Below are 54,930 nucleotides of genomic sequence, written 5' to 3'. Positions count from 1 at the left end.
ACCGGGTCGACGACCAGGCGGCACAGCTACGGACCGCAATCGAGGCAGGGGAGTTCGACAACGAGTCGTTCTCCGTCGGCCTCGAAATCGAGTTGTACGCTATCAACAGTGTCCCGGAGCCACCGGAACCCGACGAGGACGAGGAGACACTGGACGAGAGCGACCTAGACGCCGACCTCTCGGGCGGCGGCGGAAACGCGTGGGACGGGTCGCTCGACGCCCCGGCGGAACCCGCCGACGGGGGCGGGGCCTCGCTCGACCCGACGGACGACGATCCGCTGGCACCCGACGATTCGTCGGACACAGACGACGATACCGGCGACGGCGACGACCGGTTCGGCCCCGGCGAGGGGCCGTCGCTCGATATCGACCCCGACAGCCCGCTCGCCGACGACGGCCCGGAGACGCCCGAAGACGAGGGGGAACCGGCGGTCGAGGCGGTGGCCGACGAGGACGGCCCCTACATGGACCCCGACGAGTGGGAGGGGCGACTCACGCGCCTGCCCGACGTCGTCTTCGAGGGCGAGGCGAACAAGGAACTCGGCCTGCACAACGCCGAGGTCAACACCGAACCGAACAGTTTCGATCAGACGGGCATGGAGGTCCAGACCACGGCCGTCGAGATGCAGACCAAGCAGGCCCGCGCGCAGGCGAGCAACCAGCACTGCGAACTCGTACTGGACGCGATGTGGACGATCCCCCCAGAGGAGGGCAGCGAGTCCTACCTCTCGGCCCACGAGGACCGCGACGGCGTGGTACTCGCCGAGAACATGCGACAGGCCCCGCGATACGTCGCGCTGGACAACGAGGCGCTCCGGCACGCTGGCGGCGAGATTCCGTTCGACGTGCCCGGCTACGACGGCGCGTTCCCGACAATCCTCTTCGAGTCGCTGGCCACCTCCATCCAGCCACACCTCCAGATTCCCGACAGCGACGCGTTCCCGGCCTACTACAACGCCGCCATCCGGACGCTCGGGCCGTTGCTCGCCATCTCGGTGAACTCGCCGTTCCTCCCGGCGGACATGTACGACGGCGTCGACGGCGAGTGGCTCTGTGAGCAAACTCACCACGAACTCCGCATCGCCGCCTTCGAGCAGTCGGTCAACACCAGCGAGAACCCGAAGGTCCGGGTGCCCGAGGACATCGACGCCGTGACCGACGTAGTGGACCGCGTCGTCGCAGACGACCTGTTCGCCCCGTTCCTCCGGGAGTGGCTGGAAGACGACGACCGGAACGGCTTCGAGGACGAGTTCTGGGAGTTCGACCACAAACGAGGGACCTACTGGCGGTGGCTCCGCTGTGTTATCGGCGGCACGGCCGTCGACGGGGCCGCCAGCGAGCAGTCGCTCCGCATCGAGTACCGGCCGTTGCCGACGCAACCCCACGTCACGGACATGATCGGCTTACAGGCGCTGACGGTCGGTCTCATCCGTGGCCTCGTCGTCGCCGACCACCCGCTGGCCGAACTGCCGTGGCAGGAGGCCCGCCGGAGTTTCTATGCCGCCGCCGAGGACGGACTCGACGCCGACCTCGCGTGGGTCACCAGCCACGGCGAGCGCACCACCGACCGCGACGTCATCTTCGACGAGGTGTTCCACTACGCACGCCTCGGCCTCGCCGAACAGGACGTCCCGGCGGCCCGTATCGACGAGTACCTCGACCCAATCGAACGCCGCTACGAGGTCGGCGAGACGCCGAGTTCGTGGAAGATAGACCGCGTTCGGTCGTACCTGAACGACGGGTACGACCTCACCGCCGCTATCGCGGAGATGCAACGGGACTACTTCGAGTGCAGTCGCGAGCACCACGAGTTCGCCGAGTGGGTGTAACCGCGTCAGGGTGTCGCCCGGAATGTGGGCAGTGGTTCCCGGCTTACCACCATTTATTCGGGTCAAGTGCCAACGAACAGCCGATGGTATCCACAGGCGATTCCGCGCCGAACATCTCGGCGACAGTCGCGAACGGAGAGGTAGAGACGTTCGAACTCGACGAGCAGGTCGGCGACGGTCCCGTCGTACTCGCGTTCTTCCCCGGGGCGTTCACGCCGCCGTGTTCGAACGAGATGGTCGCACTGCAGGAACACCTCGAGGACTTCGAGGGCGCCGGCGCGACGGTCCTCGGTCTGAGCGCGGACTCGGCGTTCTCGCTCAATGCCTTCCGCGACGAACACGACCTGTCGTTCGACCTCGTCAGCGACATGAGTCGCGAGGCGATTCAGGACTACGACCTCGAGATCGACATCGGTGACCTCGGCCTGCACGGCGTCGCCAACCGCGCCGTGTTCGTCGTCGACGACGACGGCGACGTCTCCTACAGTTGGGTCGCCGACGACCCGACCAACGAACCCGACTACGAGGAACTGCTCGACGCCGCCGAGAGCGCCTGAATCGGCCACGAAGCAGATACCGTTCCGTCACGCCGCGTCGAGCCACGCTTCGAACTCGTAGAAACAGCCCGAGCAGAAGGCTCCTTCCAGCGTGGCGACGTCCTCGGAGACGTGTTCGACCATGTAGCGCTGGTGGCGCGCTTGTGATGGCTCCAGTTCGGTCCCGCAGTTGTCACAGTACTCGGACATGTGGACGGCTTGACGCTCCCGCGGAGTAACGCTCCGGCTTTCGTATGCAGGGTCGGTGTCAGTCCCCGCCGTCGAATCCGGGGTTCGGCCGGACGCCGGTCCCCGATTCGACGGCCTGCAGTTCGAAGACGTCGTCGTCGATAGGGACGCCGTCGTAGGGGTCGTCATCGAGGAGGAGTGCGCCGTCGAGGTCGGCGTAATCGACCAGCGGTGCGAGGTGTGCCGCGGCGGCGATAGAGGCGTTCGACTCCACCATGCACCCGAGCATCGTCGCGAGGCGATGGGCGTCGGCGGCGTGGACGAGGCGCGTCGCGGCCCGCAGGCCCCCGCACTTGACGAGTTTCACGTTGACGACGTCGCAGGCGTCGGCGACCCGCGGCACGTCCGTCGGGACCACGCAGGACTCGTCGGCACACACCGGCATCGCCGTCGACCGCGTGACCCGCCGGAGGCCCTCGATGTCGTCGGCGGCGACCGGTTGTTCGAGCATCGTCACGTCCGCGGCTTCGAGCCACCCGGCTGCCGTGACCGCTTCCTCGGGGTCCCACGCCGCGTTCGCGTCGACCCGGATATCGGCGTCGGGGACCGCCTCTCGGACCGCCTCGAACCGGACCCGGTCGGCGTCGGTGCCGAGTTTCACCTTCAGCGTCGAGAACCCGGCTTCGACGGCGGCGACGGCCTTCTCGGCCATCTTCTCCGGGGGGTCGATGCCGACGGTGTAGGAGGTCGGTGGTACCCGCTCGGGGTCGAGTCCCCACTGGCGGTACAGGGGGACGTCGAGGGTACGGGCCGCGAGGTCGGCCAGCGCGATGGAGACGGCCGTGCGGGCTGCCGGCTGGTGGGGGGCCTGCTCGTGCAAGCGGCGCTCGATGCGCTGGCCCGCGTGCGGGTCGCCCACGGTTTCGACCGTCGTCAGCAGGTCCGGGAGCGCCTCGGCGACGCTACTGGGCGTCTCGCCGTAGTACTCCGTCGGCGTCGCCGCGCCGACGCCGGTGGTGCCATCGTGGGTGAGTTCGACGACGACAGTGCTGGTCGTCTCGCTGGTCCGCCGGGCGATACCGAACGGCGTCGAGAGCGGCAGGTCGTACCGTTCGACGTGCCACTTCATAGGATTGCGTCGAGCACCTCGTCGGGGACGCTATCACGAACCGGGTCCGTCGCCGGGACGCCCAGCGCCTCGCGATACGTGGCAACCGCGTCCACCGCGTCCGCCGCGTCGAGGGCGCTGGTGTTCAGCATCCCGGCGTCGACGGTCGCATCCGAGATTGGGGCCGCGAGTCGCTCGTAGATGTCGACGTACTCGTCCAGCGGCGGGATGGCGAACGACTCGTAGCCGTGAATCGCTTCCTGCCCGGCGTTGTGACACAGCACCAGCGCGTCCGGGGCCGAACCGTGGAGGATGCTCGTCGTGACCCCGGAGTACGCCGGGTGGGCGAGCGCGCCCTGTCCCTCGACGATGAGTACGTCTTTGTCTTCGGGCGTCTCGACGAGACGTTCGACTGCGCCGGCGGCGTAGTCGGCGATGACTCGGTCGACGACGATACCCCACCCGGTGATGGCGACGCCGGTCTGGCCCGTCGGCACCACGGCGGCGTCCAGCCCCCGTTCGCGGGCCGCGTCGCGTATCTCGAAGGAGGCGGTCATCTTCCCCGTCGAGCAGTCGGTGCCGACGGTGGTGACGACGGTGGCGTCAACCTCGCCGGCGGTGCCCTCGGCGACGGTGAGGTCGTCGGGTGGTTTCCGGAGGTCGTGGAGTTCGCCGCCGTGTTCCTCGGCGAGGCGGACGAACTCGTCGTCGTCTTCGAGGAAGTCGTGCAGTCCTGCGAGGACGTCACAGCCGCGTTCCAGCGCCGTCCGCACGTCGTCTCGCCAGGACTCGTCGAACGCACCGCCGATGGGAGCGATACCGATGAGTAGTGCGTCCACCTCCGGCACGTCGTCCATCGACGCGACGATGGGGGCGTCCTGCACCCCGGGAAGAACGTCGGTGACGTGCTTGCCGGCGTGTTCTCTGTCGACCAGCGCGCGGACTTCGTGGTCACCGTAGCGGAGCAACCCGACGGCCGTCTTGGCGCGGTCGGGGAACGATTCGTGGGCGAGGACGGCGACCTGCATACGAGAACTGTCGCGGTCCCCGGGCCTAAAGGTATGGTCGGGCCGGCGTCGATGCCGCCAGTCGACGCCCGTCGGCCGGTCGCCGTCTGTCGGTCGTGACGACGACGCGTCTACGGTGGCGAGCGGTCGCGGCATCTATCGTGACAATTCGCAATCTATGACTAATTATCGTCGTGGAGAAAGAATATCTTCGCGGCCAACCAACCTCCGAACAGAGACGCCCGTCCACCACACATGATACTCCCCCCGTCGAGTGAACCGCTCGCAGACATCGCCGTCACGCTCGGATTGCTCGGGCTGACGTTCGGGATGTTGCTCGGCGTTCCGCTTTTCGCCACCGTTCGGACGCGAGTGCCCGGCTACGACGAGACGGCGCCGCGTGACACGAGCGAGTCGCGACGGCGCCGCCGATAACGCTCTCGACGGCCGTTCAGCGACACGTTTCGCCGTGGATAGGCGCCCGTGTCACTGGTCCAGCATCGAGAGGATTCGCAGGACCCACTGGAGGACGTGGACGAACACGCCCATGACGGCGACGTAGATACCGATGGCGTTGCGCAAGTCGCTGGCGTATCGGTTCTCGCGCACGGCCCATATCTCGTAGGTCAGGTCGACGACGAACCCGAGGAAAAAGAGGAGGCCGGCGACGACTACCAGCAGCGGATTCAGGAACACGCCGGCGGCGCCGACGACCAGTCCGCCGATGAAACACCCGAACGCGTAGCGTTGCCACCCCGAGAAGTCGTAGTTACTCTTGAAGACGACGGTGGCGATGACGGCGGTGATAGCGCCGGTGATGACGGTGGTGATACCCAGCGCCGGTATCCGGATCCCTCCGCCGCCGTAGATGTACAGTATCGCCGCGCCGAACAGGCCGTAGCCGCCCTGAATCAGGAGGACGCCGGCGCCGGCCAGCCCCATGTTCCCGCGCTCGACGCCCTTCGTCGCTATCCAGAACCCGCCCCCGACGGAGACGGCGAAGACGGCGATACCGACGAAGAAACTGGAGAACAGCGCCGCGCCGAGCGGTGCTATCGGCGTGTAGGAGAACCCCAGCATCACGAGGATGTTGACCGCGACCAGCGCGGTAGCCATCCCGATTATCTTGCTAATGTTTCGGTCGACCGTCGCCCCGACGGTGCGGGTCCCGCGGTCGAAGGTGCTACTCATGTTTGAGAGCCACTCGACTGTCACACATGGGCCTTTTCCCTCCCAGATGGCCGAAAACTACATCTGTCGTCAGTCTCGCCCGTGCCGGGTGACACACGTCGAGAGGCCGATGAGTTCGACGGGTTCGGAGTTGTCCGGGGAGTAGACGACGCGTTGGCCCTTCTCCATGTAGGGGACCTTCGACTCCAGATTGCTGGGGATGTTCACGGCCTTGATGGCGTCCTCGTCGCCCAAGTTGAGGACCATCGTCGTGTTGATCTGCTTGAACACCGGGTCGGCGATGTCTTGGGGGTCCTGCGTGATGAGATAGAGGCCGAGTCGCTCTTTCCGGCCCTGTTTGGCCGCCTCGGTGAACTTCCCGATGACCTTCCGGGCCTGTACGCTGTCGGCGTCGGTGAGGAAGTTGTGTGCCTCGTCCATCCCGAGGACGAGCGGCGTCTCCTTGATGCGGTCGTAGCGGGGGTCGTTCGAGAGCTTCTGGTCGATGAGGAGGCTGGAGACGGCGAGCACGATAGTGGAGGCCGTCCGCGAGTCCGTGATGTGGTAGGTGGGGATGACCGTGAGGCCACCGTCCCGGACGAGTTGGGATATCTGGTCGGTGATGGGCCGGGCGTCCTGATCGAAGACGGCGCCGAAGCCCCGGACGCGGCGCTTGACGGCGTCGAAGGTGGCCTCGTGGACGTCGCCGGCCTCGTGGAGTTCCTCCTTCAGCGCCGGGTCGTCGAGGAAGGTCAGGAACTGGTCGTACGTCCCGCTTTCCCCGTACTCGCGCTTGAACCGCTTGAGGAACGTGTTGACCAGCGCCCCGTACTGGTTGTCGTTGAGGCTGGACCCGGCGATGAGCCACGGGTTCTCGTAGACGAGCGAGAACGGAATCGTGAACTCCACCTGTTCGGCGCGGTGGTGGCTGGCGTTGTACTCGGTGCCGGCGACTTTGGGGACGAACGCGATGGTGTCGTCGTAGCCGCCGTAGGCCAGCCCCTCTCGCTCGCACCGCCGGGCGAACTCGTCTGTCAGTTTCGGGTTGTCGTCGTGCATCTGGGCGTACTCGTCCTGTGGGTCGAACTGGACGACGGCGAGTTCCGGCGAGCGCCCGTCGGTCATCTCGTAGGTGCGGCCCAGATACTGTCGGAGGACGTTCTTCGAACTGTGGGTCTTCCCGGACCCGGTGCCACCGGCGACGAGCGTGTGTCGGAAGACGAGCGGGTCGCCGTCGTCGTAGTTGTCCTTCAGGCGGTAGTCGATGGTCGGCGGTTCGGCGCTCGTCTTGACCTTCTCGCCACCGACCGAGAGGTGGCCCAGAAAGACGCCGTCCTCGGGTATCTTCAGCCCGGTCTTGATTTCGGACTTGTCGGTGGCCTCGCGGACGACGGTTTCTGGCTTCGGGACCCGGTCGGTCATCCGCCGCTTGAGTTCGTCTCCGTCCTGATAGAGGACGGCCACGGGGTCCAGTTCCGCCATGAACTTGAAGTCCTGTTCGTCGATGCCCTGCTGGCGCATCGCGCGTCGGGCGTGAATCTCCGTGGCGTCGTCGGCGCGAAACTCCTGTGCGTACTCCAGCGCCGAGATGCGACAGAAGAGACGTTCCCCGTCTGGGTACGGGACGAGGAGGTACTTCCCGATGCGGACCGCAGAGCGGTTGGCGGCGGTGACGTAGGCCCGCAGGCGACACTCGTCGGCCTCCTCGCTGATGCGGAGGCCGTCGGCCGCCGAGAGGACGCCGAGGCCGCTGTCGGCACCGACCGGGTCGACGTCGATGTCTTCGAACCCGTCGTCGCTCTCCGCGACCGTCTCGTCGGCCGTGCCGGTAGACGAGGTAGCCGACGCCTCGTCGTCGGCCGCGTCCTCGCCGTCGAAATCGGTGAAATCCCCGAGGTCGGACATATCGGGACCCACGGTAGCCGGGGATTAACACCTTTCCCCAGCGTGGCGGAAGTGAAACCTTACGCTCGTGGGTATTGGAGAGGTGGTATGGAACCGGTACGGGTGATGTCGTTCAACGTCCGCTACGACGCCCCCGAAGATGGACTGGACAACTGGTCCCATCGGCGCCGCCTCGTCGCCGGGACGATTCGGTACCACGCCCCGGACGTCGTCGGGGTACAGGAGGCACAGAGACACCAGATATTGGAACTGGAGACGCTCCTCCCGACGTACGACTGGGTCGGTGACCCGCGCGACACGGTCGAAGCGGGCGGCGAGCACACGGCGATTGGCTACCGGACGGCGCGTTTTGACTGTGAAGGGACGGACACGTTCTGGCTCTCGGAGGCGCCCGAGACGCCGGGGAGCGTCGGGTGGGACGCGCGACACCCCCGGGTGGCGACGTGGGGGCGACTCCGGGACCGGGCGACCGGGGACGCGCTGTTGGCGGTGAACACCCACCTCGACCACATCGGGGCCGAGGCGCGCGAGAAGGGCATCGACCTCGTGTTGTCGCGGCTAAACGGCGTCGTCGAGGGCGAGGCGGTCGTCCTGAGCGGCGACTTCAACTGCGTCGTCGGTGCCCCCGCCCACCAGCGCACGGACGGCCACGCGCTCCCGGACGGGCGCACGCTGGAGGACGCCCGCGACCGCACACCCGTCCGACACGGGCCGACGACGACGCGGACGGACTTTCACGACCTCGTTCCCGAGATGGGTATCGACCACGTGTTCGTCAGCGAGGGGGTGGCGGTCGATAGCTGGACGGCCGTCACCGACCGGGACGACGACCACTACGCCTCGGACCACCTCCCCGTGGTCGTCGACTGCCGGTTCTGACCCGCTCAGCCGCCCGGACCGCCGAACCTGTCAGCGGCGACGACGGTCCTCGGGGAGCTTTTGCCGCCAGAGCGCGTAGCTACGGCCATGTTACTCGTTCGCGGGACCGCCGGGGGGACCGGACTGACTGGCACGTTGTACGAACCGGGCGAGGAGCCCCCCTCGTATCGCGGTGCGCCGGACGAAGGGGCACCCTACGTCTGGGTGTGTGACTCCTTCTACGAGGTCGAGAGCGGCGGACAGGCCCAGACCGTCGGCGACCGGGAGCTACGGGTCGCCTTCGAGTCGCCGATGCCACGGGGGTTCGAGACCCGCGAGGCGGCGCTCTCGGCGGCTAAAGAGCACGTCCGCACCCAGTTCGTCCGCCTCGGCGTCGACGCGGACGCCGTCGAGGTGTCGGTGCTCCAGCCAGAGGAAGCGTAACTCAGAACGTCTCTTCGATGGCCCCCCAGCGGAGGTCGTTGTACGACGAGTCGCGGTCGATGTCGAACTCCCGTTCGATGCGGCGGGTGAGTTCCTCGCTCCCCTGTCGGTCGATGCTCGCGAGTTCGTCGGCCTTCGCGATGGCCAGCGGCGGGCCGCGCTCGGCGGCCACGTCGTGGAGTACCTGACGCGTGAGCCGTTCCCGTCGGTCGGGGTCCTTCGTGAACGCGTAGGGGGCTTCGACGCGGAAGACGAGGTCGGTGCGGGGGTCGTAGCAGACGAAGAAGGTGACCTCGTACAGTTCGGAGTCCAGCGTCCGCTCGATGCCCAGTGCGTCGCCGTCGGCGGCCATCGTCCCGTCGGTGCCGGCCCGCGAGCGGAACCAGTTGGTGCAGGTGAGTGCGTCGTCCTGCCGCTCGCCGTCGTCGTCCCGACGCTCCAGCACGTGGCGGAAGAAGGCGCTGTCGTTCGTCCACGGGGCGGTGGTCTTCTTGCGGACGGCGCGGGTCAGGGGCTTCCGCGAGGAGTTCTTGACGAACCCGACGAGTGGCACGTCTCGCTCGACGAACCGCTCGACGAGTTCGACGTAGTTGCCGACCACGCTCTTCGGGCGGTCGTCCTCGGCCAACACCTCCGCGAGTTCGGTGTCCCTGTCGGCCCACCGGAGGAGGCCGGTCGGGTAGACGGGGCCGTCCAGCACGAACAGGTCCTCGACCGAGTCGGCGTTCAACAGCGCGTGCTCGCTCTCGGCGAGATACAGCGCCAGCGCGTGGACGACGCGCTGTTCGAAGCGGTCGACCTGCGGCGCGTCGAGGACGCGACGGCGGGCGTACCCCCGGTCGTCGGCCCGCCACTCGCCGTCGAACTGGAGCGTCGTGTCGTTGGAGTGGACCGCCATGATGATGGTCCGGCCGCGGTGGAGGTCCACGTCGGAGGGCGTCGCGCTCATCGCCGCCTGTGCGACGTCCAGCACGAGGCCGTTCTTGAACGTGGTCGGGTTGATGGTCCCCGAGTCCAGCCCGTGTTGGGTCGGGAACGGGGGGTCTTCCAGCGCGATGTCGGCGATGGGGACTTTCCGACGGCGTTGCTCGCCGAGCGGGACCAGTGTCTCGCGGCCGTTGGTGTCGTACAGCGGGTCCAGAAAGTTCGCCCACACCTCCTCGGCGGCGGCCCCTTGGTCACTCGACTCGACGGTCGCACCCACCTGTCCGGCGAGTTTCGCGATACCGTCGACGTGTACCGGGTCCAGCGTCATGTGCGTGGGTTCGCTGGCGGGAGCATAACTCTGGTGGGGTCTACCCACTGTAACGGACGGGGTTTCGATGGGCGACGGCGACGCTTCCGACAGCCAGAAACCCCGTCCGGTTTCGACGCCGGTACCAGACGAGACGGTTCGGCTATCGAACCTTGTGCCGCAGGACTGGACGGACCCCACAGATTGGCACAACGGTTACGTGGGTGCTGGGGGTAGCTGGCAGTATGTCGCCAGCATCGGCCGTGAACGTCGCCCCGAACTCGCCCCTGTGCTGAGATGGTGCTGTTCGACGCGCTGTTCGTCGGCGTCGCCGTCGTCGCGCTCTGGTTCGGCGCGGACCAGTTCGTCACCGGTGCTGGTCGTATCGCCCGCCAACTGGGAGTTCCGGGCCTCGTTGTCGGCCTCACCGTCGTCGCCTTCGGCACCTCGGCGCCGGAGTTCGCCGTGACGATAGACGCCGCACTCGCGGGCCAGACGGACATCTCCGTCGCGAACGTCGTCGGGTCGAACGTCCTCAATCTGGGGTTCGTCCTCGGCGGGGTCGCCCTCGTCCGGTCGCTTGCGACCTCCAGAGCGCTCGTCCGCCGAGACTCGGTGTTGCTCGTCGTGACGACGGCGCTCCTGTTCGGACTGGTCCTCGATGGCCGTCTCCGGCGCCTCGAAGGGGCGCTTCTGTTCGCCGGCCTGTTGGGGTACCTCCTCTATCTCGCCCGGAACGGGGGCGAGCAGCTGGCCGCCGCGGTAGACCAGCAGTTCCACTGGCCCGACGCCGGGCGTCTCGTCGCCGGCCTCGGACTGGTCGTCGGCGGCGGGCACCTCCTCGTGCTGTCGGCCGTCGACATCGCACAGGCACTGGGAATCTCCGAGTGGGTCATCGGCATCACCGTCGTCGCCGCCGGCACCTCGCTACCGGAGTTCGCCACCTCGCTGGCGGCGGCCAGACAGGGCCGGACCGGCATCTCGGCGGGCAGTCTCGTCGGGAGTTGCATCTTCAACGTCCTCGGTGTGCTGGGACTCGCGGCCGTGGTCCACCCGCTCCCGGTGACGCCGGTGGGCATCGAGGGGACGGCGTGGCTACTCGGGACCGTCGTGCTCGTGACGGTGCTGTTCTACACCGACGCCGCCCTGTCGCGGCTAGAAGGTGGGCTACTGGTCGCGCTCAACGCCGCTAACTGGCTGGCGAACCTGTTTTGATTACTCCTTGCCGGATTCCTCGCGCAGGAGCCGTTCGATGGCCTCTGCGATTTCCTCGTAGGAACTCATCGAGAGCCCATCGGTGGTGATGAGAACGCCCTGCCGGTCGGTAGTGGCCCGCAGGAGGTAGCCGTTCTCGAAGGCCCGAACGGTGAATCTGTACTCGCCGAGTTCGGAGTCCTGATAGGCGTTCTTCGTCTGCTTGTAGCCCTGCCACTCGTGGCCGACGAAGTCGTTGAGGTCCGCGTCCTGTTCTAAGTCCTCACGCAGGTACAACTGCTCGAAGTTCGCACGCGTGAAGTAGGTGACCGACCGCAGCGAGTCGCCAGTGGCGGTGCGAGCCGTCGTGACGATGCTGTCGGCGAGATCGTCCGAGAGGATGTTCCGTGTCATGCCCGTAGGGTGACGGGCCAGCCTCTTAACGTCGGGGTTCCCGGCACCCCCGGACGGCGGCCTCGTCGGGGTGTCACTCGCCGCGCTCGTCTTCCAGCGCTTCCAGTGTCTCGTGGGCCTCGGCGGCGTAGGTCAGTGCCGGCCCGCCGCCCATCACGACGGCGACTTTCAACGCGTCGACGACTTCCTCGTGGGTCGCGCCGGCTTTCAGCGCCGCGTCGGTGTGCCAGAGGATGCAGTTCTCACAGTGGACGACGACGCTGATAGCCAGCGACACGAGTTCCTTCGTCTTGTGGTCCAGCGCGTCGTCGCCCTCCGCGGCGTCGAGGAACCCCGTGAACTGTTCTAACTCCGGTGCGTCCGTCAGCAGGTCGCCGAGCGCCTTGTTGAACGACGCCAGTTCGGCAGTTCGTGTCATCGAGTGTGAATTTGTTCACTGGGGTGAAAGAGCTACCGTCGGTGAAGAAATCCGGGGGCTTGCGAGCGACCGAAGGGCTATTAGGCCGGTCACGCCACCCTCCGAGTATGCAAGTCGGGCTCGTCATCCTCGACGGCTGGGGCCTCAACCCGGACGACGACGTACGGGACGCCGTGGCCGCGGCCGATACGCCGAACTTCGACCGGTACTGGGACGCAGGCTCACACTCGACGCTGGAGACGCACGGTCGCCGCGTCGGCCTCCCCGAGGGCCAGATGGGGAACTCGGAGGTTGGCCACCTCAACATCGGCGCCGGCCGCGTCGTCAAGCAGGACTCCGCTCGCGTCAGCGACAGTATCGCCCGTTCGCGGGGCGAAAGTCCGCCGGACGACGACGCGCAGGACCCCGCCTTCTTCGAGAACGACCGCATCCTCTCTGCGTTCGAGTACGCCGAGGAACACGGCGGGCGCGTCCACTTCATGGGCCTCGTCTCCGACGGCGGCGTCCACTCCTATCAGGACCACCTCCACGCGCTCATCGAACTCGCCGGCGAGCGAGACGTCGACGCCGTGACCCACGCGTTCACCGACGGCCGCGACACCTCGCCGAAGGGCGGCGAGGGGTACCTCGCCGAACTGCAGGCCCACGCCGAGGAACACGGCACCGGCCACGTCGCCACCGTCTCGGGCCGCTACTACGCGATGGACCGCGACCAGAACTGGGAGCGGACCCGCCGAGCCTACGACGCCATCGTCCATCGCGAGGCCGATTTCACCGCCGAGACGGCCGTCGACGCCGCCACCGAGTCCTACGAGCGCGGCGAGACCGACGAGTTCGTCGAACCGACGCTCGTGGCGGGCGGTCCCGCACTGGCGGACGGCGATTCGGTCGTCTTCTTCAACTTCCGCTCGGATCGCGCCCGACAACTCACCCGGATGCTCGCCGACATCCGGCCGGAGGACTGGGGCGCCGACACCGAACCGCCCGAGACGCGGCTGGTGACGATGACCCAGTACGACGCCACGTTCGACGTGCCCGTCGCCTTCCCGCCGAACCAACCCGAGAACGTGCTGGGCGAGGTCCTCGCCGAGGCCGGCGAGACTCAGTTGCGTCTCGCGGAGTCCGAGAAGTACCCCCACGTTACGTACTTCCTCAACGGCGGCCGCGAGGTGGCGTTCGAGGGCGAGATTCGCCACATCGTCGAGAGCCCCGACGTGCCCACCTACGACCTCAAGCCGGAGATGAGCGCCCCGGAGGTCACCGACACCGCTATCGACGTCATCGAGACGGAGGACCCCGGCGCGATGGTGCTCAACTACGCGAACCCCGACATGGTCGGCCACACGGGCGACTACGAGGCCGCAATCGAGGCCGTCGAGGCCGTCGACGAGCAACTGGGCCGCCTCGCCGAGACGGTCCAGTCGGCCGGCGGACACCTGCTGGTCTGTGCCGACCACGGCAACGCCGACGACATGGGCACCGAAGACGACCCACACACCGCCCACACGACCAACCCGGTGCCGTTCATCTACCTCTCGGCCGACGGGACGGCGGCCGGGAAGACGGCCCGCGACGGCGGCACCCTCGCCGACCTCGCGCCGACGATGCTGACGCTGATGGGCATCGACCGCCCCGAGGAGATGACCGGCACGCCGCTGGTCGAGTGAGGAGTCACGCACACTCGCTCGTTCGTATCCGTCTGCCGCGTCTGAGTGCGGCGAGGCCGACGAGGACTCCGAGCGACGAGGCCCACCACCTGCCTTCGACGCCGCCGTCGACCTGTCGCGCGGCGACGTAGTAGTAACGCCCGTCCGCTTCGACGAACTTCGCTCCGTCTTCCTCGACGTGTGAGCGGGCGGTGCCGTCCTCGATGGCGGCGGCGACCGGCGGGCTGACGTATTCGACCGAACTACTCACGTTATCGAGAACCGCCGCGGCGGAGACGCGCTCTAGAGACAGCGTCACCGCCTCCCCGTGCTCCGTGGTACTCCTGCGGTAGAACCCATCGCCGAGACGGACGTATCGCGCGCGAGGCGTCGTCTCGTACCGGGTGACGTTGACTGTCGCGCGCCCCCGTTTCGCGAGGGATTCCGACAGGTAGCAGGAGTACGACCCACGGAGCCGGAAGCAGTCGACGCCCCAGACCGGTTGCGTCCGATACGCCGGATGGGGCCGCGTCTCGAGCTCGACGCTGTCGCCCGCCGGCGTCACCTCGACCGCTCGGTACTCGTAGGTCGGTTCGCCGAGGCCGAGCGTGTAGACGAGCAGCGGGTTCAGGACCAGCAGGAGGCCGAGACCGAGGGAGACGACGGCCCGCTGTCGCTCGCTGGGGGACCAACCACGGTAGAGCATACGCTGTTTGCAGTTGTCGTATCGACGGAATATTCGTTTCGTCTGAGCGCCACGGACCGATCAGTGCTCCAACTTCTCGTTGGCCTGTGCGAGTTCGTAGCGAATCACCAGCGGGTCGATGTCTTCGACCAGCTCCTCGCGCTCTCTCCGGATAGCGTCGGCGTCGCCCGGCGGGAACTCCGCGGCCAGTTCGTGCGCTCGGTCGAGGTCGTCCCGGGCCGCAGAGAGCAGGTCGTAGGCCGCTTCGTCGTTGCCGGCCTCCCATTCCCACTCGCCCGCCGCGCGTCGCTCGCGGGCGCACTCGACTCGCGCTCTCACGAGGTCGGCGATGACCGCTTCGGTCTCCTCGCGGACCGTCTCGGGGTCGCCGTCGAAGGGGCGCTCGTCGGCGGTCACGACCCGCGCCACCACGCGGTAGGCGTCCAGTGCGTCTTCGAGCGCCGCGACGCGGTCGGCGGGGTCGCCCTCGTCGTCCACGGCGTCGTCGGCCTCGCGAGCGGCTTCGATGGGGCGTGCGGTGACGGACGATTCGAGGTCGTCGGCCGCCGCGAGGCCCGCCTGTGCGGGTTCGTCGTCGACGTCGTGGGCGGTCGCCACGTCGGTCGCGTCCTGAAACCGCTCGCGGGCGGTCTCGATGCGGTCGTGACTGGCCTCGAACGCGCCGTCGTCGAGCAAGCGCTCGGCCTCCGAGAGGAGTTCCTCGCCGCGTCCGACGTGACGGTCCCGGACGAGGCGGTAGAGGTCGGTCGAGAGTCGTTCGACGCGGTCGACGACGCCGTCGATGGGCGCGTCGTCGGCGCCGTCGCGGGCGGTTTCGAGCGCGGACTCTGCGGCGGCCCGGCGGTCGTCGAACGCCGCCCAGTTCGCCGCATCGAGCGCTGCCGCGAGGGCGTCACAGTGACCGTCGAGTTCGTCCAGCGCGGTTGTCACCTCGCCCCACCCGTCACAGGCGTCGGTGAGGAACTGTGCCACGTCGTCGACGTCTGCCTCGCGGGCGGTGAACGACCACGTCGCGCCTGCCGCCGTCTCGAACCGAAGACTGGCGGTGAGCATCTCGGTGACTGCCGTCGCGTCGGTGACGTCGGCGTACGGGAGCGACGCGACGAAGTCCCCGTCGTGCCCGTCGGGGTCGCCCACGAGGAGGAGGACCCGTCGGTCGGTGAGGCCGGCGACGGCACCACAGTCCGCTGCTGGTCGTATTTGGACCGTCTCCTCGCGAGCCCGTTCGACGCCGACTCGCTGGTTCAGCAGGACGTAGAACAGTTCCTCTTCGCCGCCGAGATAGTCGCGGAGCGGCCGCTCACGGAGGTGTGCGTCGGTCCGCGTTCGGTCCCCTGCCTCTCCAGATACCATCGCTACGGTCGGACTGCCGTCCGGCGTGCCCGGCTTCGTGTCTGTCGTATCTGACTGAGAATCCCAGCATAAAGCTAGTGATTCGGGGACGGTCTGCCGGGACCCACGCAGCCATATATGATCAGTCTCCGTCACGGCGAGTGAGGTACTGCGGTGGGGCGGCGTCGGTCGTGTAGGTAGCCGTTCCCCGCCGAGTGACGTCGCGCCCGTCGGCCTGCATCGCGGCGGCGTCGACGGCGAACACCACGGGGTCGTCGGCGTGGCGGCGACCGACTTCGCGGGCGTCCGCGACGCTCCCCGAGAGGTGGACGTGCTGGCGGCCCATCGGCTTCAGTCCGTCGCGCTCGATGGCGTCGACGTTCCGCGGGGCGGTGCCGTGATACAGCGTCTCGGGCACCGGGTCGTCACCGGCGTCTAGCGAGACACCGACGGAGTGGCCGTAGGCCGCGCGAATCCGGTCGTTCTCGCCACCGTCGCCGCCGGTCCGCTCGAACCGGCCTTTCGGGTCCGTCGCGACGACCCCTGCGAGCATCTCGCGGTCGGCCCAGTCGTACGTCCGTTCGACGGCGGCGACCAGCGCCGCGAACGGCGTCCATCCCGTCGCGTCGAGTTCGAGGCCGGCGTCCTCGGGGAAGTGCCTGAGCGCTCCCGAGACGAACTTCGAGAGCCGTCGTCGTCGGTCGCCCCGGAGGACGAGGCGGCCGTTGTCGCCACAGTCCGGACACTGCTCGCCCTCGAAGAACCCGTGGTCGTCGCAGGTTCGCACCTCGGCAGGCATCTCCTCACAGTCGGCCGGTGACCGACAAAAGCGTCCCGCTCACCCGGTCCGGAACGAGAGGTCGAGCGTGGGCGCGGAGTGGGTCAGCGCCCCCATCGAGATGACGTCGACGCCGGTAGCGGCGTAGTCGGCCACGTCCGCGACGGTGATGCCGCCGCTGGCCTCCGTGAGCGCGTCGCCCTCGGCCGCGGCCACGAGGTCGACCGCTCGTTCCGTCTCGGCGACGCTCATGTTGTCGAGCAGGACGATGTCCGCGCCCGCTTCGACGGCCTTCGGCGCGTCTTCGGGCCTCTCGACTTCCACGTCGAGTTGCGTGGCGAAGGAGGCCTGTTCGCGGAAGTGGGAGATGGCACCGTCGAGTCCCATCTCCGCGACGTGGTTGTCCTTGACCATCACCATGTGCGAGAGGTCGAGGCGGTGGGTGTCCCCGCCGCCCGCGGCGACGGCCCGTTTCTCGACGCCGCGCAGGCCGGGCGTGGTCTTGCGAGTTCCCGCGATTCGCACGTCGTCGTCGACGGCACGCGCCTCGTCCACGGCTTCCCGCGTCTTCGTGGCGATACCCGAGGCGTGCCCGACGACGTTGACGGCGACGCGTTCGCCCCGCAACACCTCGCGGGCGGGTCCCTCGACGCTGAGGACCACGTCGCCGGTCGCTATCGACGTGCCGTCGTCGACGGCCTCGGTGGCGGTCACGCCTACGTACTCGAACACCGCTCGCGCGGCGTCCACCCCGGCAACGACGCCGGCTTCCTTCGCGACCAGACGGCCCTCGGTGTCGCCCGGAACGTCGTTCGTCACGTCGTGGTGACCCACGTCCTCGCGGAGCCACCGGTCCACGTCGGCGTCCGTAATCATCAGTCGTCGGCCGGGGGTTCCGGCTGGTCGGGTTCGACGAGGTTGTGGGTGCCGACGCTCTCCGTGTTCTCGGCGGCGTGGCGGGCCACCAGCAGCGCGGTGACGCTGGCGTGGCGGAGTTCGTACAGCGACCGGGACGTTCGCGTGCGGACGTAGGCGTCGACCTCGCCCTTGAGACGGCGCAGAACCGCCATCGCGCGGTTCAGTTCTTCGGGGTCGCGCTCGACGCCCAACTGCTCGTCCATCACGCGACGCAGGCGGTGGAACTTATCGCGGGCGAACTTCGGCGGGAGGTCCGGGTCCCGTTCCAGCAGGTCCGGTGCCTCGATCGGCGCGACCGGCCGGCCGGCGGCGTCCTCGCCGGCGCGCAGGCCCCATACCAGCCCTTCGAGCAGAGAGGTCGACGCGAGGCGGTTCGCGCCGTGGACGCCGGTCCGGGAACACTCCCCGACGGCGTAGAGACGGTCGAGCGTCGTCCGGCCGTACTCGTCGACGGCGACGCCGCCACAGAGGAAGTGTTCAGCCGGGGCGACCGGAATCCCCGTCTCCCAGTCGACGCCGTGGTCTTCGCACCGCTCTGCGAGGCCGGGGAACTCCTCGGCGAAGTCGACGGGACCGACGTCGAGCGTCACCTCGCCAGTCGCTTCGCGTTCGGCCTTCACGGCGCGGGCGACCACGTCCCGCGGCGCGAGTTCTGCGTCCGCGTGGTAGTCGGGCATGAACCGCTCGCCCTCGCCGTTCCGCAGGAGGCCGCCCTCACCGCGGACCGCCTCGCTGACGAGGAAGGCGACGTCGCCGTCCGCTCCGGCGGTTCCACCGCCTCCGTCCGAGCCACGGGGTGGCTCGCTAACACACGCAGTCGGGTGGAACTGGACGTACTCCATGTCCTCGACGTCGGCGCCGGCGAGTGCGGCCATCGCGATGCCGTCGCCGGTGGCGTTATCGGGGTTGGTCGTCCGCGGGTACAGTTCGCCGATGCCGCCCGTAGCGAGGACGACGCTCCCCGCGTAGTGTGGGGTCACCTCGCCGTCGGATTCGAGCATCGCGCCGTGGACCCGCCCCTCGTGGCGAATCAACTCCAGCGCGGCGGTGTCGTCCAGAATCTCGACGCCGTCGTGGTCGTCGAGATAGTTCAGGAACGGGACGTGGATGTGTTTGCCCGTCGCCGCGTCGACGTGGAGGATGCGGTCCTCGCTGTGGGCGGCCTCGCGGGTGTAGTCGGGGCCGTCCCCGTTCTGGTCAAATTCGACGTCGAGCGTATCGAACAGCACGTCCTCGACGGCTTCGTTGGCGTTCTCGACCAACACGTCGACGGCGTCGGGGTCGGCGGTGTCGTCGCTGGCGGCGATGATGTCCTGTTTGAACTGCTCCGGGTCGTCACGCGAGACGGCGATGCCGCCCTGTGCCCACCACGAGGAGGCTCCCTCGGGACGGGTGGCCTTCGTCGCGAGGGTGACGTCGCTGCCCTCGCTGCTCGCGGTTCCACCGCTCGCTCGTTCCGAGCTCTCACGCTGTTCGAGCTCGCGAACGGCCCCCAGCGCCGCCGCGAGCCCGGCGATGCCGGACCCGACGACCAGCACGTCCGAAGTGTCGTGTTCGCTCATGATCAGATCTCCAGCATCCGGTCGAGTGCGACCTGCGCCAGTTCCTTCTCCTCGGGCGCGACTTCGATGACGTTGCGCTCGCGGCCTGCGACGAGTTCTTCGAGTACCCACGTCAGGTAGTTCGGGTCTATCTGGCGCATGGCGTTGCAGTCCATGCAGGCGTCGCCACAGAGCGGAACCACGTTCACCTCGGGGTGCCACCGCTGGAGGTGGTTGGTGAGGTGAATCTCGGTGCCGATGGCCCACGTCTCGCCGGGGTCGGCGTTCTCGATGGTCTCACAGATGGTAGCTGTCGAGCCGACCACGTCGGCGGCCTCGACGACCTCTCGGCGGCACTCGGGGTGGACGATGACGTTCGCGTCGGCGTCGTCGGCCCGAATCGCCTCGACGTGGTCCTCGCTGAACCGCTCGTGGACCTGACAGTACCCCTCCCAGAGGATGACGTCGTTCTCGACGGCCTCTTCGGCGTCGGTGCCCTCGGGGTCCCACGGGTCCCACTCGACCGTCTCGTCGGCCATGTCGAGTCTGTGGGCCGTGTTCTCGCCGAGGTGCTTGTCGGGCAGGAACAGCACCTTATCGCCCCGCTCGAAGGCATACTCGAAGGCCTTGTGGGCGTTCGAGGACGTACAGACCAGCCCGCCCTGTTCGGCGCAGAACGCCTTCAGGTCGGCGTAGCTGTTCATGTACGTGATGGGGATGATGTCCTCGTCCGTCGCGGCGGTCAGTTCCGCCCACGCCGCGTCGACCTGCAGGGCCTCGGCCATCCCCGCCATCGGGCAGGAGGCCTCCATCGACGGCAGGATGACGCTCTGGTCCTCGTCCGTGATGATGTCGGCGGACTCTGCCATGAACGTCACGCCGCCGAAGATGACGTAGTCGGCGTCGCTCTCGGCCGCCTCGACGGAGAGTTGGTAGGAGTCGCCGATGAAGTCGGCGTGCTCGACGATTTCGCGTCGCTGATAGTTGTGGCCGAGGATGACCACGTCGTCGCCGAGTTCTTCGAGCGCGGCTTCGATGCGCTCGGTCCGTTCGTCCTCCTCGAGGTCCCGGTACGCCGGGGGGAGCTGTTCGAGGTTGTCGTACTTGAAGAGACTGAGGTCGGTTTCGAACTCAGCCGTTTCCATTTCGGGCACGGTTGACGCACCTATCGGTACCAAACCGTTCGGACTGTGATGTTGAAAAGATTTTTCCTTCAATACCTGTTCGTGTTGGGAATCGGGACTCGATACCGGCGATTGTCGAATTGTGATGTATGTTACCGCGGAGCAAATAGCGAGGGTGGCCGTCCCGCTAAGCCAGCCCTATCGCGGGTGTCGGGTCGCTAATCCTCCGTTTACTTAGTGCATCTCGGCCGTCCGGCGGGCTATGCTACAGACGGACGACGTCGACTACGGCCGCAGGACCGTCCTCGCGGCGGTACTGGCGGCGACACTCCCCGGGTCGGCCGCCGCACGCGCACACGACGTCTCGTCGTTCCCCCGGGCGATGATGACCGCCGCCGGGCCCCCGTCGTCAGCGGTGTTTCCGCAGGGCGTCGCCAGCGGCGACCCCACGCCGACCGGCGCCGTCCTCTGGACGCGCGTCTCGCCCGACGCGCACCGCGAGGGGGTACCCCTCCGATTGACCGTCGCCCGCGACGCCGCCCTCTCGAACACCGTCGGGTCGTGGCGCGTCCCGGCCGACCGGGTCGCGGACCACGACTACACCGTCAAGGCCGCACTCGACGGCGAGTTGGCGCCCGGTCGGCGCTACTACTACCGGTTTGCCTACGACGGCGCGACGAGTCCGGTCGGGCGCTGTCGGACCCTCCCCGCGCCCGACGCCAGTCCGAACCGGGTCGCGTTCGCCCTCGCGACGTGTCAGGACTACCGCAACGGCTACTACGGCGCGTACCACCACGTCGCGAACGAGGATGTCGACTTCGTCGTCCACCTCGGCGACTTCATCTACGAACGCGGCGGCGGGCAGTTCGACGACCGCTCGCTCTCCCTGCCCAGCGGCGAGAACGTGGTGATGGACCTCGACGACTTCCGCTATCTCCACCGTACCTACCGCACGGACCGGTTCTTGCAGGAAGCGCTGGCCGCCCACTCCATCATCCAGACGTGGGACGACCACGAGATAGTGAACAACCGCTACTGGGACTACGAGGCGGGTCGCCCCTACGCCGGCCGCGGTGACCACCCGCGCAACGACGACCCCGAGTTCATGACGCAACTGTTCGCCGACGGTATCCGGGCGTGGTGGGAGTACACGCCGACGCGGGTTGCCTACGACCCCGACGCCGGCTCGCTGCTGGACCAGATAGCCCTCTGGCGACGCTACCGCTTCGGTGACCTCGTGGACCTGTTCGTCACCGACGAGCGACTGTACCGGACCGCACCCGCCGACGGCGCGCAGTTCGGCGCCCGCATCGGCGAGAGCGACGGCGAGATAACCGAGACGATGCTGGGCGAGCGCCAGCGGCAGTGGTTCACCGACCGACTCGCCGCCAGCGACGCGACGTGGTCGGCGTGGGCCAACGAGGTGCTGGCGATGGAGTTCGACCTCGATTTGGGCGGCGTCGATCTGCTCAACGCCGACGCGTGGGACGCCTTCGCCGCCGAACGCGACCGGATTCTCCGGGCCGCAGCGGAGAGCGACAGTTCGCTGGTGGCGCTCACCGGCGACATGCACACCGCGCTGGCGGGCTACATCGAGGGGCGGGACCGCCGCTACGGGGTCGAGTTCATGACGCCCGCGATAACGAGCCAGAACCTCCGTGAGTTGCTCGGCCTGCCGAACGACCCCGAGGTTCGGCGCCTCGTCGAGCGATACGTACAGGAGTACAATCCACACGTCCGGTTCTTCGACAGCCACGACTGGGGGTACGCAACCGTCGAGTTCACGCCCGACGCCTGCACGTACAGCGCCTACGGCGTCGACAAACGGACGAACTCGGCGAACGCGAACCGACGGTTGCTGGCCCGGTTCCGGTGTCCGGCCGGGGAGTACACGCTCCAACGACTGGACTGACCTCAGCGACGAGCGTCGAACACGACCTCGCCGCCGGAGACTGTCATCGTCACGTCGACGTCGGCGACGGCGTCGGCGGCGACGGTCCACGGCGACGCGGCGAGGACCGCGAAGTCGGCCAGTTTCCCTGTCTCGACGGTGCCGAGTCGATGCTCGTCGAAGCCGGCGACGGCACCGCCGTGGGTGTAGGCCCGTATCGCTTCGCCGACGGTCAGTCGCTGGCCGGGGGTCGGAGCGGTGACGGCGTGTTCGACACCGTACAGCGGACCGAGCGGCATGCAGTCGCTCCCGAACGCCAGCGTCGCGCCGGCGTCCAGCAGGTCCCGGAAGCGGTTCGTCTCGACGCGACGCTCACCGAGGCGGTCCGCGTACAACCCACCGGGGCCGGCCCACCGGTGGAAGTTCGGCTGGGCGGAGACGACGAGGGCCGAAGCGCCGAGGCGTTCGACGAGGTCGCCGGTCAGCACCTCCGCGTGTTCGACGCGGTGGCGTGCGTTCGCCGATTCGCCCTCGCCGACGGCCGCCACCGCCTCTAGCACGGTTTCGATGGCCGCGTCCCCGATGGCGTGGGCCGACAACTGGAGGCCGGCCTCGCTCACCTCGGCGACCAGTTCCCGGAGTTCGTCCGGCGGGAGTCGCCACGCTCCGACGGCGTCCTCGTCCGCCGCGTCGCTGTAGGGCTCGCGGAGGCGGGCGGTACTCGACCCTATGGCCCCGTCGACGAACGTCTTGATGGCGCCCACCTCGACCCGTTCGCTCCCGTGGTTCGTCGCCAGTCCGACCTCCCGGACGGCGTCGAGGTGGTCCCGCCAGTAGTTCAACCGGACCCGCAGCGCGAGGTCCCCGGCGAGGTCGAGGTCACGGTACACCCGCGGCGCGTGCGAGCGCCGGACCATGTCGTGGACCGCCGTGACGCCCTCGGCGAGCGCCACGTCTTGGGCGGCCAGCAGGTACTCGCGGGTGCGCTCTCGGTCCGGCGCGACGGCGTCGAACACCGCCTCGGCGGCGTCCTCGACGAGGACGCCCGTCGGCGCTCCGTCCTCGCTCTCGACGCTCGACGCGGGCAGGTCCAGTCGGTCCAGCGCGGCGTGGTTGACCGAGACGGTGTGGAGGTCCTCACGGAACGCCGCGACCGGGCGGTCCGCACTGGCCTCGTCGAGGTCGCTCGCCCGGAGGCGACGACCGCCCCACTCGCCCTCGTCGTAGCCGAAGCCGAGCATCCAGCCGTCGCCGTCGTCGGCCGCCAGCAGGCGGTCGACGCAGTCGGCCGGGCCGTCGGCCCCGCCGAGGTCCGCCTCCGCCTCCCGCCGTCCTACCACGTCGAGGTGCGTGTGCGCGTCGACGAAGCCCGGTAGGAGGACCCCGCCCCCGCAGTCCACGCGTTCGGCGCTCGCCGGCGCGACCGCCTCGGGGTCGCCGACGGCGGTGATTCGGTCCCCCGTGACGGCGACGGCCCGGGCCGTCTCCCCGTCGCCCGGCCGGGGCCGGACCTCGCAGTTCGTGAACACGCGGTCGACCATGCTAACAGCCAGTCGTGCGGCGGCAAAACTGTTCGCCTCCGACCGTCGGCGGTGAGTCGTCGAGCGGATTCGAGACGCGGTTCACGGAGAATCACGCCGCTCCCCACCACCGACGCGTCAAGAGCAACTGTTAGGACCCTCCCCATCCACGCGCCTGTATGACCGACATCGACGCCGAAACCCTCGCCGACCGAGTCCGCGAGGGCGAGTTGCGCCTCTACGAACTCGAAGCCCACACCGACGCCGAGACGGCCGCCGCCGCCCGCCGGCAGCTGCTGGCCGCCGAGACCGGCGTGGACCTCGACGTCGTCGGCGAGTACGCCTTCGACGCCGCCGACGCCGAACCGAACATCGAGAACATGATCGGCGCGGCCCAGATTCCGATGGGCGTCGTCGGCCCCCTGCCCATCGACGGCGGCGCGGCCGAGGGCGAGCACTACCTCCCGCTGGCGACCACCGAGGGCGCCCTGCTGGCCTCCGTGAACCGCGGCGTCTCGACCATCCGGAACGCCGGCGGCGCTACCGCTCGCGTCCTCAAGTCCGGGATGACCCGCGCGCCGGTGTTCCGGGTCGAAGACGTCGCCGAGGCCGGCGAGGTGTCCGCGTGGGTCCGAGAGAACGTCGACCGACTCGCCGAGGCCGCCGAGTCGACGACCAGCCACGGCGAACTACAGGACGTGACGCCCTACGTCGTCGGCGACAGCGTCTTCCTGCGCTTTTCCTACGACACGAAGGACGCGATGGGGATGAACATGGCGACCATCGCCACCGAGGCGGCCTGCGAGGTAGTCGAGCGCGAGACGCCCGCGGACCTCGTGGCGCTCTCGGGGAACCTCTGTTCGGACAAGAAACCCGCCGCCATCAACGCCATCGAGGGCCGGGGTCGGACCGTCTCGGCGGACGTGCTGATTCCCCACGAACAGGTCGAGGAGCGCCTCGACACCACGTCGGCGGCCATCGTCGAGGCAAACACCCGGAAGAACCTCGTCGGCTCGGCCAAAGCCGGTTCGCTGGGCTTTAACGCCCACGCGGCCAACGTCGTCGCCGCCGCGTTCCTCGCGATGGGACAGGACGCCGCGCAGGTCGTCGAGGGGAGCAACGCCATCACGACCGTCGACGCCCGCGAGGACGGCCTCTACGCCTCCGTCACCATCGCCTCACTGGAGGTCGGCACCGTCGGCGGCGGGACGGGCCTGCCGACCCAATCGGAAGCACTCGACGTACTGGGGTACGGTGGCGGCGGCGACCCCGCCGGGAGCAACGCCGACGCGCTGGCGGAGGTCATCGCTGCGGGTGCGCTGGCGGGCGAACTCTCGCTGCTGGCGGCGCTGTCCTCGCGACACCTCTCCTCGGCCCACGCAGAACTCGGGCGGTAACCGGACCCACCGGACGGACGACCACTTTCACTTTCACTCCGGAGGTGTGGCTCCGGTTTATCCCCCGACGCTCACAACGTCCGAAAGCGTCCGCCGGGCAGCACCCGCGGGCGCGCCACTACTATGTCCCCACCACCGACCGACGACGAGTCGACAGTATCGCTCACACATCGGCTCCTCCACCTGCTGAAGTTGCTCGCGACGACGCTCGCGGCGCTGGCGGGACTGGCGAAGACGCTCGGGTGGGTCTGACGGCCCACCCACGGTTTTCAGCGTCCCTGCGTGACCAGAAAGCCGACGCCGGCGACGAGGACGACGACGCCGGCGATCAACACAGGTCCGCTCCCGAGGAACGGGCCGAGCGCCAGCAGTGCCCACGCGACGGCGAAGATACCGTGTGCGGCAGCGAACAGTCGGTGGCCCCGCCGGGCGAAGACGACGAACCCGAGCGAGAAGCCCAGCGTCAGGACGACGGCCGACAGCGCGACGACGCTCACCGAGAGGCCGCCCAGCGACACCGGGCCGACGACCGGCACGAGCAGATACAGCAAGCCCGAGAGGCCGACGAGCGACCCGACGGCGACGGGGCCGGGTTCGAGGTCCAGCGAGGAGTTCATAGCAACCGGTAGACGCCACGGGACTTCGACGCCTGCCCCGACCGGACGAGTTTGCGGAGCGTCTTCTCCGTGTAGTCGGCGGGAACGCCCCGTTCCTCGGCGTAGGCCACTACGTCGTCCTCGGTCGGACCGTCGAGTTCGCGCAGTGCCGACAGCACCGTCTCCTTGCGACTCGACCCGCTGGTCGCCCCCTGTTCGGCACGCTCGCCCGCGGCCGCCACCTCGTCGCTGTCGAGGCCCGACGCTTCGAGGTACGTCTCGTCGTCGATGCCCGACGCCTCGACCTGGCGGTCCATCTCGGCGTAGGAGTCCAGTTCGGCGAAGGCGTCGCCCTCGCCCTGCCGGTTCGCGAGCATCGAGGCCCGCACCTCGCGAGCGTGGGCCTCGTCGTCCGTCTCGACGAACTTCCGCCGCTTCGCGTGCTTGCGGCGCTTCCCACAGCGGGGACACTGCGTGGTCTCCGGTCGTCCCTCCACGACCCAGAGGGCGCTACACTCGCTACACCCGACCACCGCGTACATACCGGTGCGTTGGGCCGGTTCGGGGTTGAACGTTCGGATTGTGCGCATCCGTGGATTTACGCCGTCGTCCCCCGATACCTCGCCCATGCAGGAAGTTCCACAGGCCGCGAGCGAGACTGTCGAAGTCGTCGACGGCGTCCACCTCACGCAGATGGCCGCCGGCGAGGCGATGAGCGTCCAGCACTTCCACATCGAACCCAGCGCCGTGGTACCCGAACACAACCATCCCCACGAACAGGTGGGCTACGTGATCACGGGGACGCTCACCTTCGAGGTCGACGGCGAGGAGTTCGTCGTCGGCCCGGGCGACTCCTACGTCATCCCCGGCGACGAGCCACACGGCGCGGAGAACCGCCGAGACGACCCAGTCAGCGGTATCGACGTGTTCAGCCCGCCCCGAACCGACCCCGACTGGCTGGACTGACGCGAGTCGACGCAAGACACTTCTCCGCACGCGGGCAACCGCCGCGTGTGGCCAGGTCACGCACGCTCGCGCTCGCAGTCGCACTCCTGTTCGTGACCGCGGGGTGTCAGAGCCTCGGGACAGAGGCTGCGGACGGCCCCGAGACGGTGACCCCGGCACCCGTGCCGACGACCACCACGACGCCGGTCGGCGGGGATACGGGCGTCGACACGGGCCGCATCGCCGACCGCCACCGGGCCGCCCTCGACGGCCGCTCCTACACCATCACGGTGGCCTTCACCGTCCAGTACGACAACGGCTCGACCGGCCGCCTGCGCGACCGGTTCGTCGTCGGACCCGAGGAACGGTACCGCTGGAACCGTCGCGTCGCCGGGCCGTACCCCGAGAGGGTCCGCGACCACGCCGCGTGGCAGAGCGAGTCGGGGTCGGCCATCCGCCGGACGCTGGAGAACGGCACCACGAGCGTCGGCCGCGGCGACGTCGTCGGTCCGAGCGACCCGTCCCTGTCGTTCTACGTCGCCCGGTTGATACGTGGGTTCGACGTCTCCGCCGAGGGGACGCCGGAGGGGCGGCGACTCTACGGCACCAGCGACGAGGCCCGGTCGGTCCCGCTCCCGGCCGGCCTGACAGACGGGCACGACAGCGCCATAAACGTCCGCATCCGCGACGGCGTCGTCACCTCTCTCGCCATCGGCTGTCGGGCCAGACTGCGCGAGACGGGTCAGCCGGTGTGGTTCCGCTTCGACTTCTTCGTCAGCGACGTCGGCGGCGCGCCACCTACGGAACCGTCGTGGGCGACGACGCCGACGGCCACGCCGGCCGCGGACCGGACCGAGACTGTGACCCCCTCATGACCCGGCGAGCGCCGCGTTCGCCCCGGTTTCGCGACAGACGTTTGTGTCTCGGGCACCTGTACTGAACGATGCGGCTCCGCGTGCTCGTGCTGGGCTGTGCGCTCGTGCTGGCCGGCTGTAGCGGTTTTACTCCTTCGGGGAGTTCGGAGACGGTGACCCCGGCGCCGGTGCCGACCGACGGCCTTCGCTATCCGCCCGGCGTGACCGACGACGGCGTGGTGCCGTCCGCGCTGGCAAGCGCACACGCGGGGGCGCTGTCGACCGACGGGTACACGCTGACGAGCAAACAGCGGGTCTACTACGAGGACGGCGACCTCGAACGCCGGACCGACCACGTCCGCTGGGTCGCCGCCAATACCTCGACCTACCGCGGCCGGTTCCAGCAGAACGCCAGCGAGTACCGGGCCGGGTGGCGTACGACGCGGGTGGACTACTGGGCCAACCGCTCTATCGTCGCCACTCGCTACGAGAACCAGCGCGGCGAGGTGACGCTGCTCCGCTGGCCGGCCGAGAACAGCGACCTGCTCACCGACCTCACCGACCAGCAGCGACTGGAGGGCGAACTCGCGGCCGTCGAGATGCGCGTCGCGCGCCGCGAAGCCGACGGCGACGTGATTCTCGTCGGGTCCCGCCCGAGGGACACTGACCGACTGGTGACGCCGCTGTTCGCCCGCGACGTAACGAACGTCGCTGTCCGGATGCGGGTCCGCTACGACGGGACCGTCGTCGCTCGAAGACTCAGCTACGACGCCGCCCTCAGCGGCGGCCGGGTCCACATCGTCCGGGAGGTCCGGGTCACCGACATCGGCGAGACGGCCGTCGAGCGCCCCGACTGGGTGCAGAACACGACCGTCACCCAGCGGCGATAGCGGCCGCTCGCCGGCGAGTGCGAAAGAATGTGGAGTGTTAGCGAGGGTCGCTTACGCGAGCTTCTCTATATTCTGACGGCTTCGCCGTCAGAGCACGACGACTCTCTATGAGAGTCGCTCGACGTTCTCGACGACCTTGTCGGCGAACTCGGAGGTGGCGAGCTTGTTGCCGCCTTCGATCTGCCGTTCGAGGTCGTAGGTGACGTCGCCGTTGGAGATGGTCTCCTCGACGGCGTCGCGGACGAGCTGGCCGGCGTCCTTCCAGCCCATGTACTCCAGCATGAGACGGCCGGAGAGAATCATCGCGGTCGGGTTGACCTTGTCCTCGCCGGCGTACTTCGGGGCGGAGCCGTGGACCGGTTCCGCGAGACAGCGGGCCTCACCGAAGTTCGCGCCGGGCGCGATGCCGAGGCCGCCGATCTGTGCGCCGGCGGCGTCGGACATGTAGTCTCCGTTGAGGTTCATCGTCGCGATGACGTCGTACTCGTCCGTACGAGTGAGGAGCTGCTGGAGCATGTTGTCGGCGATGCGGTCGTTGACCACGAGGGTTCCCTCGGGCTGCTCGCCGTCGTACTCCTCCCAGAGTTCGTCCTCGGTGATGACGTCCTCGCCGTACTCCTCTTCGGCGACCTCGTAGCCCCAGTCACGGAAGGCGCCCTCGGTGAACTTCATGATGTTGCCCTTGTGGACGAGGGTGACGGAGTCACGCTCCTCTTCGAGGGCGTAGTCGATGGCCTCGCGGACCAGACGCTTGGTGCCGAACTCGGTAATCGGCTTGACGCCGATACCGACCGGGCCGTCGTGGATGGTGCTGTCGAAGCCCATCTCCTCCTCGACGAACTCCTTGACCTCCTCGACGTCGTCGGTACCGGCTTCCCACTCGATGCCGGCGTAGACGTCTTCGGTGTTCTCCCGGAAGGTGACCATGTCCATCTTCTCGGGTTCGGAGACGGGCGAGGGGACGCCGTCGAGGTGGTAGGTCGGTCGAACGTTCGCGTACAGGTCGAGCGTCTTCCGGAGCGCGACGTTCAGCGAGCGGAAGCCGGCACCGACGGGGGTCGTCAGCGGCCCCTTGATGGCGACGTTGAACTCCTTGATGGCCTCGACGGTGTCGTCGGGCAGGTTCTCGTCGTACTTCTCGCGAGCGGACTCACCGGCGTAGACGCGCATCCACGAGATGTCACGCCCGGTGGCGTTCGCGGCGGCCTCCAGCACCTTCTGGGCGGCCGGACCGACGTCGGTCCCGATACCGTCCCCGTGGATGATGGGGATGATGGGGTTCTCGGGGACGTCGAGTTCGTTGTCGTCTGTGACCTGAATCTGCTGGCCCTCTTCGGGCACCTCCACTTTCTCGTAGTCGTAGCCCATACCTCGCGCATCGATAGTCGCGCCTAAAGGACTGCCGTTTTCCCGTAGACGTGGTAACGAACGGCATTGAAAACTCAGCCGACACTACCGCAGTGCGTCGACCATCGCCTTCAGTTCCATCGGACCGTTCGTGAGGAGCGCTCGCAGGAACCGTCGCCGGGCCCCGTCGATGGCGTCTTCGAGTGCGTCGTCGGCGTCCTCGAACACCCCCGCGCCGTGGCCCAGCAGGATTCGCTCGGGGTCGAGATCCGCGAACGTCTCCCGCGGCGGGAACAGGCGACTGAACACCCGCATCGAGAGGCGTTCAGGCCCGACGGTGTAGGGCCCGCCCGCGAAGAAGTCGGGGACGTACAACGTCCCGTCGGCCTCGCGGTAGGCGACAGTCTCGCGCCACGCGCGGAGCGGGTTGAGCCGTCGGAGTTCGAAGCCGGCGAGCGAGTGGGTCGCCCGCTCGGTCGGGACGTCGAGACGGTCGGCGACCCGGTCTAGCCCCGTCGGCACCGTCACCGGAACGCCGTGTCGCTCGGCGAACACCGCCGCGTCTCTGGCGTGGTAGTCGGCGAGGACGGCGACGCCGGCCACCTCGCCGAGGTCGGCGTAGCAGTCGTCGACGCCGGGGGCGTCCAGCGGGTCGACCAGCCAGACGCCGCCGTCGGGGCCGCGGACCGCGTGACTCGTTCGCTGGCCGCCCTCCTCGGGGAAGGCCTGCCAGCCGACACCGCCCTCCCACCGGTCGACGACGCGGTACGCCTCGGCGTCCTCGCGCGCGTACATCGGCACGTCGGTACGCCGCAGTGGGCCGGGGATATGTTTTCCGTCTGGCGCCCGAGAGGTGTCGTATGTACGTCGTCGTCCACGGTGGCGCGGGAGGGCCGCCCGAGGAACCGGCCGACCGCCAGTCGACGCTCGCCGACGCCGCCGACACCGCCACCGACGCCGAAGGGCCCCTCGAAGCGGTACTCGCGGCTGTCCGACCGCTGGAGCGTAACCCGAGGTTCAACGCCGGCGTGGGTGGGGCGGTCCAGAGCGACGGTGTCGTCCGCACCGAGGCGGGCCTCATGACCGACGACGGGACGATTGGCGCCGCGTGTTCGATGGCCGGCGTCGCCCACGCTGCCGACGTGGCCCGCGTCGTCGCGACGGAGACGCCCCACGTCTGCCTCGCCGGTGACCCGGCAGTCGAACTGGCGGCGGCGAGCGGTATCGACACCGGCGAGGACCTGCTGACCGACCGGACTCGCGGTCGCTACGAGGACGCCGAACCGCCGACGGGCGACGTGGCCGACCGCCTCGCGTGGGTGCGTGAACACTTCGCGGGGACGGACACTGTCGGCGCCGTCGCCACCGACGGCGACCGACTCGCTGCGGCCACGTCGACGGCCGGCCGGTGGTTCGCGCTCGCCGGTCGAGTCGGCGACGTGCCCCAGATTGGAGCGGGGGTCTACGCGGGCGACCGTGGGGGTGCGAGCGTGACGGGCGAGGGGGAGGCCATCGCCCGTTTCGGTCTCGCGCGGCGGGCGGTCGACCTGTTGGAGACGTTCGGCCCGCGGCAGGCCGCCGAGGAGGCTCTCGCGGAGTTCGAGGCGGCGACTGGTGGGCGAGCGGGTATCGTCGTGCTAGACCACGCCGGCCACGTCGGCAGCGAGTACAACACGGCTGCGATGCAGGCGTCTCGGGCCGGGCCGGACTGACGTCCGGCCCGCGGTCCGTCGTTGCGGGACCGACTATCCGCCGGCGGTCGATTGGCTACCGGCCAACGACAAACGCTTTCACGCACAGCGCCCAACGCCGGGGCATGAGCGACGTGGACTTCGAGTCCGAGCAGTACGAGAAGTGTCGCGAGGCCGGCGAAATCCTCGCGCAGGTGCGTGACGAGGCCGCAGAGCGGGTCGAGGTCGGTACTTCCCACCTCGAAGTCGCAGAGTGGGCCGAAGAGAAGATTCGGGAGTTGGGCGGGGAACCGGCGTTCCCAGTCAACATCTCCATCGACGAGGAGGCCGCCCACGCGACGCCAGAGCGCGACGACGAGACCACCTTCGGCGAAGAGATGGTGAATCTGGACATCGGCGTCCACGTCGACGGGTGGCTGGCCGACACCGCCGTCACCGTCGACCTCTCGGGCCACGACGAACTGGCGGCGGCCTCCGCCGAGGCGCTAGACGCCGCACTGGAGGTCGCCGGTCCCGGCGTCGACGTCGGCGAAATCGGTGCGGCCGTAGAGAGGGTCATCGAGGGGTACGGTTTCAACCCGGTCGTCAACCTCACGGGCCACGGCCTCGGCCACTGGGAACAGCACACCGCGCCGAACATCCCGAACCGCGAGGTATCGCAGGGGGCGACGCTGGAACCCGGCGACGTCGTCGCTATCGAACCGTTCGCGACGGACGGCCGCGGGAAGGTACAGGAAGGCTCCGACGAGGAGATTTTCGCGCTCGAACGCGAGGGGAGTGTACGTGACCGGAACGCTCGACAGGTCTTAGAACAGATCACCGAGGAGTTCAAGACGCTCCCGTTCGCCGCCCGCTGGCTGGACTCCCCGCGGGCGAAGATGGCGCTGCGCCGCCTGAAACAGCAGAACATCGTCCACGGCTATCCGGTCCTCAAAGAACGGGAAGGAACGTTCGTCAGTCAGAAGGAACACACCGTCATCGTGACCGACGACGGCGTCGAAGTGACCACGCGCTAACGGTACGGACGTCTTTTGCTGCGGCGTCAGTACGGACGGTGTCGCCGCCATCGAAAACGAAGTACTGGCCACACAACCGGGGCCGTGCGGCGGGGGAACCGTGGGCGGATGCGGATGGAACTCGTCCGGGATGGCCTATGCGTTGTTCATGCGCGTGTTTGTCGTCTCACCGCAGACCAGACACTCGCTGACCCGATACGGTTCGCGCGAGAACTCCGCGTTCTCGCGTTTGGTGCTCTCGGTCTGTATCTGGAGACTGACTTCGTGCGGTGTCTCTCGCCCACAGTTCGAACACGACTCTGACATATCGACGCCGTCGTTTGTGGTCGCCATCCCGTCTCTCCCTTCCCCCAAGAACCGCATAAAAACCCCCTTTCGTTGGACTCCGTTCACACCGTTTATCGCAAGACGTAGCCGGTTTTCGTAAACCGCTGCCATAGACGGCTATAGACGATTCAAAATCGATTCTCCGTACTTGAATGGGGTATTTACCTCGTGAACGGCCGACAGATTTAAATACTGGATTCGCCCCCGTTCGAAGTCGTTTAGGTCGGGGGGCCGAACGGTGGCTGTATGGACTCTGTGTTCGCGCCGTGGCGCATCGACTGGGTCGAACGTGACGAGCAGAACCCCGACGCCGACTGCGTGTTCTGTGCGTTTCGGGAGGGTGACGCCGACCGGGAGAACAACGTCGTCGCGCGGAGCGACCACGCGTTCGTCCTCCTGAACAACTACCCGTACAACCCGGGTCACGTGATGGTCGTTCCCCACGACCACACCGGCGAGTACGGCGAGTTAGACGACGAGACGCTGTTAGACCACGCCCATCTGAAACAGCGCTGTTTCGACGCGCTGGAGGCGGGGCTGGGGCCCGACGCCTACAACGCCGGCCTGAACCTCGGCGGGTCGGCCGCCGGCGGGTCCATCGACGACCACCTCCACACCCACGTCGTCCCGCGCTGGGAGGGCGACACCAACTTCATGCCCGTCGTCAGCGACACGAAGGTCATCGTCGAGGCCGTCGAAGACACCTACGACCGCCTCCACGACGCCTTCGCCGCGCAGGACGACACCACCGTCACAGACCCCGACGCCGCTGTGCGTATCGACGCGCCTCCAAAGCGGCTTTAGCCTCCCCCCGTTAGTTCCGAGTAGATGTCGCGCCGTGCCACTCTCAGGCGGGTCGGCCTCCTCGTCCTCGGCGTGAACCTCGCGCTGGTGGTGCTGAAAGGCGGGGTCTGGCTGACCACCGGGAGCCTCGCCGTCCAGTCGGAGGCGGTCAACAGCGCCGCAGACACCGCTTACTCGCTCGTCATCGTCGCGGGCCTCTATCTCACCACCCAGCCACCGGACTTCGAACACCCCCACGGCCACGAGCGCATCGAACCGTTCGTCTCGCTGTTCGTCGCCGCCGGCATCTTCGCTGCCGGCGGCGTCGTCCTCTGGCAGGCCGGCCGCGCCCTGCTGACCGGCAACGTCGCGGTGACACAGGGGCCCGTCGCCGTCGGCGTCCTCGCGCTCTCGGGGGCCGCGAAGTACGGCCTCTACCGCTACTGTCTGGCCGCCGGCCGGGACAGCAACTCCCCGGCGCTGGTCGCGACGGCGAAGGACAACCGCAACGACATCCTCACGGCGGGGGCCGCACTCGTCGGGGTCCTAGGCGCCACCGCCGGCTATCCGCTCGCGGACCCCCTCGCCGCTATCGTCGTCGCCGTCGGCATCCTCTACACCGGCGTCGAAGTCGTCAGGGACAACGTCGCCTATCTGGTGGGGGCCGCACCGCCCGAGGACCTCCGCCGGGAGATTCTCGAACGCGCGCTCGACCACCCGCAGGTGCAGGGGGCCCACGACGTCATCGCCCACTACGTCGGTCCGGAAATCGACGTGAGTCTCCACATCGAGGTGGAGGGCGACCTGACGCTGACCGAGGCCCACGACATCGAGACGGCGGTCATCAAGTCCGTGCAGGAACTGCCGGAGGTCGACGACGTGTTCGTCCACGTCGACCCGAAGGAACTCGGCGAGTGGAAAGACGACGACGAGGTCGAACGGTTGGCGGACTTAGAGTGAGCGCTCGTGTTGTGGCGCTCCTGAACCCCGGAAAACCATGTCGCAACCGCGACCGGCACCCGTGTCGGTTTCCCTCCCCGGACCGTAGTGCCTGACAGCATGGCACACATGACAGCAGAGCTCAGCGACGGGACCGAGATAAAAGGGGTCCTCGAAGTCGTCGAGGGGTCCAACGGCGTACATCTGAAAAAAGAGGTTCAGGGGGGCGACATCGAGCGTGTGGCCTACATCCCCTATCGGAACCTCACTTACGTATACTACGACCAGTAACCGTCGCGGCGCGTCGGTGGGTCGGGGCGACTGACCCACCGATAGGCTGCCTCAGTCCGCCAGCGCCGCCCGCTCGACCGGTTCGCCGAACGCGTACACCGTGTTGTGGCTCGTAATCTCGACGTCGACGAACTCGCCGACTTCCAGTCCGCGCTCCTCGGCGTCGGCGATGACGACCTGCCGGTAGGCCTCGTCGTAGCCAACCAGCGACTCGTCGGTGCCGTCCTCTACGAGCAACACGGAGGCGGTACGGCCGACCATGTCCTCGTAGGCCGCGCCCGTGACTTCCATCTTCAACTCGGTCATCGCCTTCGAGCGGTCCTTCTTCGTCTGGCCGCCCAGTCCCTTCATGTCGGCGGCGTCGGTGCCGGGCCGCTTCGAGAAGCGCGTGACGTTGATCTTCTCGGGGCGGGTTTCCCGGAGGAGGGCCATCGACTCCTCGTGGTCTTCCGGGTCCTCGGTCGGGAACCCGACGATGAAATCCGTCGACAGCGTCCAGTACTCCAGGGCGTCGTCGAACGCCTCGACGACCTCCAGATACTCGGAGACGGCGTGTTGCCGGCGCATGTCTGCCAGCACGTCGTCGCTGCCCGACTGGACCGGCGCGTGGATGAAGTTGTACAGTTCGTCGTGTTCGGCGAACACCGCGGCCAGTTCATCGCGCACCCCGTGGAGGCCCTTCGGGTTCGCCATGCCGACCCGAACCCGAAACTCGCCGTCTATCTCGGTACAGATGCGCTCCAACAGTTCGGGCAGGAGGCTCGTCCCCTGATTGGTGTCCCAGCCGTAGACGCCGGTGTCCTGTCCCGTGATGCGAATCTCCTTCGCGCCGGCGTGGACGAGCGCGCGGGCCTTCTCGACGTTCTCCTCGACGGGGGGTGAGTCGATGCGGCCGGTGGCCTGCTTCGTGATGCAGTACGAGCAGTCGCTCATACAGCCGCGGGCGATGGGGAGGATGCCGACGACGCCGTTCAGCACGGTCTCGGTGTCGGGCGTGACTGTCGGACACTCCCCGTTGAGGACGTGTTGGGCACGTCGTCCCAGTGGAGCACCTCGGCGTCGACGTCCGCGTCGTGGAATTCCTCGCCCTGTGCGAGGGCCATACAACCCGTGACGACGAGGTCGGCGGGGTCTCCTCGTCCAGTTCTTTGGCCCGCTGGAGCATGTTGCGCTCGGTCTTCTCCAGCACCGTGCAGGTGTTGAGGATGGCCACGTCTGCCGACTCGGGACCGTCGGCGGGGTGGTGGCCGCCCTCGCGGAGCGCTTGCTCTATCTGCTGGGTCTCACCTCGGTTGGAGGTGCACCCGTACGTCTCGATGTGGTAGCGGGCCATTCGTCCTAGCGATACGGCTTCCCGGCCAAAAGCGCGACGGATTCGTCCGGCCCGGCGGGACGGCAGTAGTCAGATCAACAGTTTGGAACCGTCCCGTAGTCGTAAGTACTCCGGTCAGCGACCGATTGCGCATAGTACTATATGTGTGTGTGCAGTGACGTTTACCTGTATGCGTGTCCGGCATCTCAGAACGAGGAGATCGCCGGTTACCGTGACCGACCGGGACGTCGCCGGTGCGGCGCCGCTCTCGCCCGACAGTCGGGGGGCCGACACGACGCGCGGTCTCGGTGGGCGTCGCGGCTATCCGGTGGTTCCGGTCGTCGCCTGCACCGACGGCGCCGGTGACCGTTTCGGCGAGGACCCCGACCGCTACCGCCTCCTCTGTGAACAGGTCCATCGCTACGGCGTGTTCGTCCTCGACAGCGACGGGCGGGTCACCCAGTGGGGCGACGGTGCCGGGCGGCTACTGGGCTACGACGGCGACGCGGCGCTCGGCGAACCGTTCGCGGCGTTCTACACCGACGAGGACGTGACGGCGGACCACCCCGAAGCGCTACTCGACCGGGCCGAGACGGAGGGCGAGGTCGTCGACGAGGGATGGTTGGTCCGGGCCGACGACGCCCGCTTTTGGGGCCGACTCGCCGTCGTCGCACTCCAGTCGGACGGTGAACTGGCAGGCTACGGCGTCGTCACGACGGACCTCTCAGAGGCACCGGACAAACTCCGGTCGTACGAGACGCTGACCGAAGCGCCCGTCCAACTGGTCGGACTGGCCGAACCGGACGGGACGCTCGTCGAGGCGAACAAGACCGCACTGGAGTTCGCCGGTGTCGAACGGGCCGACGTCGTCGGGACGCCAATCTGGGAGACCCACTGGTGGTCCCACTCCGAGGCCGCCCGCGAGCGCCTGCGGGATGCCGTCGAGACGGCCGCCACGGGGGAGTTCGTCCGCTACGAGGCGACGGTGGTGGGTGCGGACGGCGAGGAGATAACCGTCGATTTCTCGCTGACCCCGGTCACGGACGGCGACGGGCGGGTCGTGGCACTGGTCCCCGAGGGCCGTGACGTGACCGAACGGAAACAGGTGGAGGCGGAACTGCGCGAGCGCAACCGGATGTTCTCGACGCTCGTCGCCAACCTGCCCGGCATGGCCTACCGCTGTGAGAACGAGGTCGGGTGGCCGATGTCGTTCGTCAGCGCCGGGTGTGCGGACCTCACGGGCTATGACCCACCGGAGATAGAGTCTGGACACGTGAGTTGGGGCGAGGACGTCATCCACCCCGACGACCGGGAGCGGGTCTGGAACGAGGTGCAGGCGGCCATAAACGAACGCGACCCGTTTACACTCACTTACCAGATACGCCGCGCCGACGGCACCGAGCGGTGGGTCTGGGAGCAAGGCGAGGGCGTCTTCGAGGACGACGAACTGGTCGCCATCGAGGGGTTCATCACCGACATCACCGGCCGCAAGGAGCGCGAGCGCCGCCTCGAAGCAGTGTTCGACCAGACCTACCAGTTCACTGGTCTGTTGGACCCGGACGGAACCGTCCTCGAAGCCAACGAGACGGCGCTGGACTTTGGCGGTCTGGACCGGGACGACGTCGTTGGGAAACCCGTCTGGGAGACGGCGTGGTTCCAGACGAACGGCGATATCCGGGAACGGGTTCGAGCGGACGTCCAGCGAGCGGCCGACGGGGAGTTTGTCCGCCACGAACTGGACGTACAGGGGACCGACCGCGTGGCGACTATCGACTTCTCTATCCGTCCCATCACCGACGAACGGGGTGACGTGGAACTGCTCGTCCCCGAAGGCCGTGACATCACCGAGCGGACGCGTCGGGAGTCCCAACTGGAGACGCTCAACGAAGTGTCACGGGAGTTGACCGAAGCGGCGTCAGAGCAGGCCGTCTGTGACATCGCCGTCAGGGCGGCGCGCGAGACGCTTGGACTCGAACTGGCTGCCGTCGAACTCTACGACCCCGAACGGAACCGTCTGGTCCCACGTGCCCGGACCGACGCCGTCGCCGAACTGGTCGGCGACGCGTCGCTGTTCGAACCGGAGGACGGCGAGTCCTGGCAGGTGTTCGTCCAGAGCGAAGTGACCGTCCACGAAGACATCGAGTTCCGGGCCGACGTCTCCGGCCCGGGGACCCCACTCGACAGTGCTATCGTTCTCCCGCTCGGCCAGCACGGGGTGTTCATCACCGGCGAGACGACCCCCGAATCGTTCGCCGACGCGGACGTCGACCTCGCCAGAGTGCTCGCGGCCCACGTCGAGACGGCGCTGGACCGAGTCGACCGCGAGGCCTCGCTCCGGGAGCACACGACGACGCTCGAAACGAAGACCGAGCGCCTGACCCGCATGGGACGGGTCAACGGGGTGTTACGCGACGTCACGAGAGCGCTCGTCGACGCGGACTCTCGGGAGGAGATAGAGACGGTCGTCTGTGAGACGCTCGCGGCGACCGGTCCCTATCAGTTCGCGTGGTTCGGGACGCGTGATCCCGTCAGCGACGAGGTTCAGCCGACATCGTGGGCAGGTGACGAGTCGGGATACCTAGACGCCATCACGGTCGCCGTCGGGGGAGCGGAACCGGCCGGTCGTGCTGTCGGCGAACACACCATACAGGTCGCATCGCCCGCCCGTTCCGACCCACCGTTCGACCCGTGGGAACAGGCAGCGCTGGAGCGTGACTACCACACCGTCGTCTCGGTACCGGTGAGCTACGAAGGCGCACTGTACGGCGCGCTGACCGTCTACGGAAGTGATCCGGCCCACCTCGACGACGTCGAGCAGTCGGTCCTCGCGGAACTGGGCGATACGGTGGGCCACGCCATCAACGCCGTCGAGCGCAAGACGGCCCTGATGAGCAACCGACGGGTCGAACTGGAGTTCAGCATCGAGAACCCAGACACGGCGCTGTTCCGGTGTGTGAAGGCGGTCGGCGGCGAGTTCGAATTCGAGGGCGTCGTCGCGGAGGGGAGCGACCCGCTCCGGGTGTTCGTCACACTCGAGGACGTAGACCCCGACGAAGTCCGCGAGTTCGTGGCGGAGACGCCGGGGATCGGCGAGGTCAGACACGTCGCCAGCGACGACTCCGAGAGCCTCTTTGAATGTTCGGTCGTCGGTGAGAGCATCGTCGGCGCCGTCTTCGACCACGGCGGTACAGTGCAGTCGCTCACCAGCGACGGCAAGACGGGCCGCCTCGTCGTCGAACTGGCCGACGACCGTGACGTCAGAGAGTTCACCGAGATGTTCGAGACGGCCTTCGAGGGCGCGACGTTGCTCGCTCGACGCGAACGCGACTGGCCGGTACAGACGGCGACGGAGTTCCGGTCCGAACTCCTCGATCGGTTCACCGAAAAACAGCGAGAGGCAGTCGAGACGGCCTACCTGAGTGGGTTTTTCGAGTGGCCCCGCGAGAACACGGGCGAGGAGGTGGCGGCGGCCCTCGGCGTCTCACAGCCGACGTTCAACCGCCATCTGCGGGCGAGTCAGCACAAACTGCTGACGCTGCTGCTGGACGAGTGAGCGCGATTTCAGTGTATAGTGGGTGTCGACGCGGCGGCCCTATCCACGTAACGACGTCCGTTTTCCCTCTGTAGGACTGGCGTGTATACACACCGACAGTTGGACCGTGCGATAGACGCCGCCCTCATTTCACTACTGTATGGCCGGTGACCATCCCGAAGACACGACGACGGCGACGGACCAGCCCCGTATCTGTACCAGTTGTGGTGCCGGGATCGACACCACGGAGTGGTACCCGGTGGTCGCAGACCCGGAGGAGGGCTACCGTATCTACGCGTTCTGCGATGAGACCTGTCGCGAGCGCTGGCGGCAGGAGACTGGGAAGTGACCGTGCCCGCTACTGACTCTCTCGGCGCCACCCGCGAGATTGACGTGAACGGGTCGGAACGCCCGAATCTAAATGTATAGTGTGTCCCGGCCCAGGAGGCGTGTCCATGTAGCAGTCATCTCTATCCTCGCATAGTGCGTCCGCTGACTCGATGAGTCAGCGCGAGACACGAGACCAGCACGTCGAACGGACCGTCGACGACGTCTCCTCGACAGAGCAGTTGACACAGACGATAGTCGGTGCCGTCGCCGAAACGACGGAGACACTCCCCCCGGACGTCGATTCGTTGCTGTACGATGTCATCGAACCAGACGCACTCTCGAGTGTGCTCGCGGCGTCTACGAACGGCCACGTCGCGTTCGTCTACGAGGACTGCGGTGTCTCCATCTCTAGTGACGGCACGGTCCTCGTGGTCCCCGACCCGACGTGTGTCGGTCACGCCGGCGAGACGCTCCTCGGCGTCACAGAGCCACCATGACCGGTGAATCCGAACCGCAGCGAGAGTGGTCTAGGGCCCCGGTCGACGACCGGTACACAGCGCTTCGGGTCGACGACGAACTCCTCATCTACGACGACGAGGAGGACGGCGCGTGGATACAGTCGACCGCGACCTGTGAACTGCGGGCGTGAGTGGCCTACTCGTCTCGCTGTTCGCGCCACTCGGCGACGATGACGTCGCCGCTGGAGGCCCCGATGCGTTCGGCCCCGGCCTCGAACATCGCGGTCGCTTCGTCGTACGACCCCACGCCGCCGCTGGCTTTCACCGGGAGGTACTGGCTCAGAATCTCCACGTCGTGGACGGTCGCACCGCCCTCGGAGAACCCCGTCGCCGTCTTGAGGTAGGCGGCGTCGGCGTCGGCGACCAGTCGACCGACGCGGTGGAGTTCCTCGTCGGTCAGCAGCGGTGCCTCGACGATGACCTTCACGGGGACGGGAACGGCGGCGACGACTTCGGTGAGGTGGTCACGGACGGCGTCGTCCTCGCCGGCTTTCAGCAAACCGACGTTACAGACCACGTCGAGTTCGTCGGCGCCGTCGTCCCACGCGCGCTTGGCCGCGTGACAGACCGTGTCGGTGCTTCCCTGTCCGTGCGGGAAGTCGACGACCGTCGCCAGCGGGACGTTCGCGTAGTCGCTCGCGAGTGAGAGGTAACACGGCGGGATACAGGCCCGCATCCCGTACTCCAGTGCGTCCTCCAGACACGCTCGCACGTCGTCGGGCGTCGTCGTCGGTCCGAGGACGGTGTGTTCCACCCGGTCGGGAAGGTCGTCCATACCGGGTCCAGAGGCGGCGAGCACCTAAACGTCCCGACGACGCGACGCGAGGCCGGAACCTTTTCGGCGTCACGGGGTGGCGTGCAGATATGGTATTGCCTACGGGGTTCGGACTGCCGCCGGTGCCGTATCTGGCGGCACTCGCGGGTGGGACGCTGGTGGTGTCGGCTCTGTTGGTCGCGCTGGACCCGCCGATAGACCAGCGGATCGTCGTCGCGTTGGCTCCGTGGATGGCCATCGGCGGGACGCTCCACGCACTCGGGCAACCCCCGATCGAGGTGTACGACCCGGTCCTCAGACCGTTGTTCGGGACGCCGTCAGTGTATTTCACGACGTACGTCACGCTGGGGACGGTGTGGGTCCTCCTCTCGCTGTTCGGCGTCCGGCGGGGCCACGACGAGACTGTCTCGCGGAACCTCGGGCTGACCGGCACCGGCATCCTGACGGTGTTGCTGGTGCTCGCGGCTATCACGGCGCTCCGCTCGGAACTGCTGGCACTCGTCTGGCCCACCGTGGCCGTGGTCGGCGCTGTCGTCCTCTCGGCGATAACGCTGTTGATCGTCGCACTCTGGCGGACGCCGATAATCGTCCGCACGCGGTACGCCGCGCCCGTCGTCGTGTTCGCCCACGCCTTCGACGGCGTGTCGACGGCCATCGGAACGGACGTCATCGGCGTCGGCGAGCGCTCCCCGGTGCCCCGTGCCATCATGGACTTCGCCGGGACGCTCCCGACGGCCCCTCTCATCGGTGAGGGGTGGCTGTTCGCGCTGGTGAAACTCGTCGTCGCGGTGGCCGTCGTCGTCCTCATGCACCAGTATCTGGAGGACGAACCCGCCGAGGGAAGCCTCCTACTGGCGTTCATCGCCGCCGTCGGCCTCGGTCCGGCGACGAACAACGTCGTGCTGTTCCTCTTTACTCCGGTGTAGGTTCCAAACGCTCATTGTGCCCCCCGGCGAGGTGTCGGATATGTTGTCGCTCTCGCTCGGCCAGTGGGGGGTCATATGCGTGCTTTCCGGCGTCTTCGCGGCGGTTCTGCTGAACATCCCGATGTACGTCCAACCGGAGGGGTACCTTCCGGCTTACGTCGCCGCCGGGGGACTGACCGCTGTCGACCCGGCCGATGTGAGTACACCACTCGCAGTGGCTGTCCACCACGCCACCGGCACCGCCGTGGCGCTGCTGTACGGGGCTCTCGTCTACGCCTTGGCGGCGATACTGCCGGCCGGACTCTCGCTTGCCGGCGTTCCGGCGATTCCGCATCTGCTGGGGGCCGTCGGCGTCACGCTGTTCATCTACTACTTCTTCGAGCGCGTGGCGATGCCCCGCGCCGGCGGGAGCGTCGGTGGCCAGCGGAACGACATCGTCCAGCAGTGGGCGCTCTCGTCGTTCATCTACGGGACGACGCTGGCGCTCGCTGTCCCGGTGTTCGTCACCCAGTTTTGAGTCAGCCGTACTGCCGAGAGAGGTTGCGGTACATCACGCCGAACAGGAACGCCGCCGCCAGCGCGCCGAACGGGAGCGCGTACACCCACGGCACGTCCGCGCCGGTGCCGGTCCGCTGGGCGAAGACGGCGACGAACCCGAGACCGAACCCGGCGACGGCCGAGACGACCGCCGGCCAGCGCATCCGCCTGTCGAACAGCGAGAAGTCGTCGCTCATACCCACACCGTTGCCCTGCCCCTACCTCATTGTTCCGACGAATCCCCGGCGTTCTTACTGGGTCGGGGCGAACGGCCGCCATGGCGAAACAACCCCATCTGCTGGTCGAACCGGGCGATCTGAACGACGTGGCGCTCCTGCCGGGCGACCCCGGACGCGTCGACCGCATCGCAGGCCACTGCGACGACCACGAGGTGGTCGCCGAGAACCGCGAGTACAAGGTCGTCAACGCCACCTACGAGGGCACCGACCTGACGATCTGTTCGACGGGCATCGGGTCGCCGTCGGCGGCTATCGCCGTCGAGGAACTGGCCGCCGTCGGCGTCGAGACGTTCCTCCGCGTCGGCACCACGGGGGCGCTCCAGTCCGGCATCGAAATCGGCGACATGGTCGTCGCCACCGGCGCCGCCAAGGACGAGGGGACGACCGACCGCTACGAGGCCACGGCAGTCCCGGCCGTCCCGGACTACGACGCCCTGTCGGCGCTCGTGGACGCGGCCGAAGCCAACGGCGAAGACGTCCACGTCGGCCCGATAGCCACTGACGACGCCTTCTACGCCGAGACCGACGAGTACGTCGAGAACTGGGAGGCTGCCGGGTTGCTGGCCGTCGAGATGGAGGCCGCCGCCATCTTCTCGCTGGCCCGCCGGAAGGGACTGGCCGCCGGCGCCATCTGTACCGTCGACGGCAACCTCGTCGAAGGGACCCAGAAGGGGACGACCGACGACGAGGAACTCCCCGAGAAGGCCAAGAACAACGTCGAACGCGCCATCGAAATCTCGCTGACCGCCGCCACGTCGCTCTGAGGCGGCGACCGCTGGCATCTCCACGTCGCCCGGCGGTGAACTTACGGCCTCGTCGTGCGACTGGGTAGATATGCTCGACCAGTTGGCCCGGCGGGTCCGGACGCTGCTCTCGCGTGCCCGGCGGGTCGAGCGTCGGGAACTGCGAGAGTTCCGCCGCTGGGCCGAGACGACGGACCGCGTCGTCCACCTCTCGATGCTCGTGTTCGTCCCGTTGCTCATCGCCGTCGTGACGACACTGGCCAACGCCGTCCCGCAGCTGACGTTCCTGCTGTTCCCGCCGCTGGCGTCGGGTACGTACACGCTGTTCGTCGACCCGACGGCGAAGTACTCCGACCCGAAGCGGTTCGTCGTCGGACTCACCATCGGTGCCGTCTGTGGCCTCGGCGCGCTCAACGTGTCGAGCGCCGTCCTCGCGCCACCCACTGGCCAGTTCGCGGTCAGCGCCATCGCCGCCGGCCTCGCGGTGCTGGCCACCGGTCTCGTGACGTGGCCGCTGGACATCGAGGAACCGTCGTCGTACTCGACGGCGTTGCTGGCGTTGCTGGTCCAACCGAACCAGCAACTCGCCTTCGTCGGGAGCATCTTCCTCGCGAGTGCGCTGGTCGCCAGCGTCTTCGTCGTCTGGCGGGCCCGGTTCTACGACCGGCGGGCGACGTATCTCTACGGGTCGACGACCGGCGACGACCACGTGCTGGTGCCGATGCGCGGCGAGACTGCGGGCCGGACGGCGATGCTCGGCGCTCGTCTCGCGGCCGCACACGAGGCCAGTAAAGTGGTCTTACTGGATATGGTGTCCGATCCGGAGGCCGCGGCGACGGAGCGAGAACTGCTGCAGGACACCGTCAAACTGGACATGTTCTCCGAAACGGACACCGACGTATCGACCACGGGGCGAACCGAGTCGGCCGGCCGTATCGTCGGCGACGGCGGTGACGCCGTCGACGCACAGACGACAGAGGCCGCCGACTTCGACGCACATGTCGACTGGCTCGAAACCCACGCCGCCCGAATCGAGACGCGGACCGGCGTCCCGTGTCAGGTCGTCGTCGCCATCGACGACGGCAACCCGGCGGCGACGACGCTCCAGACGGCCGCGGAGACCAACTGCGACCTCGTCGTCGCGCCCTACGAGAGCAAACACGGCGCGCTGTCGCCGTACCTCAGACGGCTGTTTCGCGGGAACACGGACGTGCTGGTCCACCGCTCGCGTGCCGAGCGGTCTCACTGGAAGCGGGTGCTGGTGCCGGTTCGCCGCACCAGCGACGTGGCTCACAACATGGTCGACTTTGCGACCCGACTGGCGGGCAAGAGCGGTCACGTCGCCGTCGCGACCTGTATCGAGGAACACCAGAACCGCCGCCCTGCCGAGGAGATGCTCGCCGACCTCGTCGAACCGTTCGACGGCGCCATCGAGACGCGCGTCTCCCGTGCCGGCATCAACGAGTTTCTGGAGACGAGCGGGACCCAGTACGACCTCGTCATGATAGGGGCCAGTCGGGACCGGAGTGCGGCGTCGCGGTTCGTCTCACCGCCGACGTTCGAGCGGTTGGACGACGTCGATACCGACGTGGCTATCGTCGACCGGAGCCACTAGATGTCGGCGTCGTCCTCGCGTTCGATGTCCAGCAGGTGGTCGGCGATGTTCTCCATCCCTTCGCGACCCAGCGCCGACTGGACGAGGAGGTGGCCGCCGATGAGCGCGGGGCTGATGACCGTACTCGCGCCCGCCCGACGGAGTTTCTCGATGTTCTCTCGCTCCGTCGCGGCGGCGACGATGTTCAGGTCCGGATTGAGCGAGTGGGCGGTCAGAATCGACAGGGCGTCCTGCGCGTCGTCGTTGGTGGCCGCGACGGCCGCCCGCGCGTCTTCGATGCCGGCCCGCCGGAGCGGTTCCTCGTCGCTCGGGTCGGCGGTCAGCACCGCGATGTCCCGTTGCTGGAGGCGGGCCGCCGTCTCCGAGTCCGGCGTGATGACGACGAAATCCGTCGCGTCGACGAGTTCTTCGAGTATCGGTTCCGTCAGGTCGCCGTAGCCCAGAACCACCACGTGGTTCTCGAGCAGATCCAGTTGTGCGTCAGTCATGTTCCCGAGTGCTTCGGAGAGGCGCTTTTCGATAGCCGGCCCGAGCAGCGACCCCAGCGCGATGGCGAAACTGGCCGTCCCGAGGACGACGACTGACATCGCGAACAGGGTCGCCTGTTCGGTCGTCGGCGTGATGTCGCCGTATCCGACTGTGCTCGCCGTGACGAGCGTGTAGTAGAAGGCGTCGGTGAGCGAAGAGACGTTGTTGAAGTCCTCGCGGAGCGCGTAGGTACCGACGGTGCCGTACACCAGTGCGCCCAGCAGCGCGGCCCCGGCGGCCAGCTGTGCCGTCGAGAGGTCGACCGACCGGTCGAACCGTCGCCGGTTCAACAGCAACACCGGCAGCGACACGAGCGAGAGGACGACCAACGGGACCGACACCGCCGACGACTGGACGACGCCCTGCAGCGCCGACACCGGCAGCAGGACGACGATTAGGTACCACGCGACTCGTAACCGACGCCGGAGGCCGACGACGCCGAGGAGGAGCGAAAACCCGGTGAGTGCGCCAGTGAAGCCGGCCGTTCGCTGGATGCTCCGAGGGACGACGTCGGCCAGCGGTCCCTCGATGCCGGTGACGCCGATGTTGACGACGCCCGTCGCGAACGACAGCACGGCTACCAGCGTCGGAAGGAGTATCGTCGCCCGCGTCCCCAACCACTCCCGCGACCAGTCCATATCACCCCTGTGTCGATGGGGTGGTGTAAATGTACTGTCCCACACTCACCGGGACGAGGCCGGGGTGAACCGCCGGAAGCGATTTATCACCGGCCGCGCAGGATGGGGACATGGCTTCGCTCCCCATCGAGATTCTCCTGGGCATCTATCTTGGCCTGCTGGTCGGGGTCATCCCGGCACTGGCGTCGTGGGCGCTCGGCTTCGGGTTCAAGTACTTCACTGGCGTCACGCTCCCCGGATTCGCCGTCGCCGTCCTCGCAATCGCGCTGGCGGGGGTCAGCGGCGGGTTGCTGGCGCTTGCCGACGAGTCAATCACGAAGGCACCCAACGCCGAGCGAATCATCACTGCCATCGTCCTCGTCGGGATGGTGTCGATGTACGCCCACAGCAAGGGCGACCAGATGGGGGCGACGTTCCCGAAGCGACTTTCGTTTCAGGGCCTCCGGGACAAGACGCTCTCGGCCGACGTGGTAGAGCGGTTCGGCGGGCGCGACGAGGTCCGTATCCGCGTCGTCGGTGAAGTCGCCGACATGGAGGGGTACCCACCGCTGTCGGAACCGCTCCGGGCCGAGATTCGGGGCGGCGAGTGGACGTTCCCCGCCGACCTCCGTATCGGCGAACTCGAAGCAGAGATGGAGCGGCGACTGAAGACGGAGTTCGACCTCGGCGACGTGGCGGTGACCATCGACGAACAGGGGCGGGCCACCGTCGTCGCCGCCCCGCCGTTCTCGGGACTCTCGAAACGCGTCGCCGACGGGCGACACGCCGTCTCCGTCGATGCACTGCTCCCGACCGGACTGGCGCGAAACGACGAAGTGACGGTACTGACGACGGACGCACAGGTCAGAGGGACCGTCGTCAGTGCCCGGTCGAAGGGGTCCGAAACGTCGGTCGAGACGCCCGACGACCCGGAGCTAGCCGACGACACCGAGGCGCCGCCGGCACCGGTCGGGGCGCCGACGACTGACGGCGGCGAGGGACGCCTGACTATCGCGGTCAACCGGACGGACGTCCAGCCACTCCTTCGAAGCGAGTCGGCGAAGGTGGTCGTCGAGCCACGGGGCACCCGGCGGGAGTACGAACTCGTCTCGCTGTTGCGACGGGCTGGCAACCGGTTCCGTCGATTCACGGTCCGCGACGACGGCGCTCTCGACGGGACGACGCTCGGAGAGGCGCGGGTCCGAGAGACGTACGGCGTCGCCGTCGTCGCCGTCCGCGAACAGGGTGGGTGGCGACTCGCGCCGCGGGGGGAGACGACCATCGAGGCGGGCGAGGAACTGTACGCCGTCGGGCCACACGACGAACTCGACGCCTTCGAGGAGGCGGTCGCATGACGCCCGCGACACCGTTGCAGGGGGGAGTGGTACTGCAGAGTGGCTTGCGAACGGACGATCCGCTCGTTCTCGGTGCACAGTTGCTCGGCCTCGGCATCGCCGCCGCGTCGGCCGCCGGGATGGTCGCGATGGGGTACCGGTGGTACGTCCGCGAACGCGTGCCGACTGGCCTCGGCGTCCTCTTCGGACTGAGCGCGGTCGCGCTGTATCTCGGGACGACGGGCTCACTCGGCGACGTCATTCTCGGGAAGGAACAGGTCCTCGCGTCCAGCGATGTCCTGCCGAACCTCGCGGCCTTCGCCGTCGGCGGGGCCGCCGCGTTGACCGGGACGAAGGTCGGTGACCGCCTCGGGACGGACCTCTTTGCCGCGACCGGTGGGCGCGACGTCGACGCCGACGTGAGCGAAATCGTCCAGACCGTCGGGCGAGTCACCTCGGTCCACCTCCCCGAGGAGATAGCCGACATCGTGGGTTACGACCCGATGCCCGACGCCACGAAGGCGCAACTCGCCGAACGCCGGTTCCTCTTTCCTCGTCGGTTGACGAAGGGGGAACTGCGAGACAGACTCGTCACGCGACTCAAGACGGACTACGGCGTCGGCCACGTCGACGTCGAGTTCGGCGACGACGGCGACGTCTCCTATCTCGCCGTCGGGTCACGTGCCGCCGGTATCGGGACGACCCTGCCGCCGTCGACTAACGCCGTCGCCGTGCGGGCCGACCCCGCACACGCCGCCAGTTCGGGCGACCTCGTGCAGGTCTGGGCGGACGACCCGCCAAAGCGCGTGCTCACCGGCGAACTCCGCGGTATCGCCGACGAGGTGGTGACCGTCGCCATCGACGCGGCCGACACCCCGAAACTCGACCCGGCGGAGACGTACAAGTTGGTCACGCTCCCGGTACAGGACCGACCGGACCGGGAGTTCGCCTCGCTCCTCCGTGCCGCAGACGAGACGATGGGCACCGTCACTGTCGAGGCGGGGAGCGACCTCGTCGGAACGACAGTGGGGAGTCTCGGCGTGACCGTCGCGGCCATCACCCGCGACGACGCGAGTCCGGAGACGATTCCCTCCCGGGACCGCGTGCTGGCGGCCGGCGACGTGATCTACGCCATCGCCACCCCCGACGGCCTCCGACGTATCGAGACGGCCGGGACGGCAGAGACAGAACCCCGAGTGAGCGACGCAGCCGACGAACCACCGACCGACGAGGAGCGCGCGGACGCCGACCCCGACTCGGCGGTCGACACCGACGACGTGCAGACGGCAGATGGGACCGACTCGGCGGAGGTGCCCGACGAGACTGACTCCGACTCGCCCGACGCCGACGACGAGCGTGACGACAGCACGCTTCTGGAGGACGGCGCGTCGGCGGACGCCGAGTCGGTGACCCAGTCGCACACAGACGCCGACGACGACACTATCCCAGTGTGGGACCCCGACGAACAGGTCGACGCGGCCGATATCCCCGGCACGGACGACTCGGACGGCGACGCGGCGAGAGACGACGCCGAACCCGCGGATGCCGAAGCGACTGGCAGCGACGAACGGGACAACACGGCCGCGGGCGACGACGAGTTGGCCGACGACAGCGACGACACCGACCGCGGTGGCTCCTGAACGGTCGCAACGCTCTTAGTCACGGCCGGCCCCGATTCGAGTATGGAGTGGAAACTGTTCGCGCATCTGCGGACTGCGGCCGACGGCGGAACCGTCCGCGTCGACGTGGCGGAGGGTGCGACAGTCGAGACGGCACTGGACGCGTTGCTAGCCGAGCGACCGGCGCTGGCCGAGGACCTCCTCGAAGACGGTGAACTGGCCGACCACGTCCGCCTCCTCGTCGACGGCGAGGACCCGTTCGCGGACGGCGACGGCCTCGCGACGACGGTGGACTCGGAGTCGGAACTGGCGCTGTTTCCGCCGGTCAGCGGCGGCTAATCGGCGGTCTCTTGTCGTCACGTGAGGTCGGCCGAGAGCACGAAGTCCGGCCAGTCCGCGAGGTCGGCCCGGACGAAGGCCGCCTCGGCGACGTGGCGCGGCGTCTCCGGAATCAACACTCTGGTCCCGTCGACGTCCAGTTGGGCGGCGTCGGCGCGTATCGCGTCGAACAGGGACGCTGCGGCGTCGGCGTCGACCCACGTCCCGAGGGCGTACTCCGCAAGCGTCTCGTCGGCGGTGGGGTCGACGGTCTCTCGCACTCGGGCGGCCATCCCGCTCGTCCCGTCGTCCTTGACGGCGAAGACGGCCTGTTCGTCGGCTAGCGTGTACAGTCGCTCCCGTGTCAACTCCGAGAGCGCCCACGGCTGGCCCGGGTCGAGTGCGAGGCCGGAGAGCGCGCCTCGCCCCTCGCTTCCGGTCCAGTAACTCCACGCCGCCGCGGGGTCGTTCTCGACGACCGGCCCGTCGGAGTCGGGCCTCACGTCGCGTGGCTCGGGGTGCGCCCAGCGGAACGCGGTGTCCGGGTCGAACCCGGTGGCGACGGACTGCCCGAGGCCGGCGTCGTTCCACGAGAACACCATGTTTCGGCCGACGGTCGCGCCCTGCCCGCGGGCCCACTCGAAGAGGTGTCCGACCATCGCTTTCCCGAGGCCCTCGCCGCGGTGGTCTGGGTCGACGCGGATGCCCTGAAACCACGCCTCGTGGTCGGTGAGCATGACTGCCTGACAGAGGCCCGCGACCGCGCCGTCGACCTCGGTGACGACGGTGTGTTGGGTCGGCCCGTCGGTGTCGACCCACTGCTGGAACACTTCGGGGATGTAGTCGACGGTGTCGGGCCGGTTGGCCCATACCTCCTCGGCGAAGGCGACGACGTCGTCGTAGTCGTCGGCCCGCGCTTGACGGACGGTCGGTGACATGTCTCGTCCGTCGGACGGTGGGGGGAAAAAGCTACGAGTCAGGTGGTCAGTTCGACGCTGTCGACGGCCGTCTCGCCGCTGTCGTCGGTGACGCGAACCGTGACCGTCAGCGTCCCACAGTAGTTCAGCGGGACGGTGATGGACTCGCCGGACTGTTCGAACTCGCCGTCCTCGTCGCCGTCCCACTCGATGGTGGTGACGTCGCCGTCGGGGTCGCTGGCGTCGGCGGTCAGCGTGACGTTCGTCCCGGCGTCTAAGTCGCGGTCCTCGGCGTTTGCCGGGTCCGTCTCGATGGAGACGAACGGCTTCGTCCGGGGGTCGTCCTGCAGGATGAACCGACTGTCTGCTGGCGTGGCGTTCTCTGTCGACTCGAGTGCGTACACCTGCCCGTCGTCGCTGTAGACGTCCCAGGTAGTCGTGCGGACGTACAGTGCTCCTTCGGCCGGCGCGGCCGACAACCAACTGCCGTAGGCGAGGCCGGAGAGCGCGTAGGTCCAGCGGATCTCGCCGGAGGTAGCGTCCAGTGCGAAGACGCCATCACGAGGTGCGGAGCCGTACTGCTGGCCCTCGACGGTCACCTGTTCGGCCGGGAGGAACACGGTATCGTTGCTGACGGTCGGTGCGAACAGTTTCGCGTCGTTGTACGCCTGCCACTCCGTCTCGCCCGTCGTCGCGTTCAGAGCGAAGACGGTGCTGTTGTCACCGTTGTCGCTCCCGTGGAGCGTGCTGACGTACACTGAGCCGTGCTTGACTGCTGGCGGGGAGAGCCACTGGGTCTCCAGGTTTCGCTTCTCGTTGGTGACTGTCCGCTCCCACTCGACCGACCCGTCGTCGAGCGAGACGGCCGAGAGCGTCCGGTCGCCGACCGTGAGGTAAGCGGTCCCGTCGGCGGCGCTGACGGTCGATCGCTCGGGCACGACGTAGTAGTTGTCGAACGTATCGGTGCCGGTGAACGTAGCGTTCCACCGTACGTCACCAGTCGAGGCGTTCACGCCTCGCAGGGTAGTTTCGTTCCCCGACGGCTCCCCCCCCTCGACGGACCAGCGTTCCGTCGTCCACGGCCATGTCGAAGGCGTTCTGCTCGGCGGGCCGGGTCCACACCGTCTCGCCGGTCGAGGCGTTCAGCGCAGTGAGGTTCGCCCCGGTCTCTACGTACATCCGACCGTCGCTGACGACGAAGTTACCCGCATCGGAGTCGGTCCGGGTCCACGCTACCTCGCCGGTGGTGGCGTTCAGGGCGTAGACGCCGGCGGTCTGGTTCGCCGGGTCGCCGTCCGTGTCGATCGCGTCGCCCGAACTCGTCACGTAGACGTAGCCGTCGGCGACTGTGGGGGTTTCGGTGAATCCGGGGATGTCGCTCTGGTTCCATTCGACCTCGCCGCTCGCCGTGTCGTAGGCGATGACACGGCCCTTGCTGACGTAGGTCGCATCGGACCCGGAGTCGTCGTAGCCGACGTACGCCGTCCCGTTGACGACGGCGGGCACCGACGGTCGGCCGATGTCTGACTCCGCGCCACCGTCCGGAAACTGCCGAGCGACGGTCGCATTCGGGCCCGTCGGCCCGTCGGCGTCGTTCGCGTTCGTGTTCTGTGCGTCGCCCTGACTGGCCGTCCAGTCGTCTGCCGACGCGTCCGTCGCGGTCGGCCCTGCGACGGCGACGGCGGGGACCAACGACCCACAGACGGCGACGACCACTGCGACTGTAAGTAGTTTGTTTCGTACCATCAGATTATGTTTCAATGAGAGTGGTTTTTACTATCTGAGAGATAACTCGAAATAATGTCGCGTTAGACGGCCATCCGAGTGCGCACGTCGGGGGCGCTTCGGGCGTACCGACGACGTATCGACAGGCCACCGTGTCGCCGGGGTCAGGTCGAGAGCCGAATCCACTCGCTGACGGTCTCGCCGCTGTCGTCGGTGACCCGGACCCTGACGACCAACGTTCCACAGTAGTCCAGCGGCACGGTGATGTGCTCGCCCGACCGGTCGACGGTACCGGTGTTCCCGAGGTCCCACTCGATGGCCGCGACGGTGCCGTCGGGGTCGCTCGCGTTCGCGGTCAGCGTGACGTTCGTCCCGGCGTCTAAGTCCCGGTGCTCTGCGTCGGGCGGGGTCGTCGTGACAGTGAGGGTCGGTTCGTAGTTTACCGGCTGGCTCTCACTGAACTGGTGTCGGGGGCCGACGGCCTCGTCGGTCGATTCGAGCGTGTACAGCGAACCGCTGTTGAAGAATATCTCCCGCTCGCGGACGGTGACGTACACCTTCCCGCTGGCGGGCGTGGCCGAGACGACGCTCCGGTCGATGAACTCCTGGCGGGCGTAGTTCCACCGCTCTCCACCGCCGGTCGCGTTGAGGGCGTAGACGCCGTCGGCCGACAGGTGACCCGCTTCCGCCGCCTGTTTCGCACCGACGTAGACGGTCCCGTTCGCGACGGCCGGGGCGAACAGTTCCGCCTCGGCCCGTTCGAATCGCCACGCGGTCGCCCCCGTCTCGGCGTCGACGGCGTGGACGGTGCCGACCGCATCGTCGGTCGTGCTGACGTAGACGGCGCCTTCTGCTACCGCCGGTGCGGACGCCGACTCGGCCGGGACGTCACCCGCCTCGGAGCGCAACGCTGTCGTCCACTCTACACTGCCATCGTCCACGGCGAGCGCGGAGACGTTGTTCTCACCGTCGGAGACGTAGACGGTGTCGTTGGCGACGGCGACGCCACCGGGATCGACGTACTCGTCGTCGGTGGACGTCGTCGTCGCCCAGCGCTGGTCGCCCGTCGCCGGGTCCAGTGCGGTGACCGTCGGGCCGTCCCTCCCCTCGGAGACGGCGACGAGCGTTCCGTTACCCCACGCCATCGCGTCGGCCGAGACGTCGCTCCGGGACCACACCGTCGCTCCCGTCGTCGCGTTCAGTGCGCGCAGGACCCTCGGTTGCTGGACGTAGACGCGACCGTCGGCCACCAGATGCCCGGTCACCCGGTCGAAGTCACTCCCGTTGCGCGCCCAGCGCACGTCGCCGGTGGTCGCGTTCAGCGAGAAGACGCCGCCGCGGTTGTCGCCGGTGACCTGCCCCATCCCGCTGTCGTACGGTCCGCGGCCGGAGACGTACACCCGTCCGTCGGTGACGGTCGGCGTCTGGCGAATCTTCGGGAACCGACTCCGGTTCCACAGAACGTCGCCCGTCGAGGCGTCGTAGGCGACGAGGTGGCCCTTGCTCTGGTAGCTCACGTCGCTGCCGGTGTCGTCGTAGCCGACGTACATCGTGCCGTCGACGACTGCCGGAGCGGTCGGCTCACCGAACTCCGTCCCCGTACCGGGGTAGTCTCGTTCGACTGTCGCGTTCGGGCCGGTCGGCGCGTTACCCGCGTTCACACCGGTCCGTCCGATATCGCCGCGGTCGGCAGGCCAGTCGTCGCCCGTCTCCGTGAGAGTCGGTCCTGCGGCGGCGACGGTCGGCACGACCGACCCGCAGATAGCGACGACGACTGCGACTGTGAGAAGTTGCTTTCGTCCCATGTATGGGGGGAATTTATCGCGGTTCCCATTTACTATCACTCTGTTAAGCAGACATAATGTCGTGTTTTCGCCACCGTACGTCGGGAGACGCAGTGGCTTCTCCGAGTACGGTGCCCACTCCGTCCTCGAACGCCCCACCGGACTCCGTGGTCGCTTCGAACTGGCGGACGCTATGTCGTCGACAGTACGATGCGGTCGGTGGCGACGTTGCCGTCGTCGTCGGTGACGCGAACCGTGACCGTCAGCGTCCCACAGTAATCTAGCGGAATCGTGACGGACTCGCCGGACTGCTCGAACTCGCCGTCCTCGTCGACGTCCCACTCGATGGCCGCGACGGTGCCGTCGGTGTCGCTGGCGTTCGCAGTCAGTGTGACGTTGTACCCGCCCGGCAGGTTCTGGTCCTCGGCGCTCGGCGGGTCAGACATCAGGGTGACCGACGGCGCGGGGTCGTCGTCGATTCTATCGACGAACCGGTTGTAGTCGGCGGGCGCCTCGGCCGAGGCGTTTACCGCGTAGAGTGCGCCCTCTTTGTAGAACACCTCCCGCTCGCGGATAGTCACGTACACGTGGCCCTCCGCGGGCGTCACGGCCACCGTACTCCGGTCGATGGGTCGGTCGTCGGCGTACGTCCAGCGCCGCTCGCCGGTGCTGGCGTTCAGTGCGTACACGCCTTCGGAGGTGCGGTCCCCGGACGCCAGTTCC

57 protein-coding genes and 1 pseudogene (2 of these 58 only partly in view) are annotated in these 54,930 nt (G+C 68.0%); 29 read left to right on the top strand and 29 right to left on the bottom strand.

Annotated elements, in window-relative coordinates:
• Together G9465_RS17165 and G9465_RS17160 are read left to right on the top strand one after the other, a co-directional pair.
• Positions 1-1,829, top strand: partial view of a hypothetical protein gene (locus G9465_RS17165; RefSeq protein WP_166972216.1) — the 3' portion only. 64 nt of this gene lie to the left of the window's left edge; the window shows 1,829 of its 1,893 coding nt (coding positions 65-1,893); the start codon falls outside the window, past its left edge; the stop codon is at positions 1,827-1,829.
• Positions 1,830-1,912: 83 nt separating this feature from the next.
• Entirely contained in the window at positions 1,913-2,386 is a 474-nt protein-coding gene (locus tag G9465_RS17160) for a redoxin domain-containing protein (protein WP_166972214.1), read from the top strand.
• A gap of 27 nt (positions 2,387-2,413) precedes the next feature.
• On the opposite strand, the gene G9465_RS17155 is transcribed toward G9465_RS17160, so the two are convergent.
• From G9465_RS17155 to G9465_RS17145, 3 genes are read right to left on the bottom strand one after another with little or no spacing between them, the layout of a single operon-like run.
• The gene (locus tag G9465_RS17155; protein ID WP_166972212.1) at positions 2,414-2,575 is read right to left on the bottom strand and encodes a hypothetical protein; all 162 of its coding nucleotides are present in this window, start codon (positions 2,573-2,575) and stop codon (positions 2,414-2,416) included.
• A 58-nt stretch (positions 2,576-2,633) separates the two neighbouring features.
• Complete coding sequence (locus tag G9465_RS17150; protein ID WP_166972210.1) at positions 2,634-3,683, bottom strand: dipeptide epimerase; 1,050 nt, start codon at positions 3,681-3,683, stop codon at positions 2,634-2,636.
• Positions 3,680-4,690, bottom strand: coding sequence for a DUF1611 domain-containing protein (locus G9465_RS17145; protein ID WP_166972208.1), 1,011 nt, complete (start codon positions 4,688-4,690; stop codon positions 3,680-3,682). The genes G9465_RS17150 and G9465_RS17145 overlap by 4 nt, the downstream gene beginning before the upstream one ends.
• A 234-nt stretch (positions 4,691-4,924) precedes the next feature.
• Here G9465_RS17145 and G9465_RS17140 point away from each other — a divergent pair, with 234 nt between their 5' ends.
• Positions 4,925-5,104: a hypothetical protein gene (locus G9465_RS17140; RefSeq protein WP_166972205.1), complete on the top strand. Its 180-nt coding sequence runs from the start codon at positions 4,925-4,927 to the stop codon at positions 5,102-5,104.
• A 51-nt stretch (positions 5,105-5,155) separates the two neighbouring features.
• Here G9465_RS17140 and G9465_RS17135 read toward each other — a convergent pair whose 3' ends face one another.
• Both G9465_RS17135 and G9465_RS17130 read right to left on the bottom strand, forming a co-directional pair.
• The gene (locus G9465_RS17135) at positions 5,156-5,860 is read right to left on the bottom strand and encodes a Bax inhibitor-1 family protein (protein ID WP_166972203.1); all 705 of its coding nucleotides are present in this window, start codon (positions 5,858-5,860) and stop codon (positions 5,156-5,158) included.
• A gap of 69 nt (positions 5,861-5,929) precedes the next feature.
• The gene (locus G9465_RS17130) at positions 5,930-7,744 is read right to left on the bottom strand and encodes an ATP-binding protein (protein ID WP_166972201.1); all 1,815 of its coding nucleotides are present in this window, start codon (positions 7,742-7,744) and stop codon (positions 5,930-5,932) included.
• 87 nt (positions 7,745-7,831) lie between these two features.
• Between G9465_RS17130 and G9465_RS17125 the strand changes: the two genes are divergently transcribed.
• Together G9465_RS17125 and G9465_RS17120 are read left to right on the top strand one after the other, a co-directional pair.
• Positions 7,832-8,623 carry an endonuclease/exonuclease/phosphatase family protein gene (locus tag G9465_RS17125; RefSeq protein ID WP_166972199.1) on the top strand — a complete coding sequence of 264 codons (792 nt, stop codon included), beginning with the start codon at positions 7,832-7,834 and terminating at the stop codon, positions 8,621-8,623.
• A gap of 87 nt (positions 8,624-8,710) precedes the next feature.
• Positions 8,711-9,046 carry a hypothetical protein gene (locus G9465_RS17120; RefSeq protein WP_166972197.1) on the top strand — a complete coding sequence of 112 codons (336 nt, stop codon included), beginning with the start codon at positions 8,711-8,713 and terminating at the stop codon, positions 9,044-9,046.
• A gap of 1 nt (position 9,047) precedes the next feature.
• Here the strand turns inward: G9465_RS17120 and G9465_RS17115 are convergent, their stop codons facing one another.
• Entirely contained in the window at positions 9,048-10,301 is a 1,254-nt protein-coding gene (locus G9465_RS17115) for a DNA double-strand break repair nuclease NurA (protein ID WP_166972195.1), read from the bottom strand.
• Between the two features lie 276 nt (positions 10,302-10,577).
• Between G9465_RS17115 and G9465_RS17110 the strand changes: the two genes are divergently transcribed.
• Positions 10,578-11,495, top strand: coding sequence for a sodium:calcium antiporter (locus G9465_RS17110; protein WP_166972193.1), 918 nt, complete (start codon positions 10,578-10,580; stop codon positions 11,493-11,495).
• Here the strand turns inward: G9465_RS17110 and G9465_RS17105 are convergent, their stop codons facing one another.
• Both G9465_RS17105 and G9465_RS17100 read right to left on the bottom strand, forming a co-directional pair.
• Entirely contained in the window at positions 11,496-11,888 is a 393-nt protein-coding gene (locus G9465_RS17105; protein ID WP_166972191.1) for a hypothetical protein, read from the bottom strand.
• A gap of 73 nt (positions 11,889-11,961) precedes the next feature.
• Positions 11,962-12,306, bottom strand: a complete 345-nt coding sequence (locus G9465_RS17100) for a carboxymuconolactone decarboxylase family protein (protein WP_166972188.1) — start codon at positions 12,304-12,306, stop codon at positions 11,962-11,964.
• Between the two features lie 107 nt (positions 12,307-12,413).
• Between G9465_RS17100 and gpmI the strand changes: the two genes are divergently transcribed.
• Positions 12,414-13,973, top strand: a complete 1,560-nt coding sequence (gene gpmI, locus G9465_RS17095) for a 2,3-bisphosphoglycerate-independent phosphoglycerate mutase (protein WP_166972186.1) — start codon at positions 12,414-12,416, stop codon at positions 13,971-13,973.
• 4 nt (positions 13,974-13,977) lie between these two features.
• Here gpmI and G9465_RS17090 read toward each other — a convergent pair whose 3' ends face one another.
• The 6 genes from G9465_RS17090 to nadA all read right to left on the bottom strand — a co-directional run bounded on the left by G9465_RS17090 (position 13,978) and on the right by nadA (position 20,372).
• Entirely contained in the window at positions 13,978-14,658 is a 681-nt protein-coding gene (locus tag G9465_RS17090) for a hypothetical protein (RefSeq protein WP_166972184.1), read from the bottom strand.
• Positions 14,659-14,718: 60 nt separating this feature from the next.
• On the bottom strand, positions 14,719-16,011 hold the full coding sequence (locus G9465_RS17085) for a hypothetical protein (RefSeq protein ID WP_166972182.1): 1,293 nt from the start codon (positions 16,009-16,011) through the stop codon (positions 14,719-14,721).
• Between the two features lie 121 nt (positions 16,012-16,132).
• Positions 16,133-16,789: an RNA 2'-phosphotransferase gene (locus G9465_RS17080; protein WP_166972180.1), complete on the bottom strand. Its 657-nt coding sequence runs from the start codon at positions 16,787-16,789 to the stop codon at positions 16,133-16,135.
• Positions 16,790-16,828: 39 nt separating this feature from the next.
• Positions 16,829-17,644 carry a carboxylating nicotinate-nucleotide diphosphorylase gene (gene nadC, locus G9465_RS17075; protein WP_166972178.1) on the bottom strand — a complete coding sequence of 272 codons (816 nt, stop codon included), beginning with the start codon at positions 17,642-17,644 and terminating at the stop codon, positions 16,829-16,831.
• Entirely contained in the window at positions 17,644-19,248 is a 1,605-nt protein-coding gene (locus tag G9465_RS17070; RefSeq protein ID WP_166972176.1) for an L-aspartate oxidase, read from the bottom strand. The genes nadC and G9465_RS17070 overlap by 1 nt, the downstream gene beginning before the upstream one ends.
• Positions 19,249-19,250: 2 nt before the next feature.
• Positions 19,251-20,372 (bottom strand): quinolinate synthase NadA, encoded by a 1,122-nt coding sequence (nadA, locus tag G9465_RS17065; protein WP_193571712.1) that lies wholly within the window; start codon positions 20,370-20,372, stop codon positions 19,251-19,253.
• Positions 20,373-20,613: 241 nt separating this feature from the next.
• On the opposite strand from nadA, the gene G9465_RS17060 reads away from it, so the two are divergent.
• Positions 20,614-22,263 carry an alkaline phosphatase gene (locus G9465_RS17060; protein WP_166972172.1) on the top strand — a complete coding sequence of 550 codons (1,650 nt, stop codon included), beginning with the start codon at positions 20,614-20,616 and terminating at the stop codon, positions 22,261-22,263.
• Between the two features lie 2 nt (positions 22,264-22,265).
• On the opposite strand, the gene G9465_RS17055 is transcribed toward G9465_RS17060, so the two are convergent.
• The gene (locus G9465_RS17055) at positions 22,266-23,783 is read right to left on the bottom strand and encodes an amidohydrolase (RefSeq protein WP_166972170.1); all 1,518 of its coding nucleotides are present in this window, start codon (positions 23,781-23,783) and stop codon (positions 22,266-22,268) included.
• A gap of 158 nt (positions 23,784-23,941) precedes the next feature.
• Here G9465_RS17055 and hmgA point away from each other — a divergent pair, with 158 nt between their 5' ends.
• Positions 23,942-25,159, top strand: coding sequence for a hydroxymethylglutaryl-CoA reductase (NADPH) (hmgA, locus tag G9465_RS17050; RefSeq protein WP_166972168.1), 1,218 nt, complete (start codon positions 23,942-23,944; stop codon positions 25,157-25,159).
• A 123-nt stretch (positions 25,160-25,282) separates the two neighbouring features.
• Complete coding sequence (locus G9465_RS26120) at positions 25,283-25,411, top strand: hypothetical protein (protein WP_255491950.1); 129 nt, start codon at positions 25,283-25,285, stop codon at positions 25,409-25,411.
• 17 nt (positions 25,412-25,428) lie between these two features.
• On the opposite strand, the gene G9465_RS17045 is transcribed toward G9465_RS26120, so the two are convergent.
• Positions 25,429-25,776 (bottom strand): hypothetical protein, encoded by a 348-nt coding sequence (locus G9465_RS17045; protein ID WP_166972165.1) that lies wholly within the window; start codon positions 25,774-25,776, stop codon positions 25,429-25,431.
• A complete protein-coding gene (locus G9465_RS17040; protein WP_166972163.1) occupies positions 25,773-26,297 on the bottom strand; it encodes a DUF5817 domain-containing protein in 525 nt (174 codons plus the stop codon). Before G9465_RS17040 ends, G9465_RS17045 begins: the two co-directional genes overlap by 4 nt.
• Before the next feature lie 85 nt (positions 26,298-26,382).
• On the opposite strand from G9465_RS17040, the gene G9465_RS17035 reads away from it, so the two are divergent.
• From G9465_RS17035 to G9465_RS17025, 3 genes are all read left to right on the top strand, one after another.
• Positions 26,383-26,721 carry a cupin domain-containing protein gene (locus G9465_RS17035; protein WP_166972161.1) on the top strand — a complete coding sequence of 113 codons (339 nt, stop codon included), beginning with the start codon at positions 26,383-26,385 and terminating at the stop codon, positions 26,719-26,721.
• A gap of 47 nt (positions 26,722-26,768) precedes the next feature.
• Positions 26,769-27,575 (top strand): hypothetical protein, encoded by an 807-nt coding sequence (locus tag G9465_RS17030; RefSeq protein WP_166972159.1) that lies wholly within the window; start codon positions 26,769-26,771, stop codon positions 27,573-27,575.
• A 68-nt stretch (positions 27,576-27,643) separates the two neighbouring features.
• Entirely contained in the window at positions 27,644-28,444 is an 801-nt protein-coding gene (locus G9465_RS17025) for a hypothetical protein (RefSeq protein WP_166972157.1), read from the top strand.
• A gap of 105 nt (positions 28,445-28,549) precedes the next feature.
• Here G9465_RS17025 and icd read toward each other — a convergent pair whose 3' ends face one another.
• Complete coding sequence (icd, locus tag G9465_RS17020; protein ID WP_166972155.1) at positions 28,550-29,812, bottom strand: isocitrate dehydrogenase (NADP(+)); 1,263 nt, start codon at positions 29,810-29,812, stop codon at positions 28,550-28,552.
• Between the two features lie 84 nt (positions 29,813-29,896).
• Positions 29,897-30,586 carry a hypothetical protein gene (locus G9465_RS17015; protein ID WP_166973090.1) on the bottom strand — a complete coding sequence of 230 codons (690 nt, stop codon included), beginning with the start codon at positions 30,584-30,586 and terminating at the stop codon, positions 29,897-29,899.
• A 65-nt stretch (positions 30,587-30,651) separates the two neighbouring features.
• Here G9465_RS17015 and G9465_RS17010 point away from each other — a divergent pair, with 65 nt between their 5' ends.
• Both G9465_RS17010 and map read left to right on the top strand, forming a co-directional pair.
• Positions 30,652-31,503 carry an isoaspartyl peptidase/L-asparaginase gene (locus tag G9465_RS17010; RefSeq protein ID WP_166972153.1) on the top strand — a complete coding sequence of 284 codons (852 nt, stop codon included), beginning with the start codon at positions 30,652-30,654 and terminating at the stop codon, positions 31,501-31,503.
• Between the two features lie 104 nt (positions 31,504-31,607).
• A complete protein-coding gene (map, locus tag G9465_RS17005; RefSeq protein ID WP_166972150.1) occupies positions 31,608-32,498 on the top strand; it encodes a type II methionyl aminopeptidase in 891 nt (296 codons plus the stop codon).
• Between the two features lie 135 nt (positions 32,499-32,633).
• Here the strand turns inward: map and G9465_RS17000 are convergent, their stop codons facing one another.
• Positions 32,634-32,831, bottom strand: a complete 198-nt coding sequence (locus tag G9465_RS17000) for a hypothetical protein (RefSeq protein ID WP_166972148.1) — start codon at positions 32,829-32,831, stop codon at positions 32,634-32,636.
• Between the two features lie 240 nt (positions 32,832-33,071).
• Here G9465_RS17000 and G9465_RS16995 point away from each other — a divergent pair, with 240 nt between their 5' ends.
• The 3 genes from G9465_RS16995 to G9465_RS16985 all read left to right on the top strand — a co-directional run bounded on the left by G9465_RS16995 (position 33,072) and on the right by G9465_RS16985 (position 34,838).
• Positions 33,072-33,629, top strand: coding sequence for an HIT domain-containing protein (locus G9465_RS16995; RefSeq protein ID WP_166972146.1), 558 nt, complete (start codon positions 33,072-33,074; stop codon positions 33,627-33,629).
• Positions 33,630-33,653: 24 nt separating this feature from the next.
• Positions 33,654-34,568, top strand: a complete 915-nt coding sequence (locus G9465_RS16990; RefSeq protein ID WP_166972144.1) for a cation diffusion facilitator family transporter — start codon at positions 33,654-33,656, stop codon at positions 34,566-34,568.
• A gap of 108 nt (positions 34,569-34,676) precedes the next feature.
• Complete coding sequence (locus tag G9465_RS16985) at positions 34,677-34,838, top strand: hypothetical protein (protein WP_166966297.1); 162 nt, start codon at positions 34,677-34,679, stop codon at positions 34,836-34,838.
• A 51-nt stretch (positions 34,839-34,889) separates the two neighbouring features.
• Here G9465_RS16985 and G9465_RS16980 read toward each other — a convergent pair.
• Positions 34,890-36,171: pseudogene (locus tag G9465_RS16980) on the bottom strand (tRNA (N(6)-L-threonylcarbamoyladenosine(37)-C(2))-methylthiotransferase).
• A gap of 211 nt (positions 36,172-36,382) precedes the next feature.
• Between G9465_RS16980 and G9465_RS16975 the strand changes: the two are divergent.
• The 4 genes from G9465_RS16975 to G9465_RS16960 all read left to right on the top strand — a co-directional run bounded on the left by G9465_RS16975 (position 36,383) and on the right by G9465_RS16960 (position 40,661).
• Positions 36,383-39,703: a PAS domain S-box protein gene (locus G9465_RS16975; protein WP_166972142.1), complete on the top strand. Its 3,321-nt coding sequence runs from the start codon at positions 36,383-36,385 to the stop codon at positions 39,701-39,703.
• 139 nt (positions 39,704-39,842) lie between these two features.
• Positions 39,843-40,031 carry a hypothetical protein gene (locus G9465_RS16970; protein ID WP_166972140.1) on the top strand — a complete coding sequence of 63 codons (189 nt, stop codon included), beginning with the start codon at positions 39,843-39,845 and terminating at the stop codon, positions 40,029-40,031.
• A 151-nt stretch (positions 40,032-40,182) separates the two neighbouring features.
• On the top strand, positions 40,183-40,509 hold the full coding sequence (locus tag G9465_RS16965) for a HalOD1 output domain-containing protein (protein WP_166972138.1): 327 nt from the start codon (positions 40,183-40,185) through the stop codon (positions 40,507-40,509).
• Complete coding sequence (locus tag G9465_RS16960) at positions 40,506-40,661, top strand: hypothetical protein (RefSeq protein ID WP_166972136.1); 156 nt, start codon at positions 40,506-40,508, stop codon at positions 40,659-40,661. Before G9465_RS16965 ends, G9465_RS16960 begins: the two co-directional genes overlap by 4 nt.
• Positions 40,662-40,666: 5 nt before the next feature.
• Here G9465_RS16960 and deoC read toward each other — a convergent pair whose 3' ends face one another.
• Positions 40,667-41,305: a deoxyribose-phosphate aldolase gene (deoC, locus tag G9465_RS16955; protein ID WP_166972134.1), complete on the bottom strand. Its 639-nt coding sequence runs from the start codon at positions 41,303-41,305 to the stop codon at positions 40,667-40,669.
• A gap of 89 nt (positions 41,306-41,394) precedes the next feature.
• Here deoC and G9465_RS16950 point away from each other — a divergent pair, with 89 nt between their 5' ends.
• Both G9465_RS16950 and G9465_RS16945 read left to right on the top strand, forming a co-directional pair.
• Positions 41,395-42,231 carry a DUF63 family protein gene (locus G9465_RS16950; protein ID WP_166972132.1) on the top strand — a complete coding sequence of 279 codons (837 nt, stop codon included), beginning with the start codon at positions 41,395-41,397 and terminating at the stop codon, positions 42,229-42,231.
• 40 nt (positions 42,232-42,271) lie between these two features.
• Positions 42,272-42,748 (top strand): hypothetical protein, encoded by a 477-nt coding sequence (locus tag G9465_RS16945; RefSeq protein ID WP_166972130.1) that lies wholly within the window; start codon positions 42,272-42,274, stop codon positions 42,746-42,748.
• 1 nt (position 42,749) lies between these two features.
• Here the strand turns inward: G9465_RS16945 and G9465_RS16940 are convergent, their stop codons facing one another.
• Positions 42,750-42,965 carry a hypothetical protein gene (locus tag G9465_RS16940; protein ID WP_166972128.1) on the bottom strand — a complete coding sequence of 72 codons (216 nt, stop codon included), beginning with the start codon at positions 42,963-42,965 and terminating at the stop codon, positions 42,750-42,752.
• An 80-nt stretch (positions 42,966-43,045) separates the two neighbouring features.
• Here G9465_RS16940 and G9465_RS16935 point away from each other — a divergent pair, with 80 nt between their 5' ends.
• Together G9465_RS16935 and G9465_RS16930 are read left to right on the top strand one after the other, a co-directional pair.
• The gene (locus G9465_RS16935; protein ID WP_166972126.1) at positions 43,046-43,771 is read left to right on the top strand and encodes a nucleoside phosphorylase; all 726 of its coding nucleotides are present in this window, start codon (positions 43,046-43,048) and stop codon (positions 43,769-43,771) included.
• A 70-nt stretch (positions 43,772-43,841) separates the two neighbouring features.
• Positions 43,842-45,365: an HPP family protein gene (locus tag G9465_RS16930; protein WP_166972124.1), complete on the top strand. Its 1,524-nt coding sequence runs from the start codon at positions 43,842-43,844 to the stop codon at positions 45,363-45,365.
• Here the strand turns inward: G9465_RS16930 and G9465_RS16925 are convergent.
• Positions 45,362-46,531 (bottom strand): NAD-binding protein, encoded by a 1,170-nt coding sequence (locus G9465_RS16925; protein WP_166972122.1) that lies wholly within the window; start codon positions 46,529-46,531, stop codon positions 45,362-45,364. The genes G9465_RS16930 and G9465_RS16925 overlap by 4 nt on opposite strands.
• 110 nt (positions 46,532-46,641) lie before the next feature.
• Between G9465_RS16925 and G9465_RS16920 the strand changes: the two genes are divergently transcribed.
• Genes G9465_RS16920 through G9465_RS16910 form a run of 3 tightly spaced genes read left to right on the top strand, consistent with a single transcriptional unit; the run spans position 46,642 to position 49,802 of the window.
• Positions 46,642-47,865 (top strand): potassium channel family protein, encoded by a 1,224-nt coding sequence (locus G9465_RS16920; RefSeq protein WP_166972120.1) that lies wholly within the window; start codon positions 46,642-46,644, stop codon positions 47,863-47,865.
• The gene (locus G9465_RS16915; protein ID WP_166972118.1) at positions 47,862-49,484 is read left to right on the top strand and encodes a cation:proton antiporter regulatory subunit; all 1,623 of its coding nucleotides are present in this window, start codon (positions 47,862-47,864) and stop codon (positions 49,482-49,484) included. Before G9465_RS16920 ends, G9465_RS16915 begins: the two co-directional genes overlap by 4 nt.
• 42 nt (positions 49,485-49,526) lie before the next feature.
• Entirely contained in the window at positions 49,527-49,802 is a 276-nt protein-coding gene (locus G9465_RS16910; RefSeq protein ID WP_166972116.1) for a ubiquitin-like small modifier protein 1, read from the top strand.
• 17 nt (positions 49,803-49,819) lie between these two features.
• On the opposite strand, the gene G9465_RS16905 is transcribed toward G9465_RS16910, so the two are convergent.
• The 5 genes from G9465_RS16905 to G9465_RS16885 form a co-directional block, all read right to left on the bottom strand.
• Positions 49,820-50,719, bottom strand: coding sequence for a GNAT family N-acetyltransferase (locus tag G9465_RS16905; protein ID WP_166972114.1), 900 nt, complete (start codon positions 50,717-50,719; stop codon positions 49,820-49,822).
• Positions 50,720-50,757: 38 nt separating this feature from the next.
• On the bottom strand, positions 50,758-51,711 hold the full coding sequence (locus G9465_RS16900) for a PQQ-binding-like beta-propeller repeat protein (RefSeq protein WP_166972111.1): 954 nt from the start codon (positions 51,709-51,711) through the stop codon (positions 50,758-50,760).
• Positions 51,692-52,444, bottom strand: a complete 753-nt coding sequence (locus tag G9465_RS16895) for a PQQ-binding-like beta-propeller repeat protein (RefSeq protein WP_166972109.1) — start codon at positions 52,442-52,444, stop codon at positions 51,692-51,694. The genes G9465_RS16900 and G9465_RS16895 overlap by 20 nt, the downstream gene beginning before the upstream one ends.
• 143 nt (positions 52,445-52,587) lie before the next feature.
• Positions 52,588-54,228, bottom strand: coding sequence for a PQQ-binding-like beta-propeller repeat protein (locus tag G9465_RS16890; protein ID WP_166972107.1), 1,641 nt, complete (start codon positions 54,226-54,228; stop codon positions 52,588-52,590).
• 170 nt (positions 54,229-54,398) lie between these two features.
• Positions 54,399-54,930, bottom strand: the 3' end of a protein-coding gene (locus G9465_RS16885) for a PQQ-binding-like beta-propeller repeat protein (RefSeq protein WP_166972105.1). Its footprint extends 1,115 nt past the window's final position; 532 of the gene's 1,647 nt are visible here — the last part of the coding sequence; its start codon lies off the right edge, out of view; the stop codon is at positions 54,399-54,401.

This window comes from Haloarcula sp. JP-L23, from assembly GCF_011602445.1.
Taxonomy (GTDB): Archaea; Halobacteriota; Halobacteria; order Halobacteriales; family Haloarculaceae; genus Haloarcula; species Haloarcula pellucida.
Note: the sequence above shows the minus strand (reverse complement) of the source record. Positions and strands in the feature narration are given on the sequence as shown.

Coding starts and splice junctions, on each gene's coding strand:
- G9465_RS17160 (WP_166972214.1), top strand. CDS start 1,913: ATGGTATCCACAGGCGATTCCGCGCCGAACATCTCGGCGACAGTCGCG.
- G9465_RS17155 (WP_166972212.1), bottom strand. CDS start 2,575: ATGTCCGAGTACTGTGACAACTGCGGGACCGAACTGGAGCCATCACAA.
- G9465_RS17150 (WP_166972210.1), bottom strand. CDS start 3,683: ATGAAGTGGCACGTCGAACGGTACGACCTGCCGCTCTCGACGCCGTTC.
- G9465_RS17145 (WP_166972208.1), bottom strand. CDS start 4,690: ATGCAGGTCGCCGTCCTCGCCCACGAATCGTTCCCCGACCGCGCCAAG.
- G9465_RS17140 (WP_166972205.1), top strand. CDS start 4,925: ATGATACTCCCCCCGTCGAGTGAACCGCTCGCAGACATCGCCGTCACG.
- G9465_RS17135 (WP_166972203.1), bottom strand. CDS start 5,860: ATGAGTAGCACCTTCGACCGCGGGACCCGCACCGTCGGGGCGACGGTC.
- G9465_RS17130 (WP_166972201.1), bottom strand. CDS start 7,744: ATGTCCGACCTCGGGGATTTCACCGATTTCGACGGCGAGGACGCGGCC.
- G9465_RS17125 (WP_166972199.1), top strand. CDS start 7,832: ATGGAACCGGTACGGGTGATGTCGTTCAACGTCCGCTACGACGCCCCC.
- G9465_RS17120 (WP_166972197.1), top strand. CDS start 8,711: ATGTTACTCGTTCGCGGGACCGCCGGGGGGACCGGACTGACTGGCACG.
- G9465_RS17115 (WP_166972195.1), bottom strand. CDS start 10,301: ATGACGCTGGACCCGGTACACGTCGACGGTATCGCGAAACTCGCCGGA.
- G9465_RS17110 (WP_166972193.1), top strand. CDS start 10,578: ATGGTGCTGTTCGACGCGCTGTTCGTCGGCGTCGCCGTCGTCGCGCTC.
- G9465_RS17105 (WP_166972191.1), bottom strand. CDS start 11,888: ATGACACGGAACATCCTCTCGGACGATCTCGCCGACAGCATCGTCACG.
- G9465_RS17100 (WP_166972188.1), bottom strand. CDS start 12,306: ATGACACGAACTGCCGAACTGGCGTCGTTCAACAAGGCGCTCGGCGAC.
- gpmI (WP_166972186.1), top strand. CDS start 12,414: ATGCAAGTCGGGCTCGTCATCCTCGACGGCTGGGGCCTCAACCCGGAC.
- G9465_RS17090 (WP_166972184.1), bottom strand. CDS start 14,658: ATGCTCTACCGTGGTTGGTCCCCCAGCGAGCGACAGCGGGCCGTCGTC.
- G9465_RS17085 (WP_166972182.1), bottom strand. CDS start 16,011: ATGGTATCTGGAGAGGCAGGGGACCGAACGCGGACCGACGCACACCTC.
- G9465_RS17080 (WP_166972180.1), bottom strand. CDS start 16,789: ATGCCTGCCGAGGTGCGAACCTGCGACGACCACGGGTTCTTCGAGGGC.
- nadC (WP_166972178.1), bottom strand. CDS start 17,644: ATGATTACGGACGCCGACGTGGACCGGTGGCTCCGCGAGGACGTGGGT.
- G9465_RS17070 (WP_166972176.1), bottom strand. CDS start 19,248: ATGAGCGAACACGACACTTCGGACGTGCTGGTCGTCGGGTCCGGCATC.
- nadA (WP_193571712.1), bottom strand. CDS start 20,372: ATGGAAACGGCTGAGTTCGAAACCGACCTCAGTCTCTTCAAGTACGAC.
- G9465_RS17060 (WP_166972172.1), top strand. CDS start 20,614: ATGCTACAGACGGACGACGTCGACTACGGCCGCAGGACCGTCCTCGCG.
- G9465_RS17055 (WP_166972170.1), bottom strand. CDS start 23,783: ATGGTCGACCGCGTGTTCACGAACTGCGAGGTCCGGCCCCGGCCGGGC.
- hmgA (WP_166972168.1), top strand. CDS start 23,942: ATGACCGACATCGACGCCGAAACCCTCGCCGACCGAGTCCGCGAGGGC.
- G9465_RS26120 (WP_255491950.1), top strand. CDS start 25,283: ATGTCCCCACCACCGACCGACGACGAGTCGACAGTATCGCTCACACAT.
- G9465_RS17045 (WP_166972165.1), bottom strand. CDS start 25,776: ATGAACTCCTCGCTGGACCTCGAACCCGGCCCCGTCGCCGTCGGGTCG.
- G9465_RS17040 (WP_166972163.1), bottom strand. CDS start 26,297: ATGTACGCGGTGGTCGGGTGTAGCGAGTGTAGCGCCCTCTGGGTCGTG.
- G9465_RS17035 (WP_166972161.1), top strand. CDS start 26,383: ATGCAGGAAGTTCCACAGGCCGCGAGCGAGACTGTCGAAGTCGTCGAC.
- G9465_RS17025 (WP_166972157.1), top strand. CDS start 27,644: ATGCGGCTCCGCGTGCTCGTGCTGGGCTGTGCGCTCGTGCTGGCCGGC.
- icd (WP_166972155.1), bottom strand. CDS start 29,812: ATGGGCTACGACTACGAGAAAGTGGAGGTGCCCGAAGAGGGCCAGCAG.
- G9465_RS17015 (WP_166973090.1), bottom strand. CDS start 30,586: ATGTACGCGCGCGAGGACGCCGAGGCGTACCGCGTCGTCGACCGGTGG.
- G9465_RS17010 (WP_166972153.1), top strand. CDS start 30,652: ATGTACGTCGTCGTCCACGGTGGCGCGGGAGGGCCGCCCGAGGAACCG.
- map (WP_166972150.1), top strand. CDS start 31,608: ATGAGCGACGTGGACTTCGAGTCCGAGCAGTACGAGAAGTGTCGCGAG.
- G9465_RS17000 (WP_166972148.1), bottom strand. CDS start 32,831: ATGGCGACCACAAACGACGGCGTCGATATGTCAGAGTCGTGTTCGAAC.
- G9465_RS16995 (WP_166972146.1), top strand. CDS start 33,072: ATGGACTCTGTGTTCGCGCCGTGGCGCATCGACTGGGTCGAACGTGAC.
- G9465_RS16990 (WP_166972144.1), top strand. CDS start 33,654: ATGTCGCGCCGTGCCACTCTCAGGCGGGTCGGCCTCCTCGTCCTCGGC.
- G9465_RS16985 (WP_166966297.1), top strand. CDS start 34,677: ATGACAGCAGAGCTCAGCGACGGGACCGAGATAAAAGGGGTCCTCGAA.
- G9465_RS16970 (WP_166972140.1), top strand. CDS start 39,843: ATGGCCGGTGACCATCCCGAAGACACGACGACGGCGACGGACCAGCCC.
- G9465_RS16965 (WP_166972138.1), top strand. CDS start 40,183: ATGAGTCAGCGCGAGACACGAGACCAGCACGTCGAACGGACCGTCGAC.
- G9465_RS16960 (WP_166972136.1), top strand. CDS start 40,506: ATGACCGGTGAATCCGAACCGCAGCGAGAGTGGTCTAGGGCCCCGGTC.
- deoC (WP_166972134.1), bottom strand. CDS start 41,305: ATGGACGACCTTCCCGACCGGGTGGAACACACCGTCCTCGGACCGACG.
- G9465_RS16950 (WP_166972132.1), top strand. CDS start 41,395: ATGGTATTGCCTACGGGGTTCGGACTGCCGCCGGTGCCGTATCTGGCG.
- G9465_RS16945 (WP_166972130.1), top strand. CDS start 42,272: ATGTTGTCGCTCTCGCTCGGCCAGTGGGGGGTCATATGCGTGCTTTCC.
- G9465_RS16940 (WP_166972128.1), bottom strand. CDS start 42,965: ATGAGCGACGACTTCTCGCTGTTCGACAGGCGGATGCGCTGGCCGGCG.
- G9465_RS16935 (WP_166972126.1), top strand. CDS start 43,046: ATGGCGAAACAACCCCATCTGCTGGTCGAACCGGGCGATCTGAACGAC.
- G9465_RS16930 (WP_166972124.1), top strand. CDS start 43,842: ATGCTCGACCAGTTGGCCCGGCGGGTCCGGACGCTGCTCTCGCGTGCC.
- G9465_RS16925 (WP_166972122.1), bottom strand. CDS start 46,531: ATGGACTGGTCGCGGGAGTGGTTGGGGACGCGGGCGACGATACTCCTT.
- G9465_RS16920 (WP_166972120.1), top strand. CDS start 46,642: ATGGCTTCGCTCCCCATCGAGATTCTCCTGGGCATCTATCTTGGCCTG.
- G9465_RS16915 (WP_166972118.1), top strand. CDS start 47,862: ATGACGCCCGCGACACCGTTGCAGGGGGGAGTGGTACTGCAGAGTGGC.
- G9465_RS16910 (WP_166972116.1), top strand. CDS start 49,527: ATGGAGTGGAAACTGTTCGCGCATCTGCGGACTGCGGCCGACGGCGGA.
- G9465_RS16905 (WP_166972114.1), bottom strand. CDS start 50,719: ATGTCACCGACCGTCCGTCAAGCGCGGGCCGACGACTACGACGACGTC.
- G9465_RS16895 (WP_166972109.1), bottom strand. CDS start 52,444: ATGGTACGAAACAAACTACTTACAGTCGCAGTGGTCGTCGCCGTCTGT.
- G9465_RS16890 (WP_166972107.1), bottom strand. CDS start 54,228: ATGGGACGAAAGCAACTTCTCACAGTCGCAGTCGTCGTCGCTATCTGC.